At 72.3% G+C, this 57,143-nt stretch carries 48 protein-coding genes, 10 tRNA genes and 1 other RNA gene (2 of these 59 only partly in view); 26 read left to right on the top strand and 33 right to left on the bottom strand.

Going from position 1 to position 57,143, the window contains the following annotated elements:
• A protein-coding gene (locus B6R96_RS19120; protein ID WP_081523036.1) for an AfsR/SARP family transcriptional regulator crosses the window boundary here: on the bottom strand, positions 1 to 62 show its 5' end (the start). The gene continues 3,256 nt to the left of window position 1, outside the view; 62 of the gene's 3,318 nt are visible here — the first part of the coding sequence; the start codon lies at positions 60 to 62; its stop codon lies beyond the left edge, outside the window.
• A gap of 47 nt (positions 63 to 109) precedes the next feature.
• The gene (locus tag B6R96_RS19115) at positions 110 to 616 is read right to left on the bottom strand and encodes a MarR family winged helix-turn-helix transcriptional regulator (RefSeq protein WP_081525155.1); all 507 of its coding nucleotides are present in this window, start codon (positions 614 to 616) and stop codon (positions 110 to 112) included.
• A 146-nt stretch (positions 617 to 762) separates the two neighbouring features.
• On the opposite strand from B6R96_RS19115, the gene B6R96_RS19110 reads away from it, so the two are divergent.
• Positions 763 to 2,037, top strand: coding sequence for an MFS transporter (locus B6R96_RS19110; protein ID WP_081523035.1), 1,275 nt, complete (start codon positions 763 to 765; stop codon positions 2,035 to 2,037).
• Between the two features lie 100 nt (positions 2,038 to 2,137).
• Here the strand turns inward: B6R96_RS19110 and B6R96_RS19105 are convergent, their stop codons facing one another.
• Positions 2,138 to 4,351 carry an asparagine synthase-related protein gene (locus tag B6R96_RS19105; protein WP_234432037.1) on the bottom strand — a complete coding sequence of 738 codons (2,214 nt, stop codon included), beginning with the start codon at positions 4,349 to 4,351 and terminating at the stop codon, positions 2,138 to 2,140.
• A gap of 630 nt (positions 4,352 to 4,981) precedes the next feature.
• On the opposite strand from B6R96_RS19105, the gene B6R96_RS19100 reads away from it, so the two are divergent.
• The 4 genes from B6R96_RS19100 to B6R96_RS19085 all read left to right on the top strand — a co-directional run bounded on the left by B6R96_RS19100 (position 4,982) and on the right by B6R96_RS19085 (position 10,365).
• Positions 4,982 to 6,754 carry a sporulation protein gene (locus B6R96_RS19100; RefSeq protein ID WP_081523034.1) on the top strand — a complete coding sequence of 591 codons (1,773 nt, stop codon included), beginning with the start codon at positions 4,982 to 4,984 and terminating at the stop codon, positions 6,752 to 6,754.
• Positions 6,755 to 6,798: 44 nt separating this feature from the next.
• The gene (gene lhgO / locus B6R96_RS19095) at positions 6,799 to 8,031 is read left to right on the top strand and encodes an L-2-hydroxyglutarate oxidase (protein ID WP_199918084.1); all 1,233 of its coding nucleotides are present in this window, start codon (positions 6,799 to 6,801) and stop codon (positions 8,029 to 8,031) included.
• A 140-nt stretch (positions 8,032 to 8,171) separates the two neighbouring features.
• Complete coding sequence (trmB, locus tag B6R96_RS19090) at positions 8,172 to 8,918, top strand: tRNA (guanosine(46)-N7)-methyltransferase TrmB (RefSeq protein ID WP_234432038.1); 747 nt, start codon at positions 8,172 to 8,174, stop codon at positions 8,916 to 8,918.
• 64 nt (positions 8,919 to 8,982) lie between these two features.
• Complete coding sequence (locus tag B6R96_RS19085) at positions 8,983 to 10,365, top strand: PrsW family intramembrane metalloprotease (protein ID WP_265737246.1); 1,383 nt, start codon at positions 8,983 to 8,985, stop codon at positions 10,363 to 10,365.
• Here B6R96_RS19085 and B6R96_RS19080 read toward each other — a convergent pair.
• The 10 genes from B6R96_RS19080 to B6R96_RS19035 form a co-directional block, all read right to left on the bottom strand.
• Positions 10,274 to 11,290, bottom strand: a complete 1,017-nt coding sequence (locus B6R96_RS19080; RefSeq protein ID WP_081523032.1) for a M23 family metallopeptidase — start codon at positions 11,288 to 11,290, stop codon at positions 10,274 to 10,276. The two genes, B6R96_RS19085 and B6R96_RS19080, sit on opposite strands and share 92 nt — an antisense overlap.
• Positions 11,291 to 11,590: 300 nt before the next feature.
• On the bottom strand, positions 11,591 to 12,805 hold the full coding sequence (locus tag B6R96_RS19075) for a PP2C family protein-serine/threonine phosphatase (protein ID WP_079405395.1): 1,215 nt from the start codon (positions 12,803 to 12,805) through the stop codon (positions 11,591 to 11,593).
• A 204-nt stretch (positions 12,806 to 13,009) separates the two neighbouring features.
• A tRNA-Met gene (locus B6R96_RS19070) sits at positions 13,010 to 13,083 on the bottom strand.
• A gap of 162 nt (positions 13,084 to 13,245) precedes the next feature.
• Entirely contained in the window at positions 13,246 to 13,758 is a 513-nt protein-coding gene (locus tag B6R96_RS19065; protein ID WP_081525154.1) for a GNAT family N-acetyltransferase, read from the bottom strand.
• A 253-nt stretch (positions 13,759 to 14,011) separates the two neighbouring features.
• Positions 14,012 to 14,084: transfer RNA gene (locus B6R96_RS19060), tRNA-Lys, on the bottom strand.
• 218 nt (positions 14,085 to 14,302) lie between these two features.
• Positions 14,303 to 16,648: a DEAD/DEAH box helicase gene (locus B6R96_RS19055; RefSeq protein ID WP_443069919.1), complete on the bottom strand. Its 2,346-nt coding sequence runs from the start codon at positions 16,646 to 16,648 to the stop codon at positions 14,303 to 14,305.
• A 308-nt stretch (positions 16,649 to 16,956) separates the two neighbouring features.
• On the bottom strand, positions 16,957 to 17,493 hold the full coding sequence (locus B6R96_RS19050) for a hypothetical protein (RefSeq protein ID WP_081523030.1): 537 nt from the start codon (positions 17,491 to 17,493) through the stop codon (positions 16,957 to 16,959).
• 145 nt (positions 17,494 to 17,638) lie between these two features.
• Positions 17,639 to 18,013 (bottom strand): fluoride efflux transporter CrcB, encoded by a 375-nt coding sequence (gene crcB / locus B6R96_RS19045; RefSeq protein ID WP_081523029.1) that lies wholly within the window; start codon positions 18,011 to 18,013, stop codon positions 17,639 to 17,641.
• A complete protein-coding gene (locus tag B6R96_RS19040) occupies positions 18,010 to 18,459 on the bottom strand; it encodes a FluC/FEX family fluoride channel (RefSeq protein ID WP_107475720.1) in 450 nt (149 codons plus the stop codon). The genes crcB and B6R96_RS19040 overlap by 4 nt, the downstream gene beginning before the upstream one ends.
• 92 nt (positions 18,460 to 18,551) lie before the next feature.
• Positions 18,552 to 18,902 (bottom strand): metallopeptidase family protein, encoded by a 351-nt coding sequence (locus B6R96_RS19035; protein WP_030012899.1) that lies wholly within the window; start codon positions 18,900 to 18,902, stop codon positions 18,552 to 18,554.
• A 104-nt stretch (positions 18,903 to 19,006) separates the two neighbouring features.
• Here B6R96_RS19035 and B6R96_RS19030 point away from each other — a divergent pair.
• The 3 genes from B6R96_RS19030 (at position 19,007) to B6R96_RS19020 (ending at position 19,291) form a co-directional block, all read left to right on the top strand.
• Positions 19,007 to 19,079 (top strand) — tRNA-Glu (locus B6R96_RS19030).
• A 39-nt stretch (positions 19,080 to 19,118) separates the two neighbouring features.
• Positions 19,119 to 19,192: transfer RNA gene (locus tag B6R96_RS19025), tRNA-Asp, on the top strand.
• A 22-nt stretch (positions 19,193 to 19,214) separates the two neighbouring features.
• A tRNA-Phe gene (locus B6R96_RS19020) sits at positions 19,215 to 19,291 on the top strand.
• A gap of 37 nt (positions 19,292 to 19,328) precedes the next feature.
• Here B6R96_RS19020 and B6R96_RS19015 read toward each other — a convergent pair.
• Genes B6R96_RS19015 through B6R96_RS19005 form a run of 3 tightly spaced genes read right to left on the bottom strand, consistent with a single transcriptional unit; the run spans position 19,329 to position 21,154 of the window.
• On the bottom strand, positions 19,329 to 20,165 hold the full coding sequence (locus B6R96_RS19015; protein WP_053701317.1) for a cytochrome c biogenesis CcdA family protein: 837 nt from the start codon (positions 20,163 to 20,165) through the stop codon (positions 19,329 to 19,331).
• Positions 20,162 to 20,908, bottom strand: a complete 747-nt coding sequence (locus B6R96_RS19010) for a DsbA family protein (protein WP_053176974.1) — start codon at positions 20,906 to 20,908, stop codon at positions 20,162 to 20,164. Before B6R96_RS19010 ends, B6R96_RS19015 begins: the two co-directional genes overlap by 4 nt.
• Before the next feature lie 57 nt (positions 20,909 to 20,965).
• Entirely contained in the window at positions 20,966 to 21,154 is a 189-nt protein-coding gene (locus B6R96_RS19005; protein WP_159396342.1) for a hypothetical protein, read from the bottom strand.
• Between the two features lie 344 nt (positions 21,155 to 21,498).
• On the opposite strand from B6R96_RS19005, the gene hrpA reads away from it, so the two are divergent.
• Positions 21,499 to 25,431 carry an ATP-dependent RNA helicase HrpA gene (gene hrpA, locus B6R96_RS19000; protein WP_081523027.1) on the top strand — a complete coding sequence of 1,311 codons (3,933 nt, stop codon included), beginning with the start codon at positions 21,499 to 21,501 and terminating at the stop codon, positions 25,429 to 25,431.
• A gap of 81 nt (positions 25,432 to 25,512) precedes the next feature.
• Positions 25,513 to 25,586 (top strand) — tRNA-Asp (locus tag B6R96_RS18995).
• A gap of 602 nt (positions 25,587 to 26,188) precedes the next feature.
• On the opposite strand, the gene bldC is transcribed toward B6R96_RS18995, so the two are convergent.
• Together bldC and B6R96_RS18985 are read right to left on the bottom strand one after the other, a co-directional pair.
• On the bottom strand, positions 26,189 to 26,395 hold the full coding sequence (gene bldC, locus B6R96_RS18990; RefSeq protein WP_003949541.1) for a developmental transcriptional regulator BldC: 207 nt from the start codon (positions 26,393 to 26,395) through the stop codon (positions 26,189 to 26,191).
• 567 nt (positions 26,396 to 26,962) lie between these two features.
• Positions 26,963 to 27,817 (bottom strand): hypothetical protein, encoded by an 855-nt coding sequence (locus B6R96_RS18985; protein WP_237291455.1) that lies wholly within the window; start codon positions 27,815 to 27,817, stop codon positions 26,963 to 26,965.
• Positions 27,818 to 28,011: 194 nt separating this feature from the next.
• Between B6R96_RS18985 and B6R96_RS18980 the strand changes: the two genes are divergently transcribed.
• Together B6R96_RS18980 and B6R96_RS18975 are read left to right on the top strand one after the other, a co-directional pair.
• Positions 28,012 to 29,106 (top strand): Leu/Phe/Val dehydrogenase, encoded by a 1,095-nt coding sequence (locus B6R96_RS18980; protein WP_030390151.1) that lies wholly within the window; start codon positions 28,012 to 28,014, stop codon positions 29,104 to 29,106.
• A gap of 291 nt (positions 29,107 to 29,397) precedes the next feature.
• On the top strand, positions 29,398 to 29,661 hold the full coding sequence (locus B6R96_RS18975; RefSeq protein ID WP_030390150.1) for a DUF3073 domain-containing protein: 264 nt from the start codon (positions 29,398 to 29,400) through the stop codon (positions 29,659 to 29,661).
• An 87-nt stretch (positions 29,662 to 29,748) separates the two neighbouring features.
• On the opposite strand, the gene purM is transcribed toward B6R96_RS18975, so the two are convergent.
• Positions 29,749 to 30,819, bottom strand: coding sequence for a phosphoribosylformylglycinamidine cyclo-ligase (purM, locus tag B6R96_RS18970; RefSeq protein WP_030390149.1), 1,071 nt, complete (start codon positions 30,817 to 30,819; stop codon positions 29,749 to 29,751).
• A 91-nt stretch (positions 30,820 to 30,910) separates the two neighbouring features.
• Positions 30,911 to 32,428, bottom strand: coding sequence for an amidophosphoribosyltransferase (gene purF / locus B6R96_RS18965; protein WP_030009390.1), 1,518 nt, complete (start codon positions 32,426 to 32,428; stop codon positions 30,911 to 30,913).
• Between the two features lie 149 nt (positions 32,429 to 32,577).
• Here purF and B6R96_RS38990 point away from each other — a divergent pair, with 149 nt between their 5' ends.
• Both B6R96_RS38990 and B6R96_RS18960 read left to right on the top strand, forming a co-directional pair.
• Positions 32,578 to 32,673 carry a putative leader peptide gene (locus tag B6R96_RS38990; protein WP_324617183.1) on the top strand — a complete coding sequence of 32 codons (96 nt, stop codon included), beginning with the start codon at positions 32,578 to 32,580 and terminating at the stop codon, positions 32,671 to 32,673.
• Between the two features lie 117 nt (positions 32,674 to 32,790).
• Positions 32,791 to 34,233 (top strand): sulfatase-like hydrolase/transferase, encoded by a 1,443-nt coding sequence (locus B6R96_RS18960; protein ID WP_107475543.1) that lies wholly within the window; start codon positions 32,791 to 32,793, stop codon positions 34,231 to 34,233.
• A 34-nt stretch (positions 34,234 to 34,267) separates the two neighbouring features.
• Here the strand turns inward: B6R96_RS18960 and B6R96_RS18955 are convergent, their stop codons facing one another.
• From B6R96_RS18955 to purS, 5 genes are all read right to left on the bottom strand, one after another.
• Positions 34,268 to 35,074 carry an META domain-containing protein gene (locus tag B6R96_RS18955; protein ID WP_159396341.1) on the bottom strand — a complete coding sequence of 269 codons (807 nt, stop codon included), beginning with the start codon at positions 35,072 to 35,074 and terminating at the stop codon, positions 34,268 to 34,270.
• Between the two features lie 47 nt (positions 35,075 to 35,121).
• Positions 35,122 to 35,913: a maleylpyruvate isomerase family mycothiol-dependent enzyme gene (locus B6R96_RS18950; protein ID WP_030390146.1), complete on the bottom strand. Its 792-nt coding sequence runs from the start codon at positions 35,911 to 35,913 to the stop codon at positions 35,122 to 35,124.
• Positions 35,914 to 36,036: 123 nt separating this feature from the next.
• Positions 36,037 to 38,286: a phosphoribosylformylglycinamidine synthase subunit PurL gene (purL, locus tag B6R96_RS18945; protein ID WP_037861701.1), complete on the bottom strand. Its 2,250-nt coding sequence runs from the start codon at positions 38,284 to 38,286 to the stop codon at positions 36,037 to 36,039.
• A complete protein-coding gene (gene purQ / locus B6R96_RS18940) occupies positions 38,283 to 38,963 on the bottom strand; it encodes a phosphoribosylformylglycinamidine synthase subunit PurQ (protein WP_030390145.1) in 681 nt (226 codons plus the stop codon). The genes purL and purQ overlap by 4 nt, the downstream gene beginning before the upstream one ends.
• A gap of 2 nt (positions 38,964 to 38,965) precedes the next feature.
• Complete coding sequence (gene purS, locus B6R96_RS18935; protein WP_030009438.1) at positions 38,966 to 39,211, bottom strand: phosphoribosylformylglycinamidine synthase subunit PurS; 246 nt, start codon at positions 39,209 to 39,211, stop codon at positions 38,966 to 38,968.
• A gap of 328 nt (positions 39,212 to 39,539) precedes the next feature.
• Between purS and B6R96_RS18930 the strand changes: the two genes are divergently transcribed.
• From B6R96_RS18930 to B6R96_RS18895, 8 genes are all read left to right on the top strand, one after another.
• Positions 39,540 to 39,857 (top strand): histone-like nucleoid-structuring protein Lsr2, encoded by a 318-nt coding sequence (locus tag B6R96_RS18930; RefSeq protein ID WP_030390144.1) that lies wholly within the window; start codon positions 39,540 to 39,542, stop codon positions 39,855 to 39,857.
• Positions 39,858 to 39,945: 88 nt separating this feature from the next.
• Positions 39,946 to 40,017, top strand: a tRNA-Gly gene (locus B6R96_RS18925).
• 78 nt (positions 40,018 to 40,095) lie between these two features.
• Positions 40,096 to 40,168 (top strand) — tRNA-Gly (locus B6R96_RS18920).
• A gap of 158 nt (positions 40,169 to 40,326) precedes the next feature.
• The gene (locus B6R96_RS18915; RefSeq protein ID WP_053701313.1) at positions 40,327 to 41,283 is read left to right on the top strand and encodes an ABC transporter ATP-binding protein; all 957 of its coding nucleotides are present in this window, start codon (positions 40,327 to 40,329) and stop codon (positions 41,281 to 41,283) included.
• Complete coding sequence (locus tag B6R96_RS18910) at positions 41,280 to 42,041, top strand: ABC transporter permease (protein WP_081523024.1); 762 nt, start codon at positions 41,280 to 41,282, stop codon at positions 42,039 to 42,041. Before B6R96_RS18915 ends, B6R96_RS18910 begins: the two co-directional genes overlap by 4 nt.
• A 22-nt stretch (positions 42,042 to 42,063) precedes the next feature.
• Positions 42,064 to 43,311, top strand: a complete 1,248-nt coding sequence (locus B6R96_RS18905) for a sensor histidine kinase (protein ID WP_081523023.1) — start codon at positions 42,064 to 42,066, stop codon at positions 43,309 to 43,311.
• A complete protein-coding gene (locus tag B6R96_RS18900; RefSeq protein ID WP_030390140.1) occupies positions 43,308 to 43,919 on the top strand; it encodes a response regulator transcription factor in 612 nt (203 codons plus the stop codon). The genes B6R96_RS18905 and B6R96_RS18900 overlap by 4 nt, the downstream gene beginning before the upstream one ends.
• Before the next feature lie 24 nt (positions 43,920 to 43,943).
• A tRNA-Gly gene (locus B6R96_RS18895) sits at positions 43,944 to 44,016 on the top strand.
• A 52-nt stretch (positions 44,017 to 44,068) separates the two neighbouring features.
• Here B6R96_RS18895 and B6R96_RS18890 read toward each other — a convergent pair.
• From B6R96_RS18890 to ffs, 6 genes are all read right to left on the bottom strand, one after another.
• The gene (locus B6R96_RS18890) at positions 44,069 to 44,974 is read right to left on the bottom strand and encodes a phosphoribosylaminoimidazolesuccinocarboxamide synthase (protein ID WP_053701311.1); all 906 of its coding nucleotides are present in this window, start codon (positions 44,972 to 44,974) and stop codon (positions 44,069 to 44,071) included.
• A 143-nt stretch (positions 44,975 to 45,117) separates the two neighbouring features.
• A complete protein-coding gene (locus B6R96_RS18885; protein WP_081523022.1) occupies positions 45,118 to 46,605 on the bottom strand; it encodes a N,N-dimethylformamidase beta subunit family domain-containing protein in 1,488 nt (495 codons plus the stop codon).
• 284 nt (positions 46,606 to 46,889) lie between these two features.
• Complete coding sequence (locus B6R96_RS18880; protein ID WP_081523021.1) at positions 46,890 to 48,698, bottom strand: hypothetical protein; 1,809 nt, start codon at positions 48,696 to 48,698, stop codon at positions 46,890 to 46,892.
• 288 nt (positions 48,699 to 48,986) lie between these two features.
• A complete protein-coding gene (gene purD / locus B6R96_RS18875; protein ID WP_081523020.1) occupies positions 48,987 to 50,240 on the bottom strand; it encodes a phosphoribosylamine--glycine ligase in 1,254 nt (417 codons plus the stop codon).
• Between the two features lie 60 nt (positions 50,241 to 50,300).
• Complete coding sequence (locus B6R96_RS18870; protein ID WP_081523019.1) at positions 50,301 to 52,517, bottom strand: DNA polymerase III subunit gamma and tau; 2,217 nt, start codon at positions 52,515 to 52,517, stop codon at positions 50,301 to 50,303.
• Positions 52,518 to 52,581: 64 nt separating this feature from the next.
• Positions 52,582 to 52,680: signal recognition particle sRNA small type (ffs, locus tag B6R96_RS18865), an RNA gene on the bottom strand.
• Positions 52,681 to 52,787: 107 nt separating this feature from the next.
• On the opposite strand from ffs, the gene B6R96_RS18860 reads away from it, so the two are divergent.
• Positions 52,788 to 52,875, top strand: a tRNA-Ser gene (locus tag B6R96_RS18860).
• Between the two features lie 391 nt (positions 52,876 to 53,266).
• Entirely contained in the window at positions 53,267 to 54,226 is a 960-nt protein-coding gene (locus B6R96_RS18855) for a hypothetical protein (protein ID WP_234437615.1), read from the top strand.
• A gap of 60 nt (positions 54,227 to 54,286) precedes the next feature.
• Here the strand turns inward: B6R96_RS18855 and B6R96_RS18850 are convergent, their stop codons facing one another.
• On the bottom strand, positions 54,287 to 55,099 hold the full coding sequence (locus B6R96_RS18850) for a VOC family protein (RefSeq protein WP_081523018.1): 813 nt from the start codon (positions 55,097 to 55,099) through the stop codon (positions 54,287 to 54,289).
• A gap of 112 nt (positions 55,100 to 55,211) precedes the next feature.
• Here B6R96_RS18850 and B6R96_RS18845 point away from each other — a divergent pair, with 112 nt between their 5' ends.
• Positions 55,212 to 55,838: an HhH-GPD-type base excision DNA repair protein gene (locus B6R96_RS18845; RefSeq protein ID WP_081523017.1), complete on the top strand. Its 627-nt coding sequence runs from the start codon at positions 55,212 to 55,214 to the stop codon at positions 55,836 to 55,838.
• A 137-nt stretch (positions 55,839 to 55,975) separates the two neighbouring features.
• The gene (locus tag B6R96_RS18840) at positions 55,976 to 56,449 is read left to right on the top strand and encodes a cupin domain-containing protein (protein ID WP_030384047.1); all 474 of its coding nucleotides are present in this window, start codon (positions 55,976 to 55,978) and stop codon (positions 56,447 to 56,449) included.
• Here B6R96_RS18840 and opcA read toward each other — a convergent pair.
• Positions 56,398 to 57,143, bottom strand: partial view of a glucose-6-phosphate dehydrogenase assembly protein OpcA gene (gene opcA / locus B6R96_RS18835; protein WP_030384046.1) — the 3' portion only. It continues 187 nt past the right edge of the window; 746 of the gene's 933 nt are visible here — the last part of the coding sequence; the start codon falls outside the window, past its right edge; its stop codon occupies positions 56,398 to 56,400. The genes B6R96_RS18840 and opcA overlap by 52 nt on opposite strands.

Genomic DNA, 57,143 nt, shown 5'->3' with positions numbered 1-57,143 from the left:
ACGGGAAGGGGGGCGCCGGTCTCGTCGCGCGCCTCGGTGACGCCCAGGATGAGATACCGCACCGGGCAATTCTGCCTGGCTCGTTCGGGTGGTGGGGGCGGGGCGGGCCTCAGGTGATCGAGGTGTCCCCGTGGGCCTCCAGGAGGGTCCGCAGGGCCTGGGCGACGGAGGCGCAGGTGGCGGGGTCGAGCGGGGCGAGCATCTCGGCGTAACGGCGCAGGTGCTCGGTGATCATCGACTCGGTGAGCGCGAGGCTCCGTTCGGTCAGCCGGATGCGGACCGTGCGTCGGTCCTGGCCGTCCCGGATCCGCTCGACCAGGCCCTTGGCCTCCATGCGGTCGATGCGGTTGGTGATCGCGCCGGAGGTCACCATGGCGGCCGGGATGAGGGCGCCGGCGGTGAGCGCGTACGGCGGGCCGGAGCGACAGAGCGTGAAGAGGATGTCGAGCTCGCCCAGCTCCAGGTCGTTCTCGGCCGCGAAGGCCTTCTGGTGCCTGTCGATGACGCGGTTCATCCGCTGGATGCGGGCCATCACCTCCACGGGCCACAGGCCGGCCGCCAGATCGGGGCGCTCCGCCGTCCACTGGCCGACGATCGCGTCCACTGCGTCGCTCATGACGTGTTCCTCCATCGCTCGCGTCCCTCGCACCCCACCCCCGGGAGGATATCTCAACGTTGAGACACTTGACGTTGAGATGACTGGCTGTTTTTATCTCAACGTTGAGATTCTGAGCATTGAGATGGATCGGAGCGGGCGCCACCATGACCACTACCGCCGCCAACCGGGCCGCACCCGAGGCCCCAACCGCCACCGCCGGCTCCGCAGCCGCCACCCCCACGGCCGGCTCCGCCGCCCGGGTCGGCCCCGTCCCCGTGCTCTGGCTCGCCCTGCTGGCCACCCCCATGGCCGCCGGGGCCAACGCCCCCGTCCTGATCCTTCCGGACATGGCCCGCGCCCTCGGGGTGAGCGCTTCCACCGCCGGCTGGCTCGTCGCCGCCTACGCCTGGGCCATGGCCGTCGCCACCCCGCTGCTGGCCGGACTGCTGCGCCGCCGGGGCCTGCGGACGGCGCTCCGCTCGGCCGGCGCCCTCCTCGTCGTCGGCACCCTCCTCGTCGCCGCCTCCCCCTGGCTGCCGCTCACCCTCGCCGGGCGGGCCACCCAGGCCGCCGGCGGCGCCGGTCTGGCGGCGGTCGCGATGAGCCTGGCCGGCTCGGCCCGCCGGATGGGCGTGATCAGCGCGGGCTTCGGCATCCTGGGCGCCTGCGGCCCGCTGCTCGGCGCACAGCTGGCACAGGCCGTCTCCTGGCGCCTCTCGCTCTCCGTCTCCGTGATCGCGATCCTGGCGGTGCCGGCGGTGAGCCGGTACGCGGCGGCCCCGACGGCCACCCCGACCCCGCAGGACCGGTTCGACGCCCGCGGCGCAGCGCTGCTGGCGGCGCTCGCCACCGGCCTGGTCCTGCTGCCCCACGCAGCGGGCGCCGCCCTCGGCGTCGCGGCCCTCGCCGCCGCGCTGCTCACGCTCCACGTACGGCGGCGCCCCGACGGGTTCGTCCCGGCCGCGCTGATCCGCAAGCCGCTCTTCCTCGGCTCCGCACTCCTCGCGCTCGTGCTCTCGGGCTCGTACTTCACCCTGCTGTTCTCCGTACCCCGGCTGCTCGCCGACCGGGCGGGCTGGGACGTGGCCACCGCGGGCACCGGGCAGCTGGTGGCCCTGCTCACCGGGTCCGCGCTGTCCTGGCTGCTCGCCACGGCCTCGGCGCGCATGAGCCGGACGGCCGTCCGCGCGGTGCTGCTCGGCGCCGGCGCGCTGGCCGCGGCGACCGCGGCGTTCGCGGACCGGGGCCCGCTGCTGCTGGCCGCCACCATGGGCGGGGTGTTCGCGGCGACCGGGGCCAACGCCGTGCTGTCGATGCACGCCGCGTCGAGCGCGCCCGACCCCCAGCGCCCCACGGCCATCGGCCTGTTCGCCCTCTGCTACCAGCTGGGCGGGGCGTTCGGCCCGGCGCTCGCGACCGCCCTGGTGCTCGCCGCCTGAGCCGGACCGGCCCCGGCCACCGGGGCCGCGAGGGCCGTCGGGGCCCCCAAGGCGGTCAGGACCGTCAGGACGCTCGGGACCTTCAGGACCGTCGGGACCTTCAGGACAGCGCTGGCCGGTGCACGGGAACTCCCTCGGGCACCGCCCGGCGCCGCGCCGTGGACGTACCCGTCCAGCAGGTGCCGCGCCGGGCCAGCAGACGGCGCAACCACAGCTCCATGGAGACGAGTTCGGCGAGCCCGTCCAGCGGGACCGGACGTCCGTCCGCCGCGTCGAGCAGGGCCTGCCGCACCACCCGGGCCTCGATCAGCCCGGCGTCCGCGAGCAGCGGCGAGGCGAACAGGTCCAGCAGGTCGCCCAGGGCGGCGCGCAGCCCCAGCCGGGTCGCCGTCTCGTTCGGCGTACGGTCCGTGGCGCCCCAGCCCGGCGGGAACTCCCGCACCCCCGCCGAGGACAGGACGCTGCGCAGAATCGCGGCCCGGGCCCCGGGCTGGACCCGCAGCGACTCGGGCAGCGCGCGTGCGGCGCGTACGACCTGGTTGTCCAGGAAGGGGGCGTGCAGGCGCTGGCTGCGGACCTCCACGGCCTGCTCGAAGACCCGGTGGTCAGCGGCGTGGCGGGCGAGCAGCGAACGGGCGCGGGCCTCCCCCGGCCGCAGCGACAGCGGGGGCCGTCCTGCGGCGACGGTCAGACGGATCGATACTTCCGCCAGTGCCTCCCCCGTGAGCCAGCCCGCCGCCGGGCCCGGGCGGGACCAGGTGAGGGCGGCGAGGGAAGCGTCCACCGGACCGGTGGTGCGCTCGGGGACCCCGCCCTCGCGGAGCCGGGCCGCGGCGGCCTCCATGCCCGCGCGGTACGTCGTACGGGCAAGTCTTCGGGCTGCCGAGTACACCGTGAGCGGGACCAGCAGGGACTCCCCGGAGGCTCCGGAGGCCGAGGCCGAACGGGCCAGTGCCGCCACCGGGCGCAGCAGGTGCCGCCGCCGCCGGTCCAGCAGCAGGTCGGCCATCCGCGCCGGGTGGGCGTCGAGCACCTGGCGGGCTCCGTGGCCGGTGAAGTGGTCGGCCGAGCCGGCCGCCAGGCGGCGCCGCTCACGGGCCGCGAAGACCAGCGAGGGGCCGGGTTCGTCGGTGAGCGGGCCGTCGAGTTCGGCGTACGGGAGGGCCTCCGCGGCGGCGGCCACCACGACGTGGTGCAGGCGCGGGTCGGCCGCGATGGCCCTGGCCCGTTCCAGTTCGGCCTCGCGCCCCTGCGGGGTGGCCAGGTCGTTGAAGGTGACGGCCAGCAGCCGCGCCCCGGCGGGGCTCAGCAGGGTGCCCGGGGCGCCCGGCAGGCCGGCGGCCAGCAGCGCCAGCGTCGCGGAGGCGCTGCCGCCGGAGAGGTCGGCGCCCACCCCGGGGGCGGGAGCGCCGCGCGCGGCCCGCCGGTCGGCGGGGCCCATTCCGGGCACGGGGCCGGGATCGTACGGCGGGGCTGCGTCGGGAGCATGCCGCGGAGCCGTGAGCCGGGCGCGCACGGCATCCACCAACGCTTCCCGTACGCCCTCCACCGCCCGTTCGGCATCGGCCTCGGGGGCGGCCACCGCCAGCGAGGCGACCTGCTCGTAGCCGGTGATCTCGCGGGAGCCCTCGCGCAGGATGAGCGCGTGCCCGGGCGGGATGCGCCGCACCCCGGCGTACGGTGTGCCGTCGCCCAGCGCCTCGGGACTGTCGGGGCAGGCCAGCAGGGCCGCGAGGTGGCCGATGTCGAGCTGCGCCTCGATGAGGTCGGCGAGCGGGAGGGCGGCGGTGGCGTACGCCGTGCCGCTCGCCCACGGGGTGTAGAAGACGGGCCGGGCGCCGGCGAGGTCGCCGAGGACGGTGATCCGGCGGCCGGCCTGGACGACGGCGGTGTAGCTGCCGGACCACTGGGTGAGGTGGCGCAGCGCGCCGCCGCGGGCGGCGTAGAGGGCGCGGCGCAGTTCGGCGTCGGTGGCACCGCAGCAGCCGAGGACCGCGAGCCGGGTGAAGGGGTCGGCGGGGTCGGCGGTGAGGGTGCGGATCTCGTCGGGGCGCCAGTCGCCGACGGCCCAGAGGGGGTCGGGGTCGCCCCAGAGCAGCTGGGCGCCGACGGGGTGGACGGTGCGTTCCGCGTCCGCGCCCGGGTCGCCGGGGTGGGCGGCGTCCGCGATCCCGCCGCGCAGGGGCGCGCCGCCGTCGCCGTATCCGCCCTGGCCGGAGCCTTGGCCGGGGCCCTGGCCCAGGCCCTGTCCGGAGATCCGTCCGGCCGTGCCGAAGCTCGCGGCGATACTGCTCCAACCCACCAACCAGCGCACCGCCGCCTCCCCAGCCCGTGGGCACATGACCGGGGCACAGGCAGGACGGACGGCGCTGGGCGCGCGGCCGCGGGACCCCGGGTGGCTCGGGGTCCATGCTGCCACGGGACAGGCGTGCGAGAGTGGTTAAAGGGGGCGCACACGCAAAGGAACACGCCCCGGCCACGCGGTATTTGGCGTTCCGTTCCCACCGCCCCATAGGTCGCTTTCAGCCATTCTTCGGCTGCCGGAAGAGCCGTCGCGGGCGGCCGGCGCTCACCGCGGGGGCGCGGTCCGGGAGGCGGAATCCGCCCCCCGGCCCGTTCCGCCACCCGCGGGGATTGAGGCAGCGGCATCCCCCGACCCGCCCGGTCCAGGCGGCGGGCCGACCCACGCACCGCACATCGAATCGCCGGGTCCCGGGACCGGCCAGAGCGCACGGGCGGGCGCACGGCCACACGGACGGAGCACGCGATGACACGTGCGCCCCGCCTGTGGGTCCGGGGCGGACTGTGCAAACGGACAACAATCCCGCCATACGGAAGTAAGGGCCTTAACGCTTGGGAGGCGGGGAACTACGCTGGGTTTACGAAATGCCGGGCGCCTATGCCCCGGCGGCGTCTGCGTTCCGCGTGTGACGAGGGGTGGCGCATGTCCAGGGAGCTCCGCGAGCCCAATGAGAAGCTCGGCGCCGTCCTCGCCCTCGCGGGCATCAGCAACGCCGGGCTGGCCCGGCGGGTCAACGACCTCGGCGCGCAGCGCGGCCTGACGCTCCGGTACGACAAGACGTCGGTGGCCCGGTGGGTGTCGAAGGGGATGGTGCCCCAGGGCGCCGCCCCGCATCTGATCGCCGCCGCCATCGGCGCGAAGCTGGGGCGGCCGGTACCGCTGCACGAGATCGGGCTGGCGGACGCGGATCCCGCGCCCGAGGTCGGCCTGGCCTTCCCGCGCGACGTGGGCGCGGCGGTGCGCTCGGCCACCGACCTCTACCGGCTCGACCTCGCCGGACGCCGCGGCGGTGGCGGGATCTGGCAATCGCTCGCGGGCTCCTTCTCCGTGGCGGCCTACGCGACGCCCGCCTCGCGCTGGCTGATATCTCCCGCCGACAGCTCGGTGGCCCGCGAACCGGCGGGCTCGGCTGCGCACCGCGCGGACCGTCACCCGGCGCACGACTCCACCGCCGGTACGGCGGACACCTCTGCGACGGGCGCCTCGGCGGCGGGCACCTCCGCGGCGGACGAACCCGCGGCGCAGCACTCCATGGTCCAGAGCCCCGTATCCGCGACCTCCTCGGCTCATGACGCGCCGGCGCACGAGGCGACGGCGGCAGGTCCCCGGTCCGTTCCGGACGGCCGCACGACCGGACCGGCGACGGGCCCGATGACAGGCTCGATGACAGGTCCGGCGACCGGCTCGGCGGCGAGCCCGGCGGCAGGCCCGGCGTCCGGCCCGCCGTCCACCGTTGTGCCCGCCCAGACCGGCGCCGAAACGCCGCGCGACCACGGGCAGCGGGTGGGCCACAGCGATGTGACGAAGCTGCGCGAGGCGGCCGAGGACGCGCGCCGCTGGGACTCCAAGTACGGCGGCGGGGACTGGCGTTCGTCGATGGTCCCCGAATGCCTGCGGGTGGACGCGGCGCCGCTCCTGCTCGGCTCGTACACCGACGAGGTGGGCCGCGCGCTGTTCGGTGCGACCGCCGAACTGACCCGGCTGGCCGGGTGGATGGCCTTCGACACCGGGCAGCAGGAGGCGGCGCAGCGCTACTACATCCAGGCGCTGCGGCTCGCCCGCGCGGCCGCGGACGTACCGCTGGGCGGTTACGTGCTGGCCTCGATGTCGCTGCAGGCGACCTACCGGGACTTCCCCGACGAGGGCGTGGACCTCGCGCAGGCGGCCGTGGAGCGCAACCGGGGCCTGGCCACCGCCCGCACCATGAGCTTCTTCCGGCTGGTCGAGGCGCGGGCGCACGCGAAGGCGGGCGATTCGGCGGCCGCCGGGGCGGCGCTGCGGGCGGCGGAGGGCTGGCTGGAGCGGTCCCGAGCGGGCGATCCGGATCCGACCTGGCTGGGTTTCTACTCGTACGACCGTTTCGCGGCGGATGCCGCCGAGTGCTACCGGGACCTCAAACTGCCCCGGCAGGTGCGGCGCTTCACCGAACAGGCCCTGTCCCGGCCCACCGAGGAGTACGTACGGTCCCACGGGCTGCGGCTGGTGGTGAGCGCGGTCGCCGAGCTGGAGTCGGGCAACCTCGACGCGGCGTGCGCGGCGGGCACCCGGGCGGTGGAGGTGGCGGGCCGGATCTCCTCGGCACGGACGACCGAATACGTACGGGACCTGCTGCACCGCCTGGAACCGTACGGGGACGAGCCGCGTGTGGCGGAGCTGAGGGAGCGGGCCCGGCCGCTGTTGGTGGCGCCGGCGTAGGACCCGTCTTCCGGGGGCCGCGTGGCCGCGTTGTCGGTGCCGGGGTGCAGTATGCAGGGGTGGGAGGTGTCAGCGTGGGTGGCGGCGTGGACTGCGATGTGCTGGTGATCGGCGGCGGGATCGTCGGCCTGTCGACGGCGCATGCTTTGTCGCGCCTGGCTCCGGGGACCAGGGTCGTGGTCCTGGAGAAGGAGTCGGGTCCGGCCCGGCACCAGACGGGCCGCAACAGCGGGGTGATCCACAGCGGGATCTACTACCGCCCGGGCTCCCTGAAGGCGCGCTTCGCGGTGAGCGGGGCCGCCGAGATGGTCAAGTTCTGCGCGGAGCACGGGATCCCGCACGAGGTGACGGGCAAGCTGATCGTCGCCACGGAGCGGGAGGAGCTGCCGCGGCTGCACGCCCTGGTCCAGCGCGGCCGGGAGAACGGCATCCCGGTGCGCGAGCTGGGCCCGGCGCAGATCACGGAGTACGAACCGCAGGTGCGGGGGCTCGCCGCGATTCACGTCGGCAGCACCGGCATCGTGGACTACGGCAGGGTGACGGCCCAGCTGGCGGAGTCCTCGGGCGCGGAGATCGTCTACGGCGGCGCGGTCGACCTGATCTCCCGCCGGGCCTCGGCCGTGGCCGTGCGCACCACGTCCGGGCTGGTGGTCCGGGCCCGGGTGCTGGTGAACTGCGCGGGCCTCCAGTGCGACCGGATCGCCCGCCTGGCCGGGGACGACCCGGGCATGCGGATCGTCCCGTTCCGCGGCGAGTACTACGACCTGGCCCGCCCCGAACTGGTCCGCGGGCTGGTCTACCCGGTGCCCGACCCGGCGTTCCCCTTCCTCGGGGTGCACCTGACCCGGGGCATCGGCGGCGGCGTCCACGTCGGGCCCAATGCCGTGCCCGCGCTGGCCCGCGAGGGCTACGCCTGGTCGACGGTGCGGCCCCGGGACATCGCGGACGAGCTCGCCTGGCCGGGATCCTGGCGGATGGCCGCCCGGCACTGGCGGTACGGGACGGGCGAGATCCACCGCTCGCTGTCGAAGCAGGCCTTCACCCGGGCGGTACGGCGCCTGCTGCCGGCCGTCACCTCCGCGGACCTGCACCCCGCCGCGGCCGGCGTCCGCGCGCAGGCCGTGCTGCGGGACGGCACGCTGGTGGACGACTTCCTGATCCGTGACGCCCCGCGCACGGTCCACGTCCTCAACGCCCCCTCGCCCGCGGCCACGGCTTCGCTGCCGATCGGCCGTGAGATCGCGACCCGGGCCCTGCGGACCCTCGGCTCGGCCTGAGCACTGCTCCGGGGACGGTGCGGGAGCCGCTCGCGCGGCGGCTCCCGCACCCCCCGTCGTAGAATCAGCGCATTGTGTCTGAGTCCCTGAACCCCCAGTCGCCCCGCCTCCCGGACGCCGCGCCGGAGGCGAATTCGTACGTGCCGCCCAAGTGGCGCACCGAGCCCCGCTTCCCCGACGGGCCCGCGCCGGACCCGGCCGGCTCGCACCACGAGCGGCGGATCCGGAGCTTCCAGCCCCGTCGCAGCCGGGTCACCACCGGCCAGGGCGAGGCCCTGAAGCGCCTGTGGGGCACCTGGGGCCTGGACATCGACGGCCACGAGGTCATCGACCTCAAGGCACTCTTCGACGGCCTCCCGGTCGTCCTGGAGATCGGCTTCGGCATGGGCGAGGCCACGGCCCAGATGGCCGCCGACGACCCCGGCACCGGAATCCTCGCCGCCGACGTGCACACCCCCGGGCAGGGCAACCTCCTCGCCCTCGCCGAGCGCGGCGGCATGACCAACATCCGGGTGGCCAACGGCGACGCCATCATCCTGCTCCGCGAGATGCTGCCGCCCGACTCCCTCGCCGGTATGCGCGTGTACTTCCCGGACCCGTGGCCCAAGGCCCGCCACCACAAGCGCCGGCTGATCCAGCCCGAGTTCCTGACGCTGGCCGCCACCCGCCTGGCGCCCGGGGCCGTACTGCACTGCGCCACCGACTGGGAGCCGTACGCCGAGCAGATGCTCGAAGTGCTCACCGCGCACCCGGACTTCGAGAACACGCAGCCCGACGGCGGCTTCTCGCCGCGCCCCGCGTTCCGGCCGCTCACCCGCTTCGAGGGCCAGGGCCTCGACAAGGGCCACCTCGTACACGACTTGCTCTTCCGTCGCAGGGAGAACTGACAAGGTCACCGCGCGTGTCAGAGCGGCTCGCTAGGGTCATGGTGTGTTCCGAGCGCTCCGCCCTGTGCGCGCACGTCCGTCCGGCACGATCCGCACGTGCGTGCTCCTCGCCCTGCTCGCCGCCACCGGGATCGCCATCCTCGAACTCGTCCGGGAGCAGACCGGTACCTCCGGGTTCTTCGTCGGTCTCGGCCTGGCCCTGCTGCCGGTGGCCCCGCTCATGGCGGCCTTCCGGTGGCTGGGCCGGGCCGCGCCCGCACCCTGGTCGCAGCTGCTGTTCTGCTTCGGCTGGGGTGCCTGCACCGCGGCACTGATCGCGATACTGGCCAACAACTTCGCCACCGAGTGGATAGCCGCGGCCACCGCCGACGCCTCCGCCGCCGATCACCTCGGCTCGGTGGCCATCGCGCCGGTGGTGGAGGAGAGCGCCAAGGCGGCGGCCCTGCTGCTGGTGTTCGCCTTCCGAAGACGGCACTTCACCGGACCCGCCGACGGGTTCGTGGTGGCCGGCTTCACCGCCACCGGGTTCGCCTTCACCGAGAACATCCTCTACCTCGGCAACGCCTTCGTGGAGGACCTCGCCGAGGACAGCGGCGCACTGGAATCGGTGACGGCGGCGACCTTCTTCGTGCGGATAGTGCTGTCGCCGTTCGCGCACCCGCTGTTCACGGTGCTCACCGGGCTCGGCTTCGGCGTGGCGGCGGTCAGCGCCCGCCGCTCGCGCAGGATCTTCCTGCCGCTGCTCGGCCTGGCGCTGGCCATGGGCATGCACGCGCTGTGGAACGGCTCCTCGCAGTTCGGGGAGCACGGCTTCTACGTGGTCTACGCGTGCGTGATGGTCCCGGCGTTCGGGCTGCTGGTGTGGCTGGCGGTGCGGATACGGCGCGACCGGCTGCGGGCCGTCGCCCGGGAACTCTCGCTGTACGCGGCCGCGGGCTGGCTCGGCCCGGCCGAGGTGCCGGCCCTGGCCTCGATGCCGGCCCGGTCACTGGCCCGCGCCCTGGCCCGCCGCAGCGGCGGCCGGGCCGCCGGCCGCACGGTCGCCCGCTACGAGGCGGACGCGGCCGCCCTGGCCCTGCTGCGGAACCGGGCGCGGCGCGGCGGCCCCGTACGGGAGCGGGACTTCGCGGGCCGGGAGCGGGAGTTGCTGCACCGGCTCTGGCAGGGCCGCGCGACGGCGGGTCCCGCGCTGGCCCGGGCAGCGGTCATGGAGGAGCTGGTTCCGCCGTGGTTCGATCCCCTGGCCCCGGTGGGCGCGCGGGCGGACGTACCCCGCCCGCGGCGGGTGGCGGGAGCCCCGCCGGCACCGGCCGCTGCACCCGCCTCGGCACCGGCCGCAGCCCCGGACCCGGGACTCAGACGTTCAGGCCCTTGGAGTTCAGCCACGCCAGCGGGTCCATCGTCGATCCGCCCTTGCGTACTTCCAGGTGGAGATGGGGTCCGGTGACGTTGCCGGTGGCGCCGACGCGGCCGATGGTCTCGCCGGCGCCCACCGTTCCGGAGGTCACCGACATCGAGGAGAGGTGGCAGTACCAGATCTCCGTGCCGTCCGGCAGCTCCAGCACGATCCGGTAGCCGTACGCGCCGGACCAGCCGGCCGAGGTGATCTTTCCGCCGGAGACGGCCTTGGCGGGCGTGCCGGTCGGGGCCGCGAAGTCCAGGCCGGTGTGGTGGCCGGAGGACCACATGGAGCCGGAGTCCCCGTAGTGCGAGGTGAGGGTGTAGGCGGAGGTGGGCAGGGAGTAGCTGCCGGCCGGTTTGGCCAGGCGCTCCTGCTCGGCCTTCTGCGCGGCGGCCTTCTCGGCGGCTTCCTCCGCGGCCTTCGCCTCGGCCTGGGCCTTCGCCTCCTCGGCCGCCTTGCGCGCCGCTTCCAGCTTCTCCTTGGCCTCCTGGGCAGCGGCCTGCTGCGCCGCCTGTTCGGCCTCCGCCCGGGCCTTGGCCCCGGCGGCGTCCTGCTGGGACTCGGCCTGCTGGAGGATGCGGTTGCGCAGCACCTCACCGGCGTCCGCGCCGTGGACGGACTGCTGCGTCATGATCCCCGTGCGCTCGCCCGCCGCCCGGGCCGCGGCGCCCGAACCGCCGTCGTCCTGCTGCGACTTGTCGCCGCTCACCAGGTCGGGCAGGGACGGCATGGATATCGCGACCTGGGGCCGGTCCTGCGCGGTGGCGATGCCACCGGCACCGACCGCCGCGATGACGCCGACACCGAGCACGGTGGAGCTGCGGGCAAGTCCCCCGCGCTGCTTGGCGACCCGGTGCTTGCCCCGGACCGGTCGCACCGAATCCTCGGTGGGATTCCACTCGCCCCAGGCACCCGCGGTGGGCGGCTCCTGGATCTCGGTGCCTTCAGGGGCAGGCAAGTTGGAGGCCACCGGGGCACACTCCTCGATTACGCGCGTGGGCGCGCGAGCACGGCGCCGTCTCTTGCGACGGCTGGGACGACCGCGCTGCGTTATCGAAAGGTAATAGACGGAGGGGAGTGATTCCAAGCTTCTCCGCTTGATCGTTCACAGCAATCAGCCACTCACTGACTGGCTTTGGCCACACCTTTCTCCAGCAAAACCACCCCAACTGGGGCAAAAATCAATTGACTCCCTTATCTCTTCAGCCACAGAGCCCCCGTGACGGATCGTCAGCTCCCTTGCTGAGCGCGTTCTTTCCACTACGCATGGTCACGTCGCGTCGTCCCGGGGCACCACCGGCACGGTCAGGCGCCGCTCCGGCTCCCGCTCCCCCGGGCGCCCCACCGCGAGCAGCGCCATGTCGTCCGTCGCCCCGCCGCCCGTATGCCGGCGCACATCACTGCTGAGCGCACTGAGCAGGGCCTGCGGGCCGGGGAAGACGCGCCCGCGCAGCCGGGCCGCCGGATCGTAGAAGTTCCCCGCCCCGTCCCGGGCCTCGGTGAGCCCGTCCGTGAACAGCAGCAGGGTGGTCCCCGCCGGGAAGGCCCACTCCTGCACCAGGTCCGGCCAGCCCCCCAGCTCCCCCATCCCGAGCGGCAGGGCGGGCTCCGCCGGGGCGAGGACCGCCAGCTCACCGTTCGCGTGCAGCAGCAGCGGCGCGGGGTGGCCCCGGTTGAGCAGCCGCAGCCCGCTCGCGCCCGGCGGGATCTCCCCGAGCACGCACGTCGTGAACCCCTCCACCGCGTCCAGGCTGTCGCGCCGGGTGCCCTCACGGGTCAGCGCCCGCTCCAGCCGCTGGGCCAGCGCCTCCAGCGTGGGCTCGGTGTCCGCCGCCTCCCGGAACGCCCCCAGGACCACCGCGACGGCCTCCACCGCCCCGAGCCCCTTGCCCCGTACGTCGCCCACCGCGAGCCGCACCCCGAAGGGGGTCTCCTGGACGGCGTACAGGTCGCCGCCGATGAAGGCGTCCGCCTGCGCGGCCTCGTACCAGGCCGATACGTGCAGCCCCCCGATGCGCTCGGCGGGCTCGGGCAGCACCGCCCGCTGCGCGGCCTCGGCGATCCCGCGCGCCGAGGCGAGCTGCTCGCCGCTGCGCCGCACCACTCGGTTGATCAGGAGCGCCAGCCCGGAGACCGTCAGGACGGTGGCCAGTTCGGTCATCGCCTCGACCTTCCAGCCCGTGCCGCCGATGATCTGCAGCACGAACACCGCGAGGACGGCCAGGGCGCCGGTCGCGGCCGTGGCGCGGAGCGTGAAGAGCGGGGCGGCGATCAGCGGGGCCGCGGTGAAGAACGGGGATCCGGTGAAGCTGGGCGGGGTCAGCAGGTTGAAGACGATCCCGAAGGCGATCAGGGCGGCCGGCAGCACCCGGACCACGCGGCGGGCCGCACCGCTGCCGGCGCCACCCGCACGTCCCACGCGTCCCGCACGTCCCGTACGCCCCGCACGTCCACCGCCGTTGCCCTGCCGGCCCAGCCCCACCACGCTCTCACCTGCCGCCCGGTCCGTCGCACGGGTGCGGGCCCGCTGCCGCCTCGCCCCTCAAGGCTGGCGGCAGGAGGCCGCGTACGGCGACCCGGCGGCGGCCGGACGGGTGAGGGAGCGCGAGAGGACGAGCGCCGGGAACACGCGGAAGGGGAACACGACGAAGGCCCGGTTCCTGGTGAGGAACCGGGCCTTCGTACTGAGTAGCGGGGACAGGATTTGAACCTGCGACCTCTGGGTTATGAGCCCAGCGAGCTACCGAGCTGCTCCACCCCGCGTCGGTAAACACAACTCTACGCCATCCGGGGGGAGCCCTTCGCCAATTAACCGCCGCACCGCCCTCAGATGCACATCACCGCAGGTCAAAGGCCCAAAACCGGACCAGAACCGGCCGCGGACCACCCCCTCGCGAACGAAGATTGCTCGTGCGTGGGGCGCCGTCAGGCAGCGCGATCGCGGCGGCGGGTCAGGACGCGGGTGGTGCTCCCGTCGTCCTCCCGCACGACCCGGACGTGGCTGAAGCCGATGCGCTCCAGCAGGACCAGGGAGGCCGTGTTGGACTCGGCCACGGTGGCGTGCACCTCGGCCAGGCCGAGGGCGTCGAAGCCGTACGCGACGATCGCCTCGGCGATCTCGGTGCCGAGGCCCGCTCCCCAGGCCTCGGGTGCCAGCGCGTAGATGATCTCGTGCCCGCCGACCGCGTCGGTCCGCTTGATCTCGGCATGCCCGACCAGCCGGCCGTCCCGCCGTACCGCCCAGACGTCGAAGAGGTTCTCGGCGTAGACCTTCGTGAAGACCCGTCCGAAGAGCGCCCGGTCCTCGGCCTCCGTGGCGGTACCGTCCCCCATCCACCGGGACACCCGGACGTCCTGGAAGAGGGCGACGAACCCTTCCTCGTCCTCGGGGGTGTACGGGTCGAGGAGCAGCCGCTCGGTGCGCAGAACAGGGGTCATGGTCATCGACGCTACCGGCCCGGTAGGGCGGCCTCACCGGGTTTTCCGGCCCTGAGCAAGGACGGACCACCTGCCGTGACGATGCGCCAGGTGATGCTGGATCATCCCGGCCGCAGCCTGGACGACATCGCAACCAGCCGCACATCACCACCTCTGCGCACCTGACCCGGAAATGGCTGAGCGCCCCACCCGGCCGAAACGGGGTGGGGCGCTCAGTAGCAGGTCAGAGGTGGGAACCTCCGCCTGCGAGCGGTAGGCCATGTCGGACTCGAACCGACAACCAACGGATTAAAAGTCCGCTGCTCTGCCAATTGAGCTAATGGCCCTCCAGGTGCTCACCCCAGAGCATAGCCGGACCGCGCCGGTCAGCCGATCGGGTATCCGCCGACCGGCCTGTCGCCGGCGCCGCGGTGGTGCTCCGGGACGCCTCGGTCCGGCCCCCGAAGGGGTGTTACGCACCATCAGCTTCCGGAGACGAGGAAAGGGCCCGTACGGCACCTGGGTGTCGTACGGGCCCTTTCTCAGGGGTTCAGCTCAGCTGCGATCAGCCGTTGCGCTTCCAGCGCGGCTTGTCGTCACGGCGGCCGCCGAAGCCACCGGTGGAACCGGAGCCGGAGCCGGACGGACGGTGGTCGTCACGGCGGCCGTACGGGCGGTCGCCGCCACCGGAGCGGAAGCCACCGGACGGACGGTCGTCACGACGGTCACGGTTGAACGGACGGTCGCCGCCACCGGAGCGGAAGCCGCCGGAGGGGCGGTCGTCACGGTTGTACGTGCCGTTGCCCGTGGCCGGACGGTCGCCACCGGAGCGGAAGCCACCCGACGGACGGTCGTCGCGACGGAAGCCGCCACGGTCGCCACCACGGTCGTCACGGTTGAAGCCACCCGACGGACGGTCGTCGCGACGGAAGCCGCCACCGGCCGGACGGTCGCCACCGGAGCGGAAGCCACCCGACGGACGGTCGTCGCGGCGGAAGCCGCCACGGTCGCCACCACGGTCGTCACGGTTGAAGCCACCGGACGGACGGTCGTCGCGACGGAAGCCGCCACCGGCCGGACGGTCGCCACCGGAGCGGAAGCCACCCGACGGACGGTCGTCGCGGCGGAAGCCGCCACGGTCGCCACCACGGTCGTCACGGTTGAAGCCACCCGACGGACGGCCACCACGGTCACCGCGGTCACCGCGGTCGTCGCGGCGGAAGCCGCCACGGTCACCACCGCGGTCGCCACCGCGGTTGTCGCGACGCTCGAAGTTGCCACGGTCGTCGCGCTGGGCGCGCTGCTCCTCGCGGCGCTCCTGCGCGGCCAGCTCGGCGGCAGCGGCGGCGGCAGCAGCCGCGACCTCGGCCTCGGCGGCCTCGGCCACCTCGGCGACAGCGGCCTCCGGGTCCTCGCCGCGCTCACGGGCGGAGCGGGCGACGAGGCGGTCGGCCTCCTCGCGCAGCTCGCCGGCACGGCGGGTCAGGCGCTCGAGCTGCTTGGTCAGCTCGGCGACCTCGCGCTCGGCCTGCTTGGCGGCGTTGTTCGCGGAGTCGGCCTGGACCTCGGTCAGCGAACGGGCACCGGTGATCTCGGCGACCTCCGGCTCGAAGGCGCCGGCGCCCTGGACGATGTGGCGCGAGGCGTCGACGCCCGCGTCCTCCATCAGGCGGAAGATCTGGCGGCGCTGGTGCGGCAGCGCGAGCGAGACCACGACACCGGACTTGCCGGCACGGGCGGTACGGCCCGAGCGGTGCAGGTAGTCCTTGTGGTCACCGGCCGGGTCCACGTTCAGGACCAGGTCGATGCCGTCGACGTGGATACCGCGGGCGGCGACGTCGGTGGCGACGAGCGCGTTGACGTAGCCGTCCTTGAAGTCGGCGAGGACGCGGGTACGGGCACCCTGCGTCATGCCGCCGTGCAGCGCGTCGGCCTTCACGCCGGCCTCGACGAGCTGCTCGGCGATGCGGTCGGCGCCCAGCTGGGTGCGGACGAAGATGATGGTGCGGCCCTTGCGGGCGGCGATGGCGGCCGTGACCGGCGCCTTGTCCTTCGGCTTCACGACGAGGACGTGGTGCGTCATGGTCGTGACGTTGCCCTGCGCGCTGTCGACCTCGTGCGTGACGGGGTTGGACAGGTAGCGCTTGACCAGGGTGCCGATCTCGTTCTCCATGGTGGCGGAGAAGAGCATGCGCTGGCCGCCGCCGGGGATCTGGTCGAGCAGCTCGGTGACCTCGGGCAGGAAGCCCAGGTCGGCCATCTGGTCGGCCTCGTCGAGAACCGCGACCTGGACGTTCTCCAGGGAGCAGGCGCCACGGTTGATGATGTCGCGCAGACGGCCGGGGGTGGCGACGAGGACGTCGACACCGCGCTCCAGGGCGTAGATCTGGTTGCTCATGGAGGTACCGCCGCAGACGACCTTCATCTTCAGGCCGAGCACGTCGCCGTAGGGCTGCAGCGCATCCGCGACCTGCATCGCGAGCTCACGGGTCGGCGTGAGGATGATGGCGCGGGGCTTCTTCTTCTCGGTGTGGCCGCCGGCGAGCTGGGCCAGGGTCGGCAGACCGAAGGAGAGGGTCTTGCCGGAGCCGGTGCGGCCACGGCCGAGGATGTCCTTGCCGGCCAGGGCGTCCGGGATGGTCGCGGCCTGGATCGGGAAGGGGCTGGTGACGCCGTTCTGCGCGAGCTTGCGCACGACGCCCTCGGGGAGACCGAGGTCGCCGAAGGTGATCGAGGGCTCGGCGTCGGCGTCGGCCTCGTCGAAGTCGGGGGTCGAGTCCTCGAGGGACTCGTCGGTGTTCACGTCGGCCTCAAGAGCCTCGATGATCTCGTTGGCCTCAGCGGCCTCGATCGCCTCGGTGACCACGAGGGCCTCGGCGTCGATCATCTCGTTGGAGTCGTTCTCGGGCATGACGGAACGGTCAGAGCTGGAAATGGACATGCGAAATGCGAAACCTTCCGGAGTCTCGGCACGCGCCCAAACTCCGTGAATCGCAAATCGACCGCCTCAATGCGGTCAGCCACGGCTAGGGAGAGTACGCGCCACACGGCGCTCTTCGGATTCGGCGCCGGGCAATGGGATCAAACGATCTATAACCATACGCACCCTCCCCGGGGTCTGGCAAGTCACTCCAGCCGATAGGGCTCTGACCTGCGGATATGCCCCCGAGGGCGGGTGCCTGAACGGGCCCCACCGGGCGCCCGGCAGGGCCGCCGGGCCTACAGTTCCGGCGCCGGAACCGTGCTGGGTTCGGGCTGCGGGCTCGGCTGCGCCGGCGTGGGTTCCGTCACAGGGGGAGTGGGCGCCGGCGGCTCCGGCGTCGGGCTCGCCGACTGCTGCCCGCCGGCCGAACCGCCCGGTCCCCCGGGGCCGCCCGAGCCTCCGCCCGACGTCGGCTGCTGGGGACCCTGCCCGCCCGCCCCGCCGACGGGTCCCGCCGACGGAGCGGGCTCCCCCGGCCGGCCGCTCGGCGCGCCCGCGCTCGGCGAGGCCCCGGTCGCGCCGGAGGCCTTGCCGTCCTCCTTGGCCCTGCCGTCCTGGCTCCCCGTACCGTCCTTGGTGCCGTGCCCGTTGCCGTGGACCCCGGAGCCCCGTCCCGAGACGGTCCCGGCGCCCGCCTCGGCACCGCTGCGGCGGTCCCCCGGGGCGGGGGGCCCGGGCTTCGCCGCGTCCTCGCCGACGCTCATGCAGCCGGCCGTCGCCGCGACCGCGAGCGCGGTGACGGCCAGTCGGAGGGAAGCGGACAACTGGCGCACGAGGGCACCTCCGGAGCCTGTGGGTGAACATTCCGCATGAGCGGGTCAATGTGCCCAACTCCCTTTGACCCGTAAGGGACACGCCCTCCGTGCAACCCCTCCGCGCAACCCCGCGGCGCAACCACTCGGCCGCTCGGCCGAACCCTCAGGCGAAGAGCTGCCGCGCCACCTGCGAGCCGAGGTGCACCGCGCCCAGCCCGACCAGCACCGACACCACCACGTTGGCCGCGGCCAGGAACCGGTGCCCCCGCTCGGCCAGCCGCAGGGTCTCGTACGAGAACGTCGAGTACGTGCTCAGCGCCCCGCACAGCCCGGTCCCCAGCAGCAGCCGCACCTGCGAGGACGCGGCCCCTTCCAGCGCCGCCCCGGCCAGCGCGCCGAGCACCAGGCAGGCGCTCGCGTTGACCACGAAGGTGCCCCAGGGGAACGCGGAATCGTGCCGCGCCTGCACCGCCCGGTCCATCAGGTAGCGCAGCGGCGCCCCGACGGCCGCGCCCGCCACCACGATCAGCCAGTTCACCGCGGGACCCGGCCCCGGACGGCGAACCGCGCCACCGACGCGGCCGCCCACACCGCGCCCAGCGCCGCGACCACCGTGAGCCCGGCGTAGGCCAGCGCGGTCCCCGCCTCCCCCTCGTCCAGGAGCCGCGAGAAGTCCACCGCGTAGGTGGAGAAGGTGGTGAAGCCGCCGAGTACGCCGACCCCGGCGAAGGGCCGCAGCAGCGGATGCGGCGACGTCCGGCCGCCCTCGCTGATCAGCACCATCAGTACGCCGATCAGCGCCGAGCCGGAGGCGTTGATCCACAGGGTCGCCCACGGGAAGGCCCCGGGCCCGGCCGGCCACAGCAGGGAGATCCCGTACCGCGCCGCGCCCCCGACCGCGCCGCCGACCGCCACGGCCGCGAGGACCCGGCCCCGAGGCTCGGCGCGCTGTGCGGGCACGTGCAGGTCGACGTCCGGATCGATGGCCTCCGCGACGCCCGCCGCTCCCGCCGCTCCCGCGGCTTCCGCGGCTCCCGTCGGCTCGGCCGGCTCGTCACCGGGGAGCGGCAGGGGCGTCACCCGTACCCCAGAGCGTGCAGCCGCTCGTCGTCGATCCCGAAGTGGTGGGCGATCTCGTGCACGACGGTGACCTCCGTCTCCGCGACCACGCTCTCCCGGTCCTCGCACATCCGCAACGTGGGATTGCGGTAGATGGTGATCCGGTCCGGCAGCACCCCGGCGTACCACTCGCCGCGGTCCGTCAGCGGGGTCCCCTCGTACAGGCCGAGCAGCTCGGGGTCGTCGGCGGGAGGTTCGTCCTCGACGAACACCGCCACGTTGTCCATCAGCCGCGTCAGCTCCGGCGGGATCCGGTCCAGGGCCTCTGCGACGAGCTCCTCGAACTCCTCGCGCGTCATCTCCAGCACCCGGCCATTGTCGCTCCGGGGGAAACCGTTTTGGCGATAGCTCCCCGGATCCCATATGCTTCTCACGTCCCCGACGCGCTGAAGAAGTGCCCGGCGGGCCTTTAGCCCTCATCGTCTAGTGGCCCAGGACGCCGCCCTTTCAAGGCGGTAGCACGGGTTCGAATCCCGTTGGGGGTACGCATTACCGTGTGCAAGACTTGCTCTCGCACACTGCAAGGTCCTGTGGAGCAGTTGGTTAGCTCGCCACCCTGTCAAGGTGGAGGTCGCGGGTTCAAGTCCCGTCAGGATCGCTGAAGCCGGAAACGGTTTCGTGGCTGGGTAGCTCAGTTGGTACGAGCGATCGCCTGAAAAGCGATAGGTCGCCGGTTCGACCCCGGCCCCAGCCACCACCGGAAGGCCCCGTCCATCGGACGGGGCCTTCCTGCGTTACTCGGTCTCGCCCGTGGGGCGGGAGCGGCGGCGCCACTGCACGACGCCGACGGCCAGGGCCCCGGCGGCGACCAGCCCGAGCAGCGCCCCGTCCGGCACGGCGTCCGCCAGCGAGCCGACCCACTGCTCCACCGCGAACGAGTCGTCCACGTCCAGCAGCCCGGGCAGCGCGCTCGCGCCGTCGTACGCGAGGAACAGCGCGCCCAGGGTGATGAAGAACAGCCCGGACAGCAGCGAGGTGGTGTGCAGCTCGAAGCGGCCCACCGCGAAGGCCCGCCCGCGCAGCCAGCGGCGCCGGCCCAGGTCGAAGCGCTCCCACAGCAGGGCCAGCAGGAACAGCGGCAGGGCCATGCCCAGGGCGTAGACCGCGAGCAGCAGGCCGCCGTAGACGGGGCTGCCGCTGACCGCGGCGACCGTCAGGACGCTGCCGAGGATCGGGCCGGCGCAGAAACCGGCCAGCCCGTAGACCGCGCCGAGCGCGTACACCGACAGGGCGGTCGTCGGCCGGATCCGGCCCGACAGCTGCGCGATCCGCTTCGGGGCGAAGCCGAGGCCCAGGATCTGGGCGAGGCCGAGCGCGATGATCAGCCAGCCGCCGGCCAGGACGAGCTGGTCGCGGTTGCTGTGGAAGAACCGCCCGGCGTACGAGCCGGCCGCCCCGAGCGGTACGAGGGTGCTCGCGAGGCCCGCGTAGAAGATCCCGGTGCGCGCCAGGAGCCGCGAGGTGGAGTCGATCGAGTAGGCGAAGAAGGCCGGCAGCAGCAGCGCGCTGCACGGGCTGAGCAGGGCGAGGAGGCCGCCCAGCAGGGCGGCCAGGTATCCGATGTGGGTCACTGCTTCGCCGCCTCCGCCTTCGCCCGGGCGATGGCGGCGGTGAAGGTGTCGAGCGGCTGGGCGCCGGCGATCGGCCTGCCGTTCAGGAGGAAGGACGGGGTGGAGGTGACGCCGATGCGGTAGCCCTCCTCCTGGTCCTTCTTCAGGGCCGCCGCGGCCTGCTCGCCGGCCAGGTCGGCCTTGAAGCGCTCCAGGTCGGGGACCCCGGCCTCCCGGGCCAGCTCCACCAGCCGCGGCTCGGCGAAGCCCTTGTCCTTGGAGCCGTCGGCGTAGGCCGCGGCGTGGAAGGCCTCGAAGCGGTCCTGCTGTCCGGCCGCCCAGGCGGCCCTGGCGGCGGCCTCGGACTCGGCTCCGAAGATCGGGAAGTTGCGCCACTCGATGCGCAGGGTGCCGTCCGCGACGTACTTCTTCACCAGCTCGGGCTCGGTGTCGCGGGCGAACTTGGCGCAGTAGCCGCACTTGAAGTCGGAGTACTCGATGAGCACCACGGGCGCGTCGGCGCGGCCGACGGCGAGCTTGTCGCCGGACTCGCGGCGGGCCAGCGCCTTGAGCTCGGCGGCCGGGTCGGTCCGCGGAGCGGCCACGGCGCCGGAGCCGGAGCCCGAACCGGCGGAGCCGGCTGCGTCGGGGGCGGTGGCCTGCCAGGAGACGATGCCGAGGGTGATCGCGGCGAGGGCGACGCCGGCGGAGATCAGCAGGGGCTTCGTGGAGGTCTTGGACGTGGAAGACGTGGAAGAGGGCATGCGGGTGCTCCAGTGCTGCGGGTGGTGGTGGGTCGGGACCGGTGGGGACCGGTCCCTCTAGACCCGCATCACGCAGAGCTCCAGCCGGTCGGGGGCCGGGCGGTCGGGACCGCGTACGAGGGGCCGTACGGGCACGGCCGCGGGCGGACCGGCCTCCTCGGGCGCCGCCCGGGCCGGCGGGACCTGGGCGTGCTCGCCCCAGGCGCGCGCGGGAACGGCCGGCGCACCACCGCGCTCGGGAGCCACCGGTGCACAGGCGGGCCCCCCACCGTCGCCGAACACAGCCACCCGGGCCCCCGCCGGGACCGGGCCCGAATCCGGGGCCGGAACCAAGGCCGGAACCGAAGCCGCGGCCGGGGCCGCGCCCGGAGCCGGGGCCGCGGTCGGGGGTGTTGCGGTCGCCGCCGCAGGGGGTGCGCAGGCCAGGAGTACCGCCAGGACCACGCCGAGCAGGCTCCGGACGTGGCGGGGGCGGGACAAGGTGGGCTGCCTCTCATGGGACGACCGACGGACTCGTCCCGAAATGGTACGGGTCCACCCGACAAATGCGTTCGCCACCCGGAGGGCCCAGGTGAGATCCTCGATCAGGTATGTCTACTTCCTTCGCCGCCCTGCAGACGCTTCTCGGTGAGATCTCGCTCCGTGACGCGCACCGCCTCGGCCGCCGCCTCGAAGGCGCCCGCCGCATCCGCAAGCCCGAGGCCAAGCAGGCCGTGCTCGACGAGATCGCCACGGAGGCCACCAGGGCCGCCGAGCGACTGGCCGGCCGTGCCTCGCGGATGCCGGAGGTCACGTATCCCGAGAACCTGCCCGTCAGCCAGAAGAAGGACGAGATCGCCGAGGCGATACGCGACCACCAGGTCGTGATCGTCGCGGGCGAGACCGGCTCCGGCAAGACCACGCAGATCCCCAAGATCTGCATGGAGCTGGGCCGCGGAGTCCGGGGCATGATCGGGCACACCCAGCCCCGCCGGATCGCCGCCCGCACCGTCGCGGAGCGGATCGCCGAGGAGCTGAAGTCCGAGATCGGCCAGACGGTCGGCTGGAAGGTCCGCTTCACCGACCAGGTGGACCAGGACGCGACCTTCGTGAAGCTGATGACCGACGGCATCCTGCTCGCCGAGATCCAGACGGACCGCGAGCTGCGCGCGTACGACACGATCATCATCGACGAGGCCCACGAGCGGTCGCTGAACATCGACTTCCTGCTGGGCTACCTGGCCACGCTGCTGCCGAAACGTCCCGACCTCAAGGTCGTCATCACCTCGGCCACCATCGACCCCGAGCGCTTCTCACGGCACTTCGGCGAGGCGCCGATCGTCGAGGTCAGCGGGCGCACGTATCCGGTGGAGGTCCGCTACCGGCCGCTCCTGGAGGAAGGAACCGAGGACGCTGAGGACGCCGACCGCGACCAGATCACCGCGATCTGCGAGGCCGTGGACGAGCTCCAGTCCGAGGGGCCGGGCGACATCCTGGTCTTCCTCTCCGGCGAGCGGGAGATCCGCGACACGGCCGACGCCCTGAACAAGCGCAATCTGCGCTTCACCGAGGTCCTCCCCCTCTACGCGCGCCTCTCGCACGCCGAGCAGCACCGCGTCTTCCAGCAGCACACCGGCCGCCGGATCGTGCTCGCCACCAACGTCGCCGAGACCTCGCTGACCGTCCCCGGCATCAAGTACGTGATCGACCCGGGCACCGCCCGGATCTCGCGCTACAGCCACCGCACCAAGGTCCAGCGCCTGCCGATCGAGCGGATCTCGCAGGCCAGCGCCAACCAGCGCAAGGGCCGTTGCGGCCGTACCAGCGACGGCATCTGCATCCGGCTGTACTCCGAGGACGACTTCGAGGCCCGTCCCGAGTTCACCGACGCCGAGATCCTGCGGACGAACCTGGCCTCCGTCATCCTCCAGATGACCGCGGCCGGCCTCGGCGAGATCGAGAAGTTCCCCTTCATCGACCCGCCGGACCACCGCAACATCCGCGACGGCGTCCAGCTCCTCCAGGAGCTCGGGGCGCTCGATCCTGCGGAGAAGGACCCCAAGAAGCGGCTCACGCAGATGGGCCGCCAGCTGTCCCAGCTCCCGGTGGACCCCCGCCTCGCCCGCATGGTCATCGAGGCCGACAAGAACAACTGCGTCCGCGAGGTCATGGTCATCGCGGCGGCCCTGTCCATCCAGGACCCCCGCGAGCGCCCCTCGGACAAGCAGACCCAGGCCGACCAGAACCACGCCCGCTTCAAGGACGAGACCAGCGACTTCCTCTCGTACCTGAACATGTGGCGCTACGTGCGCGAGCAGCAGAAGGAGCGCGGCTCCTCCTCGTTCCGCCGGATGTGCAAGCAGGAGTACCTGAACTTCCTGCGGATCCGCGAGTGGCAGGACATCTACTCGCAGCTGCGCACGGTCGCCAGGAGCATGGGCATCCACGTCAACGAGGCCGATGCCCCCGAGCAGGTCATCCACGTCTCGCTGCTGGCCGGTCTGCTCTCGCACATCGGGCTCAAGGACACCGACAAGAACGAGTACCTCGGGGCCCGCAGCGCCAAGTTCGCGATCTTCCCGGGCTCCTCGCTGTTCAAGAAGCAGCCGAAGTTCGTGATGTCGGCCGAACTGGTGGAGACCTCGCGGCTGTGGGCCCGGGTGAACGCCAAGGTGGAGCCCGAGTGGGTGGAGCCGCTGGCCCAGCACCTGATCAAGCGGACCTACAGCGAGCCGCACTGGGAGAAGGACCAGGCGGCCGTGATGGCGTACGAGAAGGTCACGCTGTACGGCGTGCCGATCGTCGCCCAGCGGAAGATCAACTACGGCCGGATCGATCCCGAGGTCTCGCGCGAGCTGTTCATCCGCAACGCGCTGGTGGAGGGCGACTGGCGCACCCACCACAAGTTCTACGCCGACAACCGCAAGCTCCTCACCGAGGTGGAGGAGCTGGAGAACCGGGCCCGGCGCCGCGACATCGTGGTGGACGACGAGACCCTCTTCGACTTCTACGAACAGAAGATCCCCGCCCACGTGGTGTCCGGGGCGCACTTCGACTCGTGGTGGAAGCACAAGAAGCGCGAGGAGCCCGAACTCCTCGACTTCGAGCGCGAGATGCTGCTGACCGAGAAGGCGGCCGGGGTCACCAAGGCCGACTACCCGGACTCCTGGCGGCAGGGTCCGCTGAAGTTCCGGGTGACCTACCAGTTCGAGCCGGGTGCGGACGCCGACGGCGTGACCGTCCACATCCCGCTCCAGGTGCTCAACCAGGTCACCGACGAGGGCTTCGACTGGCAGATCCCGGGCCTGCGCGAGGAGGTCGTCACCGAGCTGATCCGCTCGCTGCCGAAGCCGATCCGCCGGCACTACGTTCCCGCGCCGAACTACGCGGGCCGTTTCCTGGACACGGCGGTACCCCTCCAGGAGCCGCTGCCGGTCACGCTGGCGCGCGAGCTCCAGCGGATGGTGGGGGTCCCGGTCTCGGCCGAGGACTTCGACCTCGGCCGGATCCCCGACCACCTCAAGATCACCTTCCGGATCATCGACGAGCGCCGCAAGAACCTCGCCGAGGACAAGGACCTGGAGGCCCTGCGGCTGAAGCTGAAGCCGAAGGCCCGCCAGGCCCTCTCCAAGGCCGCCGCGGCCACCGCCGAGCGGGCGGGCGGGGAGTCGGTGGAGCGCACCGGGCTGACCGACTGGACGATCGGCACGCTGACGAAGGTCTTCGAGACCCGCCGGGCGGGTCAGCCGGTGAAGGCGTACCCGGCGCTGGTGGACGAGGGCGCGACCGTCTCCGTACGGCTCTTCGACACCGAGGCCGAGCAGCAGCAGGCGATGTGGCTGGGCACCCGGCGCCTCATCCTGCTGAACATCCCGGTGAACCCGGCGAAGTTCGCCTCGGACCACCTGACCAACCAGCAGAAGCTGGCCCTGTCCAGGAACCCGCACGGCTCCATCCAGGCGCTCTTCGACGACTGCGCGACCGCGGCGACCGACCGGCTGATCGCCGACCACGGGGGCCCGGCCTGGGACGAAGCGGGCTTCCGCAGGCTCTACGAGGCCGTCCGCGCCGACCTGGTGGACACGACCGTGCGCACGGTCGGGCAGGTGCAGCAGGTGCTGGCCGCCTGGCAGGCCTGTGAGCGCCGCCTGAAGGGCACGGCCAGCCTGGCGCTGGTCGCGAACGTCCAGGACGTCAAGACGCAGCTGGCGGCCCTCATGCCGGCCGGCTTCGTCACGCTCACCGGGCTGCGCCGGCTGCCGGACCTGATGCGCTACCTGGTGGCGGTGGACCGGCGGCTCCAGCAGATGCCCACGGGCGTCCAGCGCGACACCACGCGCATGGAGAAGGTCCACGAGATGCAGGACGAGTACGCCTGGCTGCTGGAGCAGTTGCCGAAGGGGCGGCCGGTCCCGTCCACGGTCACCGACATCCGCTGGATGATCGAGGAGCTGCGCGTCAGCTACTTCGCGCACGCGCTCGGGACGGCGTACCCGATCTCCGACAAGCGGATCGTGAAGGCGGTGGATGCGGCGGCGCCGTGACCCCCGCCGTGATCCGGTTCGACTGCACCCCCTGAGCTGCGGTACAGTCTGATTCGCAGCCGCCGAGCGGCCGCAAATCAAGGACCTGTGGAGCAGTTGGTTAGCTCGCCACCCTGTCAAGGTGGAGGTCGCGGGTTCAAGTCCCGTCAGGTTCGCAGAAACGTCAGGGCCCGTATCCCTCTGGGGATACGGGCCCTGACGCGTTGGCGGGTGGTACCGCCCGGACGGCCTTGGGGGCCGCCTCCGGCCCGCGGAGCGCCCGCGTCGCCGCGAACGGCCACCGAGCCGCGTCCGCACCCGTCTCCCGGCTCCGGCGCCCGCCTCCCGCGCTCCGCGCCGCCTCCGGGCTCCGTGCCGCCCCCGAACCGCCGGCGGACCGGCCGCGAACCGGCATCCCCCGTTCGCATGAGGCGCCCCGCCCTGCACATCCCCATTACGGGGTGCATTGCCGGATATACAAGAGTGATCATCTGTGACGGGAGTCACCGCATGAGTTTTTGGGACTCATACTTTTATCGCACCCATACGCCCGCTCGATAGAATATGTGCAATGGCACCCACCCCGCCGAAGTCCCCGCGCGCGCCGGCGATGGCCCTGACCTGGGCATAAAAAAGATCGCGCTGGACCCGGCGGAGTCCAGCGCGATCGAACGACCTGAGAACCTGTTGGGGCAGGTCCGGCCGTATGAAGCTATGTGGGTTTCATCGGATTGGGGGACCCGATATAAACCCGTTAAAGCGGGGTGTTTACGCGACCTCAGGCTTCGCTGCGCTGCTGCGGAATTCCCGCGAGCAGTGCGCGAACCTCGGCCTCGCGGTACCGGCGGTGTCCACCCAGGGTGCGGATGGACGTGAGCTTGCCAGCCTTGGCCCAGCGGGTGACCGTCTTCGGGTCCACGCGGAACATCGTGGCAACCTCAGCCGGGGTCAGCAGCGGCTCGGCATCAGGGGTGCGAGCGGTCATGAGCGGCCTCCTCGGGAGAACCGAACCATCTCGGTTCTTTCCTCTAAATTCTGCACCTTGGCCCGCGTTGCCCGAAATGGACATACGCGGGCCGAGTCGGTTATAGGACGAACGGCTTGTCCTCGGCACTACAACTACACCATCCGTCCAGCCTCGACGGCCAAACCGACGGAATTGCCCTCCGAGGTGTTCATCAGCGGCGGAAGCCGATGGACCGTCCCATAACGGACAGTCACCCCACTGTGACGATCAGTCACAGAGCGATCAGGAGTCGTCAGACCCCCCGTAGAGTGCAATGCCGAGCATTCCGCCCTTAGTTGGGCGGAAGGAACCCTCCCCGGACTCCTTGTCCTATTTTGGCACGAGGGTAGGGGAAGGGCGCAAGGGTGAAGTTAGTGCGGTCCGTCACGCTTGGGCCAATGGCCCGTATCGGGACGTAGGTCCTGGCACTAGGTCCCAAATGCCACGATCAGGCCTCTGATCAGCCAGTATTGACCGAACGACCGATAGCGCACGATACGTACGGGGCACCCGAAGGTGAAACCAGCCACATAGGACACTTTCGGCCTAATTCGCGAAAAGCCGCTCCCGGACCGCCCGCCACCGCTCCGCCAGCTCCCCGTACACCTCGGTCGCGCCCTCCGTGTCCCCGGCCCGCAGGGCCGCGATCCCCGCCGCCAGGTCCCCCGCCGAGCGGTCGGCCGCCAGCCGGTCCGCCGGCAGCGCGTGCAGCAGACCGCCGTAGTCCAGCTCGACCATCGAGCGCGGATGGAACTCCTCCAGCCAGCTCCCCACCTCCACCAGCCCGTCGGCGAGCATCCCGTACCCCTCCGCGTCGCGCAGGGTCCGCAGCGCCCGGGCGAGCCTGCGCCGCGCCTGCACCATCGGCGTGCGGTAGCGCAGCCGCTCGCCCGGCACGTACTCCCGCTCCTCGTCGGCCACCAGGACGAACCAGCGCAGCGGGATCTGCCACACCCCCGTACGGATCCAGGGGCGCGCGTCCGGGTTCCGCTCGCGCCAGTGCTCGTATTCCTCGGCCGCCCGCCGGCGCGCTCCGGGCGGGAGCGCCGCGTCCAGCACCGGCCGCGGGAACCACTCGACCAGTTCCTCCAGGGCCAGCCAGCCGCGGAGCCGGGTACGCCACGGGCAGACCAGCAGCACCCCGTCCACCACCGCCGTGAAGGCGTCCGCGCTCTCGTGGGCCGGCACCCCCACCACCGGGACCCGCACCAAATCCGCCAGCGAGCGGCGCAGTTCGTCCTGGGCCGACGGGGCCGCCCCGCGCCGGGCGTAGTCGGACCAGTGCGTGCGCTCCGGCTCGGCGAAGGCGGTCAGGGGCTCGTAGACGCGCAGGTAGGAGGCGTACGGGACGGTCGGCGCCGAGCGCGCGGACGGCAGCGGGGGATCGGAGGATTCGCTCACGCTCTCGTACTGCCCTGATCCGGGGTGCGGTTCACCTCCCGGCGCCGCGCGCCCTCCCGTACACCAGGAGTGTTTCGATCCTCGGACAGGTCACCTACGGGCGGCCGACAGGTCTTACTCTGCTCCCAGCACGCCCTCCCCCACCCGCAGGGCGGGCGTCTTTCCGCCGCATCTCATCCATGGGAGTCACCACCGTGACCGAAATGACCGACGGCGTCCTGCACACCCTGTTCCGTACGGAGCAGGGCGGCCACGAGCAAGTCGTGCTGTGCCAGGACCGCGCCACCGGCCTGAAGGCCGTCATCGCCATCCACTCCACCGCCCTGGGCCCCGCCCTCGGCGGTACGCGCTTCCACGCGTACGCCTCCGACGAGGAGGCCGTCCAGGACGCGCTGAACCTCTCGCGCGGCATGTCGTACAAGAACGCCCTCGCCGGCCTCGACCTCGGCGGCGGCAAGGCCGTGATCATCGGCGACCCCGACGTCCTCAAGAGCGAGGAACTCCTGGAGGCCTACGGCCGCTTCGTGGAGTCCCTCGGCGGCCGCTACGTGACGGCCTGCGACGTCGGCACCTACGTCGCCGACATGGACGTCGTGGCCCGCGAGACCCGCTGGGCGACCGGCCGCTCCCCCGAGAACGGCGGCGCCGGCGACTCCTCGGTCCTCACCGCCTTCGGTGTCTTCCAGGGCATGCGCGCCAGCGCCCAGCACCTGTGGGGCGACCCGACCCTGCGCGGCCGCAAGGTCGGCGTGGCCGGTGTCGGCAAGGTCGGCCACTACCTGGTCGAGCACCTCCTGGAGGACGGCGCCGAGGTCGTGATCACCGACGTGCGCGAGGAGTCCGTGCGCCGGATCCTGGACAAGCACCCGGGCAAGGTCACGGCGGTCGTCGACACCGACGCGCTGATCCGCACCGAGGGCCTGGACATCTACGCCCCCTGCGCGCTCGGCGGCGCGCTGAACGACGAGACCGTCCCGGCGCTCACCGCGAAGATCGTGTGCGGCGCGGCGAACAACCAGCTCGCCCACCCGGGCATCGAGAAGGACCTCTCCGACCGCGGGATCCTCTACGCGCCGGACTACGTGGTCAACGCGGGCGGTGTCATCCAGGTCGCCGACGAGCTGCGCGGCTTCGACTTCGACCGCTGCAAGGCCAAGGCCACGAAGATCTTCGACACCACCCTGGAGATCTTTGCTCGCGCGAAGGCAGACGGGATCCCGCCGGCCGCGGCGGCCGACCGGATCGCCGAACAGCGGATGGCGGACGGCCGCGCCGCCCGCGCGGTCTAGGCCCCCGGCGACCCTCCTGGGGGCGCCCCGCCGGGGTGCGGCGAGACGGAACTCACTGCACTTCGGCGGGTCGCCCGCCAGGAAAGGGTTAAAATCGCAGCTGACCAGCGAGGACGGGGCGCCTTGTTGGTTCTGCACCGGGGCGCGTCATGCGGGCGGCGTACCGTATGGCCGCGGAAGCAGGTACCGTTAAACCCCTACGGACGGTCTCTCCACGGAGAGCCCGCTCCGAACCATGAACGCGTGTCAGACTCTGGGGCCGTCGAGCCCCGTCACCGAGGGGGTCGAGCCATGGGGCGCGGCCGGGCAAAGGCCAAGCAGACGAAGGTCGCCCGCCAGCTGAAGTACAGCAGCGGCGGGACTGACTTGTCGCGTCTGGCCAACGAGCTGGGCGCATCGACCGCGGAACCGCTGCCTGTCAGCGAGCCGGTCGAGGTAGACGACGACGAGCTGGACGAGGACGACCCGTACGCTCGGTACGCGGACCTCTACAACAGCGATGACGACGACGAGGACGAAGAGTCCGGTCCGTCGGCACAGCGTCGCGGCGCTTGACGCCCTGAGGCGTCTGCACGACAGCACGACAGACAAAAGACTGAAACCCGGTCCAGGGCATCGCCCCGGGCCGGGTTTCAGTGCTGCTCAGCTCGCGTAGGAACCAGTCAGGGTCGCACCCTCGGTGCGGTCGCCGCGGTCCAGGATCTCTCCCGCGACCCACGCGTCGACACCCCGGTCGGCCAGCGCGGTCAGGGCCACGTCCACCGACTCGGCGGGCACGACGGCCATCATGCCGACACCCATGTTCAGGGTCTTCTCCAGCTCCAGCTGCTCCACCTCGCCGGCCTTGCCGACCAGGTCGAAGATCGCACCGGGAGTCCAGGTCGTACGGTCGACCGTGGCGTGCAGGTGGTCCGGGATGACCCGGGCCAGGTTCGCCGCGAGGCCGCCGCCGGTGATGTGCGAGTAGGCGTGCACCTCGGCCGTACGGGTGAGGGCCATGCAGTCCAGCGAGTAGATCTTGGTGGGCTCCAGGAGCTCCTCGCCGAGCGTCCGGCCGAGCTCCTCCACGTGCTGGTCGAGCGACATGCCGGCGCGGTCGAAGAGCACGTGCCGGACGAGCGAGTACCCGTTCGAGTGAAGGCCGGACGAAGCCATCGCGATGACGGCGTCACCCGTACGGATGCGATCCGCGCCGAGCAGGCGGTCGTACTCGACGACGCCCGTTCCGGCACCCGCCACGTCGAAGTCGTCCGGACCCAGCAGGCCGGGGTGCTCGGCGGTCTCGCCGCCCACCAGGGCGCAGCCGGCGAGGACGCAGCCCTCGGCGATGCCCTTGACGATGGCCGCGACACGCTCGGGGTGCACCTTGCCGACGCAGATGTAGTCGGTCATGAAGAGCGGTTCGGCGCCGCAGACGACGATGTCGTCCATGACCATCGCCACCAGGTCGTGGCCGATGGTGTCGTACACGCCGAGCTGGCGGGCGATGTCCACCTTGGTGCCGACGCCGTCGGTGGCCGAGGCGAGCAGGGGGCGCTCGTATCGCTTGAGGGCGGAGGCGTCGAAGAGGCCGGCGAAGCCGCCGAGGCCGCCGAGGACCTCGGGGCGCTGCGTCTTCTTCACCCACTCCTTCATCAGCTCGACGGCGCGGTCGCCCGCTTCGATGTCCACGCCTGCGGCTGCGTAGCTGGCACCGGTGGTCTTCTCTGTCATGACAGGAGAGAGCTTTCGTGTCGTTACTGCGTGTGGTGCCGGGCCCTGGGAGAAGCCTCAAAGACAGGGCCCGGCGCAGGTTGAACCAGGGCTACGGGCGACGGAGCGCGTCGGCGGCGTCCGTGCCGCCCGCGAGCTCGGACTCCAGCAGCTGCTTGCCCAGGAGCTGCGGGTCGGGCAGCTCCATCGGGTACTCGCCGTCGAAGCAGGCACGGCAGAGATTGGGCTTCTGGATGGTGGTCGCCTCGACCATCGCGTCGAGCGAGATGTAGGACAGCGAGTCCGCGCCCAGGGACGTGGCGATCTCGTCGACCGTCATGCCGTTGGCGATCAGCTCGGCCCGGGTGGCGAAGTCGATGCCGAAGAAGCACGGCCACTTCACCGGCGGCGAGGAGATCCGGATGTGGACCTCGGCCGCGCCGGCCTCGCGGAGCATCTTGACCAGGGCGCGCTGGGTGTTGCCGCGGACGATCGAGTCGTCGACGACCACCAGGCGCTTGCCCCGGATGACTTCCTTGAGGGGGTTGAGCTTGAGCCGGATGCCGAGCTGGCGGATCGTCTGCGAGGGCTGGATGAAGGTCCGGCCCACGTAGGCGTTCTTGACCAGGCCGGATCCGTACGGGATCCCGCTGGCCTCGGCGTATCCGACCGCGGCGGGCGTGCCGGATTCCGGCGTCGCTATCACCAGGTCGGCGTCCACCGGGGCTTCCTTGGCCAGGCGCCGGCCCATCTCGACACGCGAGAGGTAGACGTTCCGGCCGGCGATGTCGGTGTCCGGGCGCGCCAGGTAGACGTACTCGAAGACACAGCCCTTGGGCTTTGCTTCCGCGAACCGAGAGGTGCGCAGGCCGTTCTCGTCGATCGCGATGAGCTCGCCCGGCTCGACCTCGCGGACGAAGCTGGCGCCGCAGATGTCGAGGGCGGCGGTCTCACTCGCGACCACCCAGCCGCGCTCCAGGCGGCCGAGGACCAGCGGGCGGATGCCCTGCGGGTCACGGGCGGTGTAGAGGGTCCCCTCGTCCATGAAGACGAGCGAGAAGGCGCCCTTGACCTGAGGCAGGACCTTGGCGGCCGACTCCTCGATGGTCAGGGGCTTGCCCTCGTCGTCGGTCTGGCCGGCGAGCAGGGCGGTGACCAGGTCGGTGTCATTGGTGGCGGCCACCTGGGTGGCGCGGCCGTCTTGACGGGGGAGGTCGGCGACCATCTCGGCAAGCTCGGCGGTGTTCACCAGGTTGCCGTTGTGACCCAGGGCAATGGAGCCGTGGGCGGTCGCACGGAAGGTCGGCTGGGCGTTCTCCCAGACGGAGGCCCCGGTGGTCGAATAGCGGGCGTGACCGACCGCGATATGACCTTGGAGCGAGCCGAGAGAGGTTTCGTCGAAGACCTGGGAAACGAGGCCCATGTCCTTGAAGACGAGGATCTGGGAACCGTTGCTCACAGCGATTCCCGCGGACTCTTGTCCACGGTGCTGCAGCGCATACAGTCCGAAGTAGGTGAGCTTGGCGACCTCTTCACCCGGAGCCCAGACACCGAAGACGCCGCAAGCGTCCTGGGGGCCCTTTTCGCCGGGGAGCAGGTCGTGGTTGAGTCGTCCATCACCACGAGGCACGCTTCCGAGTGTAGGCGAGATCGACCACTGGTCCGAATTGGGGACGGCCGGGAAATGTCACAGCACAGAGGGTGACCGATCCATTCCGTCTCGGTATCCGGAATGCCCTTGTTGACAGGCCCACGGGCATTCGTACAGGCTCTCGGCTCATGCAGCCTCTCGGTGACCGAACCGTCACCCTCGTCGAGCGCCGGCACGTGGACCTTGTCCGTGTCGCGAGCGCCATCTGTCGCTGTTCTGCGTAGTCACACGCCGCATTTCGTTCCTTTCCTTTCCTGATCCCTGTCCGAGCCTGCCCTGCCGTGCCGCGCGCCGTCCCGCGCCGCCCGGGGCCGGCCGGTGGGCCATGCCTTGGAGTACCTGTGACCTCGTACGAACCCAACCTGTCCCGGCGCGCCTTCGGCGGCGCGGTCGGCGTGAGCGCGGCCGCCGCGGCGGTGGGGCTGGGCGCCTCCCCGGCCGCTGCCGCTCCGGCCGGCGCGGCCTCTGCGGACGGGCAGAACACGCCGCAGGAGCGGGAGTTCCGGGCCGGCCGGAACCGGCCGTCACGCCGGCCGAACATCCTGTTCATCCTCGGCGACGACCTGGGCTGGGCCGACCTCTCCTCCTACGGCTCCCCGCACATCAAGACCCCGAACCTGGACCGCCTCGCCCGCCAGGGCGTCCGGTTCACCGACGCCTACTCGGGCTCCGCGACCTGCTCGCCGACCCGGTTCAGCCTCTACACCGGGCGCTACCCGGCCCGTACCAAGGGCGGTCTGGCCGAGCCGATCGCCGACAAGTCGGCCGGTCTGGACCCCACCCACCCGACGCTGGCCTCACTGCTGAAGTCCTCCGGCTACTCCACCGCGTTGATCGGGAAGTGGCACGCGGGCTACCTGCCCGACTACAGCCCGACCAAGTCCGGCTGGGATGAGTTCTTCGGCAACTTCGGCGGGGCCCTGGAGTACTACTCCAAGCTGGGCCTGGGCGGCGAGTACGACCTCTACGAGGGCGACGCCGAGTACAAGGACCTGCGCTACTACACCCGGATCATCACCGAGCGGGCGAGCGAGTACGTCTCGCGCGACCACCACGGCAAGCCGTGGCTGCTGAACCTCAACTTCACCACCCCGCACTGGCCGTGGATCGCCGACGGGGACACCGAGCAGAGCGCCGAGATCGTCCGGCGGATCAAGGCGGGCGACGGGCGCGCCCTGTGGCACCAGGACGGCGGCTCCGTCGAGAAGTACAAGGAGATGGTCGAGGACCTCGACCGCTCGATCGGCAAGGTGCTGGAGGCGCTGAAGCGTTCCGGCCAGGAGCAGGACACCCTCGTGGTCTTCTCCAGCGACAACGGCGGCGAGCGCTTCTCGTACAACTGGCCGCTGTCCGGCAACAAGGCCTCCCTCCAGGAGGGCGGGATCCGGGTGCCGAACATCGCGCGCTGGCCCGCCCGGCTCGACGGCGGGCAGGTCAGCCGCGTACCGGTGTTCAGCCCGGACTGGACGGCGACGCTGCTGGAGGTCGCCGGGGCCCGCCCGCACCCGGCCTACCCGCTGGACGGGGTGAGCCTCGCCGGATACCTGCTGCGCGGCGAGAAGGTCGCCGAGCGGGACCTGTTCTGGCGGGTGCGGGGCGAGCGGGCGCTGCGCCGCGGGGACTGGAAGTACTACCGCGGCAAGGCGGGCAAGGACCAGCTGTTCAATCTGGCCGGGGACATCCGGGAGCAGGCCGACAAGGCGGCCGCGGAGCCGGACCGGCTCTCCCGGCTGCGCGCGGCCTGGGAGAAGGTCGACGCCGGCCTGCTGCCCTACCCGGCCTGATCCCCGGGACCCCGGACACCGCGCGTCATGCGCGTCATTGCGCGGCCGGGGCCGCCTTCGCGGTCAGGCCCTTGCCGTCGGCCGCGGTCAGGGTGAGGGTCCGGCCCTCGATCCTCGAGGTGAGCGGGCCGCTGCCGAACAGGTCGGTCAGCGCCCGCTCGACCCCGCCCACCGGGCCCTCACAGGCCATCCGGGTCGAGGTGAGCGGGCCGAAGGTGACCGTCGAGCCCTCCACGGTGGCCTTGGCGCTGAACCGGTTGCAGCCCAGGTTGCCGCTCACCGCGAGGTCCGGGGCAATGGTGAACTGGGCCTTCCCGGCCGCCTCGGCGGGCAGGGAGGCCGAGGTCGTACCGCTGACCAGGGACTCCACGCTCCAGCGGGTCGTGGTGAGCGGGGCGTCGGAGGCGGCGGGCGCCGAGGTCATGGCGATCGTGCTCCCGTCGGCGGTCTTCAGGGTGAGCCGGTCGGGCCCCCGGTCGATGGTCAGCTTCCCCTGGAACAGCTTGGCGAAGGCCGTCTCGAACTCCATGTCCGCACAGGCCATCGTGGTCGAGGCGCCGGGCGTCACGGTCACCGCGGACGGGCCGGCGAAGGCGACCACCGCGGTGAACCCGTTGCAGCCGTAGTTGCCCTTGGCCTGGTTCTGCCCGAACTCCAACCGGGCGGAATCGGGCGCGTGCAGCGTGCGACCGCCCGTGGTCAGGGACTCGACGGCCCAGGATCCGACGGGGTCGGGGAGCGGGGCGCCCCCGCCGGCCTCTTCGCGGCCGCAGCCGGCCACGGCGAGCGCGAGTACGAGGGCCAGCCCCGCAGAGGTGTGGACGTGCCGGAAGGTACGCATGCCCCTGGGACGGACCGCGCGCCGCAGCGGTTCCACCACGACCCCCCTCAGCCCATCAGCGGGAGCAGCGCCGACAGGTCGGCCCGCTCGCCACTGGCCCGTACGTGCGCCTCGTCCAGGGCTGCGGCCCATCCCGTACGGCCGGTCGCGAGCCGGATCCAGGTCAGCGGGTCGGTCTCCACCACGTTCGGCGGGGTGCCGCGGGTGTGCCGCGGGCCCTCGATGCACTGGACCACGGCGAAGGGCGGGACGCGTACCTCGACCGAACCGCCCGGTGCCTTCAGCGCGAGGGCGTCGGCGAGGAGCCGGGTGCAGGCGGCCAGCGCCTGCCGCTCAATCGGGATGTCCAGTCCGGTGGCCCGGTTCAGGTCGTCGGTGTGGACCACCAGTTCCACGGTCCGGGTGACCAGGAAGTCGGCCAGGGTCATGTCCCCGATCCACAGGTCCAGCACCCGGTCGCCGGAATGCGCCGCGAGCGCCTCGGCCATCCTGGCCGCCGCGCGGGCGTACAGCTCGGGCAGCGGGGCACCGGTCAGGGTCTCCCGGGCCGCCTCGGAGATCTTCCCGGCGAGGGAGGCGGTGGCGAAGGGCCATTCGACGGCCGACAGCTCGGCGACGGCGGCCGGCGGCCGGGCCAGGCCGCCCGCCAGCGAGTCGGCGATCCAGGCGATGTGCGCGGCGAGTTCGGCGACGCTCCAGTCGCCGAGCCCGCTGGGCCGCGCCAGCTGCTCGGGCGCCAACTCCCCCACGGCCGCGCCCACATGCGCGAACTGCGCGGTGACGGCCGTACGGATCCTGGCGGGGTCGTAGGTGCGCGGCTTCTTCCCTCGGGGCGGCATGCGGTGACCCTATCCGGGCGGCGTCGGCTCCGCGCGGCCGCGCCGCGCGGCGGACCGCCGGCGGACGGCATGCCGAGGCCCCGCCCACGGAGTGGACGGGGCCTCGTACGGGCTACGGCGGGATCAGGCCAGCAGGGCCGGGATCGTCGCCTCGTGGGCCTCGCGGAGCTCGGCCAGCGGGAGGGTGAACTCGCCCTGGATCTCGATCTCCTCGCCGTCCACCACGCCGATGCGGGCGACCGGCAGGCCCCGCGCACCGCACATGTCGGTGAAGCGGAGCTCCTCGCTGCGCGGGACGGCCACGATGGCACGGCCCGCGGACTCGGAGAACAGGAAGGTGAAGGCGTCCAGGCCCTCGGGCACCACGATCCGGGCACCGTTGCCGCCGCGCAGGCAGGACTCGGTGAGCGCCTGGATCACGCCGCCGTCGGACAGGTCGTGCGCGGCGTCGATCATGCCGTCGCGCGAGGCGGAGATCAGGATCTCGGCGAGCAGCTTCTCGCGGCCCAGGTCCACCTTCGGCGGCATGCCGCCCAGGTGGTCGTGGACGACCTGGGACCAGGCCGAACCGCCGAACTCCTCGGCCGTGTCGCCCAGCAGGTACAGCAGCTGGCCGGCCTCCGCGAACGCCATCGGCGTACGGCGGTTGACGTCGTCGATCACACCGAGGACCGCCACGACCGGGGTCGGGTGGATCGCGATCTCGCCCGTCTGGTTGTAGAGGGAGACGTTGCCGCCGGTCACCGGGGTGCCCAGCTCAAGGCAGCCGTCCGCCAGCCCGCGGCAGGCCTCGGCGAACTGCCACATGACGTCCGGGTCCTCGGGGGAACCGAAGTTCAGGCAGTCGGAGATGGCCAGCGGCTTGGCGCCGGTCGCCGCCACGTTGCGGTACGACTCCGCCAGCGCCAGCTGCGCGCCCGTGTACGGGTCAAGCTTGGCGAAGCGGCCGTTGCCGTCGGTGGCCATGGCCACGCCGAGGTTGGACTCCTCGTCGATGCGGACCATGCCCGCGTCCTCGGGCTGCGAGAGCACGGTGTTGCCCTGCACGAAGCGGTCGTACTGGTCGGTGACCCACGACTTCGACGCCTGGTTCGGGGACGAGACCAGGGCGAGGACCTGCGCGCGCAGCTCCTCGGAGGTCTGCGGGCGCGGCAGCTTGCCCGCGTCGTCCGCCTGGAGCGCGTCCTGCCAGGAGGGGCGCGCGTAGGGGCGGTTGTAGACGGGGCCCTCGTGGGCGACGGTGCCCGGGGGCACGTCCACGATCTGCTCGCCGTGCCAGAAGATCTCCAGGCGCTCGCCCTCGGTCACCTCACCGATGACGGTGGCGATGACGTCCCACTTCTCGCAGATCTCCATGAAGCGGTCGACGTGCTGCGGCTCGACGATCGCGCACATGCGCTCCTGCGACTCGCTCATGAGGATTTCCTCGGGCGAGAGCGTCGCGTCGCGCAGCGGCACGGTGTCCAGCTCGACGCGCATGCCGCCGGAACCGGCGGAGGCGAGCTCGGAGGTCGCGCAGGAGAGCCCGGCGCCGCCGAGGTCCTGGATGCCCGCGACCAGCTTCTCCTTGAAGATCTCCAGGGTGCACTCGATGAGGAGCTTCTCCTGGAAGGGGTCGCCCACCTGCACCGCGGGGCGCTTGGTCGGCTTGGTGTCGTCGAAGGTCTCCGAGGCGAGGACCGAGACGCCGCCGATGCCGTCGCCGCCGGTGCGGGCGCCGTAGAGGATGACCTTGTTGCCGGGGCCGGAGGCCTTGGCGAGGTGGATGTCCTCGTGCTTCATGACGCCGATGCAGCCGGCGTTGACGAGCGGGTTGCCCTGGTAGCAGGCGTCGAAGACGACCTCGCCGCCGATGTTGGGCAGGCCCAGGCAGTTGCCGTAGCCGCCGATGCCCGCGACGACGCCGGGCAGGACGCGCCGGGTGTCGGGGTGGTCCGCGGCGCCGAAGCGCAGCGGGTCCACGACCGCGACCGGGCGGGCGCCCATGGCGAGGATGTCGCGGACGATGCCGCCGATGCCGGTGGCCGCGCCCTGGTAGGGCTCGATGTAGGACGGGTGGTTGTGCGACTCGACCTTGAAGGTGACCGCGTAGCCCTGGCCGACGTCGACGACGCCGGCGTTCTCGCCGATGCCGACGAGCATGGCGTCGTTCTGCGGGGCCTTCTCGCCGAACTGCTTCAGGTGGACCTTGCTGCTCTTGTACGAGCAGTGCTCGGACCACATGACGGAGTACATGGCGAGCTCGGCGCCCGTGGGGCGGCGGCCGAGGATCTCCCGGATCCGGGCGTACTCGTCCTCCTTGAGGCCGAGTTCCTTCCACGGCTGGGCGGAGTCCGGGGTCTCGGTGGCGTTCTTGACGGTGTCGAGGGTCATGCGGAAACCAGCTTCTTCAGGACCGACGTGAAGAACGGGAGGCCGTCGGTGCGGCCGGTCCCGATCAGCGGCTCGACCGCGTGCTCGGGGTGCGGCATGAGGCCGACGATGTTGCCCGCGGCGTTGGTGATGCCGGCGATGTCGCGCAGCGAGCCGTTCGGGTTGCCGTCCAGGTAGCGGAAGGCCACCCTGCCTTCGGCCTCCAGCTCGTCGAGCGTGCGCTCGTCGGCGGTGTAGCGGCCGTCCATGTTCTTGAGCGGTACGGAGATCTCCTGGCCGGCGGTGTAGTCGCCGGTCCACGCGGTCTCCGCGTTCTCCACCCGCAGCTTCTGGTCGCGGCAGATGAAGTGCAGGTGGTTGTTCCGGAGCATCGCCCCCGGCAGCAGGTGGGCCTCGGTGAGGACCTGGAAGCCGTTGCAGATGCCCAGGACGGGCATGCCGCCCCTGGCCTGCTCGATGATGGTCTCCATCACCGGCGAGAAGCGGGAGATGGCCCCGGCGCGCAGGTAGTCCCCGTAGGAGAAGCCGCCCGCGAGGACGACCGCGTCGACCTGGTGCAGGTCCTTGTCGCGGTGCCACAGCGAGACCGGCTCGGCCCCCGCGAGGCGGACGGCGCGCAGCGAGTCACGGTCGTCGAGCGTTCCGGGGAACGTGACGACTCCGATGCGAGTGGTCACCGTCAGGCCTCGACCTTCACGGTGAAGTCTTCGATGACGGTGTTGGCGAGGAACGTTTCGGCCATCTTGTGGATGCGGTCGAGGGCGGCCTGGTCGACCGGTCCCTCCACCTCGAGCTCGAAGCGCTTCCCCTGGCGGACGTCGGCGATCCCCTCGAAGCCCAGGCGCGGCAGTGCACGCTGCACCGCCTGGCCCTGGGGGTCGAGGATCTCCGGCTTGAGCATGACGTCGACTACGACGCGTGCCATCGGGCACTCCCGTGTGGTGGTTGGTGCGAAGGCGGTTCCATCAGCGTACCCGGCCAAAATTTCTACGCGCATAGATATGCCGGGGCCGCGATCACCGGGCCGTTTCGGCTTCACCAACGCTTCGCAAAATCCCCCGGAAAACCACGCGCCCGGCATTGCGGCGGGACACGCGGAGAGAATTAACTGGGCTTCGCAATGCAATGGGAATCGAGGTACAAAGGAATCACTCCGGATTCCGGATGAAAGTTGCATTGCCCCGAAACATCCACACAGGCGACATCACCGCACGTCATGCGGGTGGCGACGTCGCACGAAGGGACCGATATCCGTGGCGCAGCGCGTAGTAGTCACGCTCTCCGACGACATCGATGGCGGAGAAGCGGCGGAAACGGTCGTGTTCGCTCTGGACGGTAAGTCGTACGAGATCGACCTCAATGTGGCGAACGCAAAGAAACTGCGTAAGGGGCTGGCCCCCTTCGTGGCCGCCGGCCGTCGCCAGTCCCGCTCGGGGAAGGCCTACAAGCACACCTCCGTCGCCCCCGACCCGGCGGTCGTCCGCGCCTGGGCCCGGTCGAACCAGTACGAGGTGCCGCCGCGCGGCCGCATCCCCAAGAAGATCTACGAGGCCTACAACGCGGCCCACTGAGCGTCGATTTGCCATGCACCCCCATCCGTCGGCTAGTGTGTGGATCACGCCAAGGGGCCAGGCCGCAGGTCAAAGCCTCCGAGGTCGTGCGGGTGTAGTTCAGTAGCAGAACATCCCTCTTCCAGAGGGAAGGCGCAGTGTGCGATCCCTGTCACCCGCTCTGCATCACTTCCTGACCACTGCTGTGGATCGGGTAGAGTGATGCACGCATCGCCTCACGGCAATGCGTGCAGGGCATGCGGACGTAGCTCAGTTGGTAGAGCACCACCTTGCCAAGGTGGATGTCGCGCGTTCGAGTCGCGTCGTCCGCTCTGTATGAAGAAGGCCCCGATCATTGCGATCGGGGCCTTCTTCGTGTTCCCGTCTTCGTGTTCCCGCGCCGCTGTCCCCGCGGCCCCCTGACAAATGTCATCGGCGGGGGTGACAGCGCGCACTGCCCGGCCGGCCCCGGCGCCGCGAGCCTTGAACCATGACTGACACCGTGATCGAAGCCGAGGGCGTGCGCCGCGGCTATGCGGGAGGGTTCGAGGCCGTACGGGGCGTCTCCTTCTCCGTGGCCCGGGGCGAGATCTTCGCCCTGCTCGGCACCAACGGCGCGGGCAAGACCTCCACCGTCGAGCTGCTGGAGGGACTGGCCGCGCCGACCGGGGGGCAGGTCCGCGTCTTCGGGCTCGATCCGTACGGGCAGCGGGCCGAGGTCCGCCCGCGCACCGGCGTCATGCTCCAGGAGGGCGGCTTCCCCTCCGACCTGTCGGTCGGCGAGACCGTCCGGATGTGGGGCGGCGTCACCAGCGGCGCCCGCCCGGTGGCGGAGGTGCTGGAACTGGTCGGCCTGGCCGCGCGGTCCTCCGTACGCGTCAAGCAGCTGTCCGGCGGTGAACGGCGGCGGCTGGACCTCGCCCTGGCCCTGCTGGGCCGCCCCGAGGTGCTCTTCCTGGACGAACCGACCACCGGAATGGACCCGGAAGGACGCCGGGACACCTGGGCCCTGGTACGGGAACTGCGCGCGCAGGGCACGACCGTGCTGCTGACCACGCACTACCTGGAGGAGGCCGAGGAGCTCGCGGACCGCCTCGCGATCCTCCACGAGGGGGAACTCGTCCTGTCCGGCAGCCCCGCCGAGGTGACCGCCACCCGCCCGGCCCGGATCCGCTTCACTCTGCCGGCCGGGGTGCCCGCGGCCCGGCTCCCGCTGGCGCTGCGCGCGGCGGCCTACGGGCAGCGCGTGGAGATCCGTACCCACGACCTCCAGGCCGACCTGACCGAACTGCTGGGCTGGGCCCGGGAGTGCGGCGCACAACTGATCGGGCTCGACGCCCGGTCCGCCTCCCTGGAGGAGGCCTTCCTGGAGATCGCGGAGAACCGCCGCCGCACCGCAGCCGACGGCGCCCGTACCGAGGACACGAAGGCGGGGACCCCCCGATGAACGCGCTCCTGCTGAACCCCGGGCGGCTCGCCGCCCTCGGCCGCACCGAGGTCACCCTGCTGGTGCGCAACCGGGCCGCCCTCTCCCTGGCCGTCCTGATGCCCCTGCTGATGGTGTTCGTCCTGCGCTCCTCCGCGACCGGGGCCGAGGGCGCCGAGGCGCTCGGCGAAGCCACCCTGACCGGCGGGATCGGCATGGTGCTGATCCTCGTCGTGCACATGAACCTGGTCTCCGCCTACGTCGCCCGCCGCGAGGAGCTCGTCCTGAAGCGGCTGCGGACCGGCGAGGCGACCGACCTGGAGATCCTCGTCGGCACCGCCCTGCCGGCCGCCGTCCTGGCGCTCGGGCAGATCGCCGTCCTCGCCGTGGCGGGAGCCGCCGTCCTGGACGTGCGCATGCCGCGCAACCCGCTGCTGCTCGTGGCGGCCGTCCTCGCCGGCATCGTGCTGCTCGCCGGGCTGTCCGCGCTGACCAGCTCCGTCACCCGCACCGTGGAGACCGCGGGCCTCACCACGCTGCCGCTGTTCCTGGCGACCGTGCTGGGCTCGGGGCTGTTCGTCCCGGCGGACGCACTGCCGGACCCGGTGGCCTCGCTGTGCGAACTGCTGCCGCTGAGCGGAGTGATGACCCTCGTACGGGCCGGGTGGAGCGGGGCGGGGGACGCCGACCTGGTGCAGGCCTGCCTGGTCACGCTGGCCTGGACGGTCAACACCGTGTTTGCTGTTCAGCGGTGGTTCCGCTGGGAACCGCGCCGGTAGGGCAAGTCGGGGGACGGGGACCGTGTCGAAGATGACCGGGTGGTGGAAGAACCGCAGCAGTGCGGGAAAGATCGAGCTGTACACACGGGGGTCGTTCTATCTCTTCGTGTTCCTGGAGGTCCTGTCCTTCGCGCTGACGCCCATAGCCGCCGCGGCCGCGGACCGGACCTCCCTGGTGGCGCCCCTCTCGCTGCTCCTGATGATGTGCGCCCACGCCGTGCTGTGCGGGGTGCTCACCTCCAAGGCGCTGCACTGGGTGGTGGGACGGCGCGAACGCCCCACCCGGCTGGCGATCGCCACCGCCGTCATGACGGCGGCGTGCATCCTGGCCGTCCTCACGCTCCGGGCGACGGGCCACATCACCCAGCCGGCCGTCGCACCGACCCTGGTGGCGGGACTGACCTGGTTCACGTCCGGATCGCTCGTCCTGTGCCTGAGGTCGGTGCGGCGGATGTGGTTCATCGTGGCCGCCGCGGCCGTCGGCACGGGACTGTCCGCACTCGGCTTCGGCGTTCCGGCCGCGACCGCCCTCGGGTACGCCGTCGGCGTGCTGCTGGGCAGCGTGTTCTTCGGCGCCACCTGCGGGTTCTCGGCCTGGCTGCTGACCACCGTCTACGAGCTCGACCACTCCCGCGAGGTCCAGGCGCGGCTCGCGGTGGCGGAGGAGCGGCTGCGGTTCGGCCGCGACCTGCACGACGTGATGGGCCGCAACCTGGCGGTGATCGCGCTCAAGAGCGAGCTGGCGATACAGCTGGCCCGGCGCGAACGGCCGGAGGCGGTGGAGCAGATGGTCGAGGTGCAGCGGATCGCCCAGGAGTCCCAGCGCGAGGTACGGGACGTGGTGCGCGGCTACCGCGAGGCGGACCTCGCCGTGGAGCTGGAGGGCGCGCGCGGCGTGCTCAGCGCGGCCGGAATGGACTGCCGCGTCGACTTCGGGGCCGGTCGCAGGCCCGAGCTGCCCGCCGAGGTCCAGTCGGCCCTGGGCTGGGTGGTGCGCGAGGCGACCACGAACATCCTGCGGCACGGGGACGCGCACCGCTGCCTGATCCGGCTGACCGCCGCGGAGACGGGCTCCGTGACCCTGCTGGTGGAGAACGACGGGGCGCCCGAGACCCCCGCCGGGCCGCCCGGCTCGGGGCTGGCCGGGCTGCGGGAGCGACTCGCGGCCCTGGACGGGACGTTGCAGGCGGGCCTGGTCGGCGACGGCCGGTTCCGGCTGCGGGCGGAGATCCCGAACCGACGACTGCAAGAACTGGAGGTGCGGGCGTGAGCCCCGTACGCGTACTGCTCGCCGATGACGAGCACCTGATCCGGGGCGCATTGGCCGCGCTGCTCGCGCTGGAGGACGACCTGCTCGTCGTGGCGGAGGCGGCTTCGGGGCCCGAGGCGCTGGCGATGGCCCGGGCGCACCGGCCGGACGTGGCGGTGCTGGACCTGCAGATGCCGGGGGCGGACGGTGTGAGTGTCGCCACATCGCTGCGGGCCGAACTGCCGGGCTGCCGGACCATGATCGTGACCAGCCACGGCCGTCCGGGGCACCTGAAGAGGGCCCTCGCGGCGGGGGTGCGGGCCTTCGCCCCGAAGACGGTCTCGGCGCAGCGGCTGGCCGAACTGATCCGCACCGTGCACGCCGGAGGCCGCTACGTGGACCCGGAGTTGGCGGCCGACGCGATCAGTGCGGGGGACTCGCCGCTGACCGCGCGGGAGGCGGAGGTGCTGGAACTCGCGGCGGACGGGGCACCGATCGCGGAGATCGCCGAGCGGGCCTCGCTGTCGCAGGGGACGGTACGGAACTACTTGTCGTCGGCCGCGACGAAGCTGGGTGCGGAGAACCGGCACACGGCAGTGCGTCTCGCACGCGAGCGAGGTTGGGTATAGTAGTTCTCGCGTTACGGCGCACCTGCGGACATAGCTCAGTTGGTAGAGCACCACCTTGCCAAGGTGGATGTCGCGCGTTCGAGTCGCGTTGTCCGCTCTGTAACGAAGAAGCCCCCCCGGTCCTCGGACCGGGGGGGCTTCTCTCGTACCTACGACCAGGACAGGCCGGTCAGGCGCTCGAAGGCCTCGATGTACTTGGCGCGGGTCCGGGCGACGACCTCCTCCGGCAGGGCCGGCGGCGGGAGCTCGCCCTTGCGGTCCCAGCCGGACTCGGGGGAGGCCAGCCAGTCGCGGACGTACTGCTTGTCGAAGGAGGGCTGCGAGCGGCCCGGCTCCCACTGGTCGGCCGGCCAGAAGCGGGAGGAGTCCGGGGTCAGCACCTCGTCGGCGGCGACCAGGGTGCCGTCCTTCGGGTCGAAACCGAACTCGAACTTGGTGTCGGCCAGGATGATCCCGCGCTCGCGGGCGATGTCCCGGGCGCGGCTGTACACGGCCAGGGTGGTCTGGCGCAGCAGCGCCGCCGTCTCGGCGCCGGCGGTGCGCGCGACCTCCTCGTAGGAGACGTTCTCGTCGTGCTCGCCGACGGCGGCCTTGGCGGCCGGGGTGAAGATCGGGGCGGGCAGTTCGGAGCCGTCCACGAGCCCCTCGGGGAGGCCGAGCCCGCAGACCGTACGGGTCTCGTTGTACTCGGCGAGGCCGGAGCCGGCGAGGTAGCCGCGGGCCACGCACTCGACCGGGACCATGTCGAGGTTGCGGCAGACGAGGGTGCGGCCGGCCCAGTCGGCGGGGGCGCCGGCGGGCAGGTCGGTGGAGATGACGTGGTTCGGGACGAGGTCCGCGAGCTGGTCGAACCACCACAGGGAGAGCTGGGTCAGGACGCGGCCCTTGTCCGGGATCTCGGTGGGCAGCACCCAGTCGAAGGCGGACATGCGGTCGCTGGCGACCATGACGAGGCGGTCGTCCTCGTCGCGGTAGAGGTCGCGCACCTTGCCGGTGTGGAGGTGGACGAGGCCCGGAACCTGAACCGGCTCGGGCTTTTCGACGAATCCGGACACGGGGTCTCCCTGTGGTTCTGTATGAAACGCACCCTGATTCTCGCGCACCGGTGTCCCCTGCGGCGGACAGGGGTCCGCGCCGCGGGTCGGCCGGGGGGTCGGCCGGGGGCGGTGGCGGGTTCGGTCGCGGGGCCTGCCGCGGGTCAGTCGCGCTTGCAGATCCGGTCGAGGAGGTTGGCCGTGGCCCGCTGCACCCGCTCGTCGACGTGGCCCGGGCGGTCGAGGGCCGGGGACCAGGCGAAGGTGCCGGAGGCGAAGACCAGCGCGCCGCTGGGCGCCCGGTAGAGGGAGGTCTCCTGGTGACGGCGGTGGCCTTCGCTGTCGAGGTACGGGGAGTGCGCCAGCAGGATCCGGTCCTGGTGCTCGGGGAGCTGGGTGCGCGGGAAGTAGCGGTCGGCCTCCCCGGCGACCAGCCCGGGCAGCTCGTCGTTCTCGCCGGCGCCGGTGGAGTCCCAGAGCCAGTGCGTGGCGTTGCGCACGATCATGGGGGCGGGTTCGGGGACCCGGCCCGCGTACTGGATGCCGAGCAGCTGCTGCTCCGGGCGGTCCACCTCGCGCCACAGGCTGGGGCGGCCCGGTCCGCGCCGTTTTCGGCAGGTGAGGAGCCGGTCGTCGACGCCGGAGGGGGACGGGCCGAGCTCGACCTGCCAGTACATGGTGTTGGCGGAGAGGAACACGAGCGAGGTGCCGTGCCGGCGGGCGCGCTCCACGGTGCGGCGCATGGGGGCCGACCAGTACTCGTCGTGGCCGGGGAAGACCAGGCCCCGGTAGCGGGTGGGGTCGACGCGGCCGGCGTGCAGGTCGCGGGTGTCGGCGTAGGCGATGTCGTAGCCGTAGCGCTCGGCCCAGCGGATGAAGTCGTAGGCGTGGCCGACGTGGAGGGGCAGGCCCGCGCCCGCGTAGGGGCGGTCGAAGGAGACGGTGACGGCCGCGTCCTGCTCGCCGAGCAGCCGGCCCTCCTCGTCCCAGGCGTGGTAGAGGCTGGCGCCGCTGCGGCCGTCCTCCGGATAGAGGTTGTAGGCCTGCCAGGTGATGTCCGGGAGCAGGAGCAGGAAGTCGGCGGGGTGGTCGTCGCGGACCGTGAAGGGGATGTGGGAGCGGTAGCCGTCGGCGGTGGTGAGGACGGCGACGTACGCGCCGACGCTCCAGTACGAGGGGACCTGGAGGCGCCAGGACAGCCACCAGTGGTGGCAGGAGACGGTGCGGTCGGCGGCGAGCGGGGCGGGCTGGACGATGCCGGAGAGACGGGGGCTGGTGGTGATCTTGGAGGCTCCGTCGCCGCCGTAGTGGCCGATCCGGTAGACGTCGACGGAGAACTGCTGGGGCGGGTCGACGGTGATGTGGAAGTCGATGGCCTCGCCGGGGGTCACTCCGCCGGTGGAGGCGAAGCCCTTGATCTGGCGGTGCACGTCGTCGGCCGTGCGGGGGCCGCCGTTGCCGCGGGCGCGGGGGATCTGGCCGGTGCCGGCGGCAGCGGCGGCCGGGTCCACGTACCAGGGCACGACATGGCCGGTGTCGTCGAAATAGAGCTCGCTGCCCCGGAACCAGGGCAGGGGGCCCTGTCCGAAGGGGTCGTTGACCGCGTGCGCGAGCGCACCTGACTCCCAACGCCGGATCTGGTCCGCACCCATGACCGCTCCCCTCCCTCGCTCCCCCGAACCGGCGTACATCGCCTCGGTAGGCGGCTCACCGCCGAGCCGGGGCGGCGTTTTTCGCCACCCGCTTCAGGGCACTCAGCTGCGACCGGTCCCAGCACATCACATAACGCACGCAGTCCGTCACTGTTCGTCGCGAATTGACGGGACCGGAACATTGGCATCCGGTTGTCCGTACGAGCCGTCACCCTCCCGGGGACTCCCGCGACGGCTCCCGGTGCGGCTCCTGCGGCGGCTCCGGGCGGGCGGCGCGGCCCGCTTCAGACCAGGCGGACCGGCTTCTCCGGCCGGACGCCGAGGGCCGAGAGCCAGTCCCGCAGGGGCTCCGGGTTTCCCTCCTCGACCAGGCACAGCACGCGCGGCGCCAGGTCGGAGCGGCGGTCGCCGCCGACCAGCAGGACCGGCCCGTCGAGCCAGTCCAGGCCGGGGGCGGCTCCGGCCGAGTCCACGGCCGCACAGCACACCATCGCCGTCACGTGGTCGGCCAGCAGGTCCCGGCCGCTGCGCGGCGGCTGGAGCGGGAACAGTGGGACGGCGTCCGCGCCGCGCGCCTTCGCGGCTCCCCCGGCCGGTCCGGCGGCCCGCTCCTCGCGGGCCAGCTCGCCGCTGATCCGGCCGGCCAGCGCCTCACCGGCCGCGCCCTCGCCGCCGAGGTCCGTGAGGTAGCCGAGCACCCGCTCCAGGGTGGGCCCGGCGAAGCCGTCCGCGGTGGGCGGCGGGGAGTCGGCGGCCGCGAGCGTGGTGGGACCCGAGGATCCGGGCAGGGCCGCGGACCCGGCGGAGCCGCTCGACGCGGCCGGGGCGGCGGGCGCGGTGGGTGCCGTAGAAGCCTTGGGAGCCGTGGATCCCGAGGTGCCCGGCGGCCGTCCCGCCGGAACGGCCAGGGCGTCCAGCGCCGCGTGCAGGCGGGCCGCCTCCGTCCGCCACTTGCGGTCCACGACCTCCTCCGGATACGCCGTCCAGTCCACCGGGGACCAGTCCGGCCCGGCCTCGGCCGGACCTCCGTGGAAGAGCCGCGCGGCGAGCAGCGAGGTCGCCTCGTCGATCAGCCCGGGCTGCTCCAGCAGGTCACAGGCGGGGCGCTCGCCGAGCCGCGAGGTGAACCCCTCGGCCAGCCGGTCCCGTCGGGAGAGCTCGGTCAGCGCGGAGACCACCCCGGCGTCGAGGTGCGCCGGCCAGCGGCCCATCCGCCATGCGGGCAGTGCGACCCGGGTCAGCAGCCGGTCCCAGCCCGCGTAGGCGAGGCCGACCTGCTCCTGGGCGACGATCCGCAGCCCGTAGTCCACACCCTGTGCACGCTCGGAGGCGGCCGCGGCCACCCCGCGTTCCATCTCGGCGGCGTCCGTCCGGCACAGCCGCAGCAGCAGCCGGGCCGGCGGGGCGATCCAGCCGAGGCCCCGTCTGCTGCCCACGTCCACGGCGGCGTCCAGGCCCCGTACGAATCCACGCGCGTCGGCTATGTCCGGGTGCGCGGAAGGTCCCGTACCGGCGACGACGGGCGCGAGGACCGCCCGGAGCTCCGCGACCCTCATCCACCAGAGGAAGGGCGAACCGATCACCAGCACGGGGGCGGCGCCCGGCGCGGACTCCGGCCCGGGCTCCGAGGTACGTCCGGCCCCGCCCGCGGCCATGCGGGCGGCGCCGCGCCGGTGGGCCGCGTGCGTGCGGTCCTCCAGCCAGCTGTCGCAGTCGGGCGTCAGGGCTATCGCCGAGGGCGGCGGCACGTCCATCCGGTCGGCCAGGTCCCGCACCAGTCGGTAGAGATCGGGCGCGGCGGCCTCCGAGAGCGGCACCGTCGGCGTCACGGCGGGGCTCGCACGCAGCACCACGGCGGCGAAGGCGCCGCCGACGAGGAGCACCAGCGCGGCGACCGCGCACACCACGAGGGTCACCGTGGGCCAGGGGTCACCGGCCAGTCGGCCCGTCGCCCGGGCGGCGACCAGCACCACCGCGAGGGCGGCGGGCAGCAGCCCGACGGCCAAGGCCCTGCTGCGCACACGCAGCACGGCCAGAGCGCGGGAACGCGCGGACGGCACGCCCGCTTCCAAGATCGAACCGGTTCCGGACACGGCCGGACCTCACCCCCTCTGCCCTGCGGCGACGTTGCTCACTCCCCCACTGTGACACCCGCCACTGACATCGCAATGCCGGTGGGCCAAGTGCCGGAATGCTTGGCATCGCACCCTAGTTGGGGCACGCGCGGGCGTCAGGCAGACCGGGTGACGATCACCCGATGGAATGGCTTTGGGCAAAGGTGGATGCGTTCGAACGCGGCCGGATGCAGTCGCACGCGAACGCGCCCGCGGGCCCGGGCGCACGAGGTGCGCACCGGGCCCGCGGGTCTGCGGAGCCGCTGGTCAGCGGCCCTCGGCCGCCTTGGCCGCAATATCCGTGCGGTGCTGCGAGCCGTCGAGACGGATGCGCGCCACCGCCTTATACGCCTTGGCACGGGCCTGCGCCAGATCAGAACCGGTCGCCGTCACCGACAGCACGCGGCCGCCCGCGCTGACCACGGTGTTGCCCTCGCGCCGGGTCCCGGCGTGCAGCACGTAGGCATCGGGCTCGTCCTCGGCGGCGACCTCGATCAGGCCCTCGATCGGGTCCCCGGTGCGGGGGGTCTCGGGGTAGTTGTGGGAGGCGATGACCACGGTGACGGCCGCATCCTCGCGCCAGACGAGCGGGGGCAGGGCGTCCAGGGTGCCGTTGGCGGCGTTCAGCAGGACGCCCGCGAGCGGGGTGCGCAGCCGGGCCAGGACCACCTGGGTCTCGGGGTCGCCGAAGCGGGCGTTGAACTCGATGACCCGGGTACCGCGGCCGGTGATCGCGAGGCCGGCGTAGAGCAGCCCGGAGAAGGGGGTGCCGCGGCGGCGCAGCTCGTCGACGGTCGGCTGGAGGACCAGCTCCATGACCTCGTCGACCAGCTTCGGGTCGGCCCAGGGCAGCGGGGAGTACGCGCCCATGCCGCCGGTGTTGGGGCCCTCGTCGCCGTCCAGGGCGCGCTTGAAGTCCTGCGCCGGCTGGAGCGGCACCACGGTGACGCCGTCGGTGATGGCGAAGAGGGAGACCTCCGGACCGTCGAGGTACTCCTCGATGACCACGCGGTCGCAGGCGAGCGCGTGCGCGCGGGCGACGGCCAGGTCGTCCGTGACGACGACGCCCTTGCCGGCCGCGAGGCCGTCGTCCTTGACGACGTACGGGGCGCCGAAGGCGTCGAGGGCCTCGTCCACCTCCTCGGGGATGGTGCAGACGTAGCTGCGCGCGGTCGGGACCCCGGCCGCGGCCATCACGTCCTTCGCGAAGGCCTTGGAGCCTTCGAGCTGAGCCGCCTCGGCGGACGGCCCGAAGACGGGAATCCCGGCGGCGCGCACGGCGTCGGCGACGCCGGCGACCAGTGGGGCCTCGGGGCCGACGACCACCAGGTCGGCAGCCAGTTCGGTGGCGAGAGTGGCGACGGCGTCGCCGTCGAGGGCGTCGACCGGGCGCAGCGTGGCCACGTCGGCGATACCGGCATTGCCGGGAGCGCAGTACAGGGCGGAGACGGCGGGGTCGAGGGACAGAGAGCGGCACAGGGCATGTTCGCGGGCGCCGCCGCCGATGACGAGGACCTTCACGCCGCTCAGCCTAGCCCGGGAAGGGCGGCCGCCTTCGTGCGGCCACCCAATCAGGACCGGCTACTCATTTGTGTATTCCTCCACAACGGTGGCTCCGAGCTCGCGCACGATCAGGTCGTGTCCGGTCAGCGCGCTCTCGACCAGGTCGGGATCGTCGTCCTCCGCGTGGTCGTCCTCGGGGGCCACCGGCGGGGGTGCCTGCTGCACGGGGGGCTGCGGGGCGGGAGCCGACTGCTGGGACTGCTGCTGCGCCGGGTACTGCTGCGCGGACGGGGTCTGCGGGGTGGAGGGCTGCTGCGGCTGCGCCGGGGGCGGCGGGCTGTAGGCAGGGGCGGGCGCGGCCGGCGCGCCGTACGAGGAGCCGTACGAGGAGGGCTGGACCGGGGCGGGGGATCCACCGCCGACGACGGCCTCGATCTTCCAGTTGACCTGGAACTGCTCGGCCAGGACCGCCTTGAGCACGTCCTCGCTGCCGCTGCTGGCGAAGTTGTCGCGGGCGCCCGCATTGGGGAAGCCCAGCTGGAGGGTGGTCCCGTCGAAGCCGGTGACCTGGGCGTTCTGGCTGAGCAGGATCCAGGTGAAGCGGCGCCGGTTCTTGACGGCCTCCAGCACGCCGGGCCACATCGCCTGCACCTGTCCGGCTCCGGCGGCCATGCCGGGGGAGGGGGCGGCGGCCGCGGGGGCCGCCGCAGGAGCGGGGGCCGGGGCGGCGGGCGCGGGTGCGGGAGCCGACGCGGGCGCGGCGGCGCTGGGCCAGGCACCGGCGGCGGGGGCCGCGGCGGCGGACGCCGGTGCTGCGGCGGCCGCGGCTCCCGGCCAGGCTCCGGGGGCCCCGCTCCCGGGCTGCGCGGCACCGGGCCAGGCGCCGGGCGCAGGAGCTGCGGGAGCAGGAGCGGCGGCGGGAGCTGCCGGAGCGGGCGCGGGAGCCGCGGGGGCGGGAGCGGCGGGCGCGGGCGCGGGCGCGGCCTGAACCGGCTCGGGAGCGGGCACCCCGGCCGCGGCACGCACGGCGGCGACACCTCCACCGGGACCGGCCGGCGCCATGGGATGCGCCTCGGGCCCGGGCACGTAGCCCATGGCGGGACCCGCGGCCGGCGGCGCGGCGAAGGCGGCGGCGGCGCCGCTGCGCTCCAGCCGGTCGAGCCGGGCCTGGAAGGACCGCTCGTCGTCGAAGGCGGCGGGCAGCAGCACCCGGGCGCAGATCAGCTCCAGCTGCAGCCGGGGCGAGGTCGCGCCGCGCATCTCGGTGAGCCCGGTGTTGACCAGATCGGCGGCGCGCGACAGCTCGGCCGCCCCGAACACGGACGCCTGGGCCTGCATCCGCTCCACGACATCGGCGGGGGCGTCGATCAGCCCCTTCTCCCCGGCGTCCGGTACGGCGGCCAGGATCACCAGGTCGCGCAGCCGCTCCAGCAGGTCGGCGACGAACCGGCGCGGGTCGTTCCCGCCCTCGACGACCCGGTCGACGACCTCGAACGCGGCCGCCCCGTCCCCGGCGGCGAAGGCGTCGACGACGGAGTCGAGCAGCGAGCCGTCTGTGTAGCCGAGCAGCGAGGTGGCCATGGCATACGTCACGCCGTCGTCGGCGGCGCCGGCGAGCAGCTGGTCCATGACGGACATCGAGTCACGCACGGAGCCGGCGCCGGCCCGCACGACCAGCGGCAGCACGCCGTCCTCGACCTTGGCGCCCTCGCGCCCGCAGACCTCGCCCAGGTAGTCCCGCAGGGTGCCGGGCGGCACGAGGCGGAAGGGGTAGTGGTGCGTCCGGGACCGGATGGTCCCGATCACCTTCTCCGGCTCCGTGGTGGCGAAGATGAACTTGAGGTGCTCCGGCGGCTCCTCGACCACCTTCAGCAGGGCGTTGAAGCCCGCCGAGGTGACCATGTGGGCCTCGTCGATGATGTAGATCTTGTAGCGGCTGGACGCCGGCCCGAAGAAGGCCTTCTCGCGCAGGTCACGGGCATCGTCCACACCACCGTGCGAGGCGGCGTCGATCTCGATGACGTCGATGGACCCGGGCCCGTTCCTGGCCAGGTCCCGGCAGGACTGGCACTCCCCGCAGGGGGTGGGAGTGGGACCCTGCTCACAGTTCAGGCACCGGGCGAGGATGCGCGCACTGGTGGTCTTGCCGCACCCGCGCGGCCCGCTGAACAGGTACGCGTGATTGACCCGGTTGTTCCGCAGGGCCTGCATCAGCGGGGCAGTGACATGCTCCTGCCCGATGACCTCGGCGAACGACTCGGGGCGGTAGCGGCGGTACAGCGCAAGGGACGACACGTATACGAGGTTATCCGGGCCCACCGACATCAGCGGCCCGCGATGTGCACGGAGGTCGCCCGGAACGCAAAGCGCCCCCCACGCACCCGCCAGAGCCCACTTACCCTTGCTGCCTTCCGGCCCTGGGGGAGTTGGGTGAGATAGCGCCACGTGAGGGGCTGGCCCCACCCTAGCGGATGGAAGGCCCCGGAATCGAGCCGGACCCCGACCGGACCTCCGCCCGACGATCACGTTCGCGAGCACCCCTCAACGTCTTGTATTGTTTGCGGCGGAGGATTCGCCTAGTGGCCTAGGGCGCACGCTTGGAAAGCGTGTTGGGGGCAACCCCTCACGAGTTCGAATCTCGTATCCTCCGCCAGTGCCTCACCGGGCACGTTGTAGAAGGGCCCCGCTGCTTGCAGCGGGGCCCTTCTACGTTTTCCACCTCCGTGCCGTCGACGTCCCTCGCGTTCCGGAGTTCGACGGAGGCCCACGGGATGCGCAGAAGCTGACATTCCGGCTCGGGGTGGCGCCGAGAGCTCTGCTCCGCTCCTTCCCGAGGGAGGCTCGTACCGGCTCAAGCAGACAGAACCCGCGGAATCGGCGCCAAAAACATCCGAGAACCACCTCAGTCCGATCAATGACTGCCACTTCCGGACATGCGGACCCTTCCCCTTCCGACCCTTCATAGGTTTCCCCCAAGCAAGATCGAATGGGGGCGGTGGGCGGCAGCACCGGACGGCCCCCGCGCACAGGAACGAGGGGGCAGCGTGGCCAGCGAGGGGAAGAGCATCCCGGCCGTCTACACCGAGACGATCGAGGTGACACCCGAAACCTGCAAGAGCTGGATGGACAAGCGGACATGCAACCGCGTTCCACTCAAGCGCTCCAACATCGACAAGTTCAAGGCCATCCTCCGGAGCGGCCAGTACCGCACCACCCACCAGGGCTTCGCGCTCGACTGGCACGGCTGCCTCATCGACGGACAGCACCGGGCGGCAGCGCTCCTGGAGACCGGGATCACGGTGACCAGCCAGGTCACCTACAACATGGACCCCGACACCTTCGCCGCCATCGACGGGGGGCGCGTGCGGACCGCCGGCGACTTCGTCGCCCAGCTGACCGAGATGAAGCAGAGCAACTCCAACGTGTACGGCGCCGCCCTGAAGATCCTCAGCAACCGCCTCGCCGGCCTGCACTGGACCCGGTGGACCAACGGCAGGCCCACGGCCGAGCAGTTGCAGGGGTGGGTGGAGACATGGCCCGTCAGCGAGGACCGCATCATCCGCCTCACCGCCAAGGGCAAGCAGTGCCACGCGAGCGCCACCGGCCTGATCGTCGCCTACAGGATCATCACCGAGACCTGGCCGGAGCACGTCGCCGACCTGTTCTTCGACTGCGTCGGCGAGGCCAGCAAGGAGTTCGTCGGGCGGGACCCGCGGGCCATCTACACGAACACCATGATCAACGTGAACAAGGGCCGCGTCAGCCGCGACAGCGTCCAGCAGTCCGCCCAGGCGATCAAGGCCTTCAACGCCCTGATCGCGGGAGAAACGATCGGCACCCTGAAGAAGATGAAGATCGGCGGCACGAAGGTCATCGAGGACCGGAAGACCGGCGAAGAGATCGAGCAGGTCTACCTCGCGGATCGCTATCCCGAGGTCATCGCCAGGACCGTCGAGGTCAGCGATCAGTGGATCACCCGCGAGAAGTTCGTGCTGTTCGACTAGAGCACCGCAGCCCTGCCGTGGCGCCGGACGCGGCGGCACGGCAGGGCTCCGGGCCCGGGCTCAGCCGAAGCTCGGCATCTCACCCACCGTTGTCGACATGTCGATCACTGCGAACGCGGCGCCCTGCGGGTCCGTCACCGCCGCGAAGCGGCCGAACGGGCTGTCCATCGGCCCGAAGTGCAGCTTCCCGCCGTGCTTCTGCGTCTTCGACACCGCCTCGTCGCAGTCCGGCACGCCGAAGTAGATCTGGATGTACGACGGGATCTCGGGCGGGAACTCGTCGCCCATCTTCATCCGGCCCAGCACCGGGTTCCCGCCGTCCCCTGCACTGAAGACCTTGAAGTCCATGCCGGCCACCTCCGGGTCGTCGCCCGCGTCCATCTGCTGGACGCCGTACGGGAAGACCTTCGGCAGGAAGGCGTCCGCCTTCGCCGGTTCCCGGGTGAAGACCTCCGCCCACGCGTACGAGCCCGCCTCGCCCATCTTCTCGAAACCCTTGTGCTCGCCGGGCTGCCAGACGCCGAAGACCGCGCCGCTCGGCTCCTTCGCGATCAGCATCGTGCCGAAGGTTCCGACCTGCATCGGGCCCATCAGGACCTCACCGCCGTTCGCCGTGACCTTCTCGGCGGTGGCCGCCGCGTCGGACGAGGCGAAGTACAGGCACCACTGCGAGGGGGCGTCGGCCCCCGGCATCGGCGGGACGACGGCCGCGACGGCCTTGCCGTCGGAGTAGGCCTGCGTGTAGTTGCCGTACTCACTGCTGGACTCGCCGAAGGTCCAGCCCAGCACGTCCGCGTAGAAGGTCTTGGCCCCTTCCACGTCCGCGAACATCGCGTCCACCCAGCACGGAGCGCCTTCGGGGAACTCAGCCATGGTCGATCGACTCCTCGTCTCGTACCTGTCGTCGTCGTAGACGGTCGTACTCACGCTAGGCGCGCGGTGCGGCGACCGCGCGGGGAGCGCGCCCAGGCGGGACGCTGGAGCCATGGACAAGGACATCACCATCCGGCTGGCACAGCAGCCGGAGGCGGACGCGCTGCTCGGCCGCAGCCCGCTCGCCGCACTCGTCGGAATGCTGCTGGACCAGCAGGTGCCGATGGAGTGGGCGTTCTCGGGACCCTGGACGATCGCCCAGCGGCTGGGCGCCGACGACCTCGACGCGCACACCATCGCCGCGTACGACCCGGAGGCCTTCGCCGCCCTGCTCTCCGAGAAGCCCGCCGTCCACCGGTACCCGGGGTCGATGGCGACACGGATCCAGCAGCTGTGCGCGTACCTCGTCGAGCACTACGGCGGGAGCGCGGAGGCGGTGTGGGCCGACGCCACGACGGGGCAGGAGCTGCTGACGCGCCTCAAGGCGCTGCCGGGCTTCGGGGAGCAGAAGGCGCAGATCTTCCTCGCCCTGCTGGGCAAGCGGTTCGGCGTGCGGCCGACGGGCTGGCGGGAGGCCGCGGGCGGGTACGGCCCGGCGAACGTCTACCGTTCGGCGGCCGACATCACGGGCCCGGAGTCCCTGGCGAAGGTGCGGGCGCACAAGCAGGAGATGAAGGCCGCCGCGAAGGCCGCCAAGGCGGGCAAGGCGGGCACGGCGGTCAAGGCAGAGGGCGGGTAAGGCCGGCCGGAGCGCGGGCGGGTCCTGGTCCCGCCCCCCTCGCCTGGTCAGGCGGTGGAGCGGCGGCGAATTGACCGGTGTTTCCAGGCAGGGATTGACCCCTGATACCGGTCTTTCGAGGCCCTAGATTGGTGGACATGACAGAGATCGCGACCCGCGCCGCCACCGCCGAAGCCATCCAGGACGCCCCCGGCAGCCTCATCACGCTGCTCACCGACACCGCCGAACTCACCTGCAACACCGCCACCTTCGACGAGGGCGCGGCGGGCGCCCCGGTGCACTTCCACACCAAGGCCACCGAGTTCTTCCACGTCACCGCCGGACGGCTCGACATCCTCGTCGACGACGAGATCCACACCCTGGGCGCCGGCGACTTCATCGCGGTCCCGCCGGGGGTCAAGCACGCCTTCGCCCCCGCCGCCGGCCACACCGCCGCCGTCTTCGTCGGCTTCACCCCCGGCATGGGCCGCTTCGACTACTACCGGCTCCTCGGCCGGGTCAACGCGGGCGAGGCCACCGTGCAGGACATCAAGGACAGCTCGGCGACCTACGACAACCACTACGCGGAGAGCTCCGTCTGGAGCGGGCGCCGCCGCAGCGCGGAGCCGTAGACCACGTCCGCGTCGAGGCGGCGCAGTTCCTCCGCGATCAGTTCGGCGCCGCTGCGGATCTTCAGGGCCACCTTGCGGTCGGGGCTCCCCGGCAGGCTCAGGGTGGCCAGCACGCCCGCGGGCCGGTCCACGCGGATCTCCCCGCCCGTGGTGTGCAGGCTGACCCGGGTGATCACCGGGCCCTCGCTCGCCACCCGGTCCACCGGCACGCCCAGCCGGTCCTCCAGCCAGCGCGCCAGCAGCTCCGCGCTCGCGTTGTCGGGCTCGCTCTCCACCGACGCGCCGGTCACCGGCAGCGGCTTCTGGTCCAGGGCGGCCGCCAGCAGCGACCGCCACGACGTGATCCGGGTCCAGGCCAGGTCGGTGTCGCCGGCCTGGTAGCCGGCGGCCCGCTCGTCGAGCACACCGATCGTGTCGGCGGCGGCGGCCGCGTCCGTGATCCGGCGCTGCGCGAGCGCGCCCAGCGGGTCGCCCGCCAGGTCGGTGGGAGCGTCGGCCGGCCACCACGCCACCACGGGCGCGTCCGGCAGGAGCAGCGGCAGGACGACCGAGCCGGCCTGCTCGGTCAGCGCACCGTGCAGGCGCAGCAGCACGATCTCGCCGGTCCCCGCGTCCGAGCCGACCCGGAGTTCGGCGTCGACCCGGTTGGCGCGGAGCTTGAGCGGACCGCGCGAGGTCCGCCTGATGACCGCGA

The sequence above is a fragment of the Streptomyces sp. Sge12 genome, from assembly GCF_002080455.1.
Taxonomy (GTDB): Bacteria; Actinomycetota; Actinomycetes; order Streptomycetales; family Streptomycetaceae; genus Streptomyces.
This window is presented reverse-complemented; position numbering and strand designations above follow the sequence as displayed.

Coding starts and splice junctions, on each gene's coding strand:
- B6R96_RS19115 (WP_081525155.1), bottom strand. CDS start 616: ATGAGCGACGCAGTGGACGCGATCGTCGGCCAGTGGACGGCGGAGCGC.
- B6R96_RS19110 (WP_081523035.1), top strand. CDS start 763: ATGACCACTACCGCCGCCAACCGGGCCGCACCCGAGGCCCCAACCGCC.
- B6R96_RS19100 (WP_081523034.1), top strand. CDS start 4,982: ATGTCCAGGGAGCTCCGCGAGCCCAATGAGAAGCTCGGCGCCGTCCTC.
- B6R96_RS19065 (WP_081525154.1), bottom strand. CDS start 13,758: ATGACCCCTGTTCTGCGCACCGAGCGGCTGCTCCTCGACCCGTACACC.
- B6R96_RS19055 (WP_443069919.1), bottom strand. CDS start 16,648: ATGCCCGAGAACGACTCCAACGAGATGATCGACGCCGAGGCCCTCGTG.
- B6R96_RS19010 (WP_053176974.1), bottom strand. CDS start 20,908: ATGCCCTCTTCCACGTCTTCCACGTCCAAGACCTCCACGAAGCCCCTG.
- hrpA (WP_081523027.1), top strand. CDS start 21,499: ATGTCTACTTCCTTCGCCGCCCTGCAGACGCTTCTCGGTGAGATCTCG.
- bldC (WP_003949541.1), bottom strand. CDS start 26,395: ATGACCGCTCGCACCCCTGATGCCGAGCCGCTGCTGACCCCGGCTGAG.
- B6R96_RS18975 (WP_030390150.1), top strand. CDS start 29,398: ATGGGGCGCGGCCGGGCAAAGGCCAAGCAGACGAAGGTCGCCCGCCAG.
- purM (WP_030390149.1), bottom strand. CDS start 30,819: ATGACAGAGAAGACCACCGGTGCCAGCTACGCAGCCGCAGGCGTGGAC.
- B6R96_RS38990 (WP_324617183.1), top strand. CDS start 32,578: ATGCAGCCTCTCGGTGACCGAACCGTCACCCTCGTCGAGCGCCGGCAC.
- B6R96_RS18955 (WP_159396341.1), bottom strand. CDS start 35,074: ATGCGTACCTTCCGGCACGTCCACACCTCTGCGGGGCTGGCCCTCGTA.
- B6R96_RS18950 (WP_030390146.1), bottom strand. CDS start 35,913: ATGCCGCCCCGAGGGAAGAAGCCGCGCACCTACGACCCCGCCAGGATC.
- purL (WP_037861701.1), bottom strand. CDS start 38,286: ATGACCCTCGACACCGTCAAGAACGCCACCGAGACCCCGGACTCCGCC.
- purS (WP_030009438.1), bottom strand. CDS start 39,211: ATGGCACGCGTCGTAGTCGACGTCATGCTCAAGCCGGAGATCCTCGAC.
- B6R96_RS18915 (WP_053701313.1), top strand. CDS start 40,327: ATGACTGACACCGTGATCGAAGCCGAGGGCGTGCGCCGCGGCTATGCG.
- B6R96_RS18910 (WP_081523024.1), top strand. CDS start 41,280: ATGAACGCGCTCCTGCTGAACCCCGGGCGGCTCGCCGCCCTCGGCCGC.
- B6R96_RS18885 (WP_081523022.1), bottom strand. CDS start 46,605: ATGGGTGCGGACCAGATCCGGCGTTGGGAGTCAGGTGCGCTCGCGCAC.
- B6R96_RS18850 (WP_081523018.1), bottom strand. CDS start 55,099: ATGGCTGAGTTCCCCGAAGGCGCTCCGTGCTGGGTGGACGCGATGTTC.
- B6R96_RS18845 (WP_081523017.1), top strand. CDS start 55,212: ATGGACAAGGACATCACCATCCGGCTGGCACAGCAGCCGGAGGCGGAC.
- B6R96_RS18840 (WP_030384047.1), top strand. CDS start 55,976: ATGACAGAGATCGCGACCCGCGCCGCCACCGCCGAAGCCATCCAGGAC.